Annotated in this window: 47 protein-coding genes (2 of these 47 only partly in view); 32 read left to right on the forward strand and 15 right to left on the reverse strand. The window is 71.6% G+C overall.

Features of this window, described 5'->3' with window-relative positions; translation table 11 throughout:
• Positions 1 to 357 carry the end of a helix-turn-helix transcriptional regulator gene (locus tag R2B67_RS29810; RefSeq protein ID WP_076967931.1) on the forward strand. Its footprint begins 615 nt before the window's first position, so only the last 357 of its 972 coding nucleotides appear in the window; its start codon lies beyond the left edge, outside the window; it ends in the stop codon at positions 355 to 357.
• A gap of 422 nt (positions 358 to 779) precedes the next feature.
• On the forward strand, positions 780 to 995 hold the full coding sequence (locus tag R2B67_RS29815) for an I78 family peptidase inhibitor (protein ID WP_018515480.1): 216 nt from the start codon (positions 780 to 782) through the stop codon (positions 993 to 995).
• Positions 996 to 1092: 97 nt separating this feature from the next.
• Here R2B67_RS29815 and R2B67_RS29820 read toward each other — a convergent pair whose 3' ends face one another.
• Positions 1093 to 2043 (reverse strand): phosphatase PAP2 family protein, encoded by a 951-nt coding sequence (locus R2B67_RS29820; RefSeq protein WP_317822339.1) that lies wholly within the window; start codon positions 2041 to 2043, stop codon positions 1093 to 1095.
• Positions 2044 to 2509: 466 nt separating this feature from the next.
• On the opposite strand from R2B67_RS29820, the gene R2B67_RS29825 reads away from it, so the two are divergent.
• Positions 2510 to 4285, forward strand: a complete 1776-nt coding sequence (locus R2B67_RS29825; RefSeq protein ID WP_317822341.1) for an MFS transporter — start codon at positions 2510 to 2512, stop codon at positions 4283 to 4285.
• 104 nt (positions 4286 to 4389) lie between these two features.
• Complete coding sequence (locus tag R2B67_RS29830; RefSeq protein WP_317822343.1) at positions 4390 to 5613, forward strand: acyl-CoA dehydrogenase family protein; 1224 nt, start codon at positions 4390 to 4392, stop codon at positions 5611 to 5613.
• Between the two features lie 67 nt (positions 5614 to 5680).
• Here the strand turns inward: R2B67_RS29830 and R2B67_RS29835 are convergent, their stop codons facing one another.
• Complete coding sequence (locus tag R2B67_RS29835) at positions 5681 to 6124, reverse strand: cell division protein SepF (protein WP_161264670.1); 444 nt, start codon at positions 6122 to 6124, stop codon at positions 5681 to 5683.
• Positions 6125 to 6435: 311 nt separating this feature from the next.
• On the opposite strand from R2B67_RS29835, the gene R2B67_RS29840 reads away from it, so the two are divergent.
• Positions 6436 to 7668: a DUF5685 family protein gene (locus tag R2B67_RS29840; RefSeq protein WP_317822347.1), complete on the forward strand. Its 1233-nt coding sequence runs from the start codon at positions 6436 to 6438 to the stop codon at positions 7666 to 7668.
• A 39-nt stretch (positions 7669 to 7707) separates the two neighbouring features.
• Here R2B67_RS29840 and R2B67_RS29845 read toward each other — a convergent pair whose 3' ends face one another.
• Complete coding sequence (locus R2B67_RS29845; RefSeq protein ID WP_317822348.1) at positions 7708 to 8661, reverse strand: ABC transporter substrate-binding protein; 954 nt, start codon at positions 8659 to 8661, stop codon at positions 7708 to 7710.
• Positions 8662 to 9148: 487 nt separating this feature from the next.
• On the opposite strand from R2B67_RS29845, the gene R2B67_RS29850 reads away from it, so the two are divergent.
• The 10 genes from R2B67_RS29850 (at position 9149) to R2B67_RS29895 (ending at position 19821) form a co-directional block, all read left to right on the forward strand.
• Positions 9149 to 10018: an amino acid ABC transporter permease gene (locus R2B67_RS29850; RefSeq protein WP_317822350.1), complete on the forward strand. Its 870-nt coding sequence runs from the start codon at positions 9149 to 9151 to the stop codon at positions 10016 to 10018.
• Entirely contained in the window at positions 10015 to 11856 is a 1842-nt protein-coding gene (locus R2B67_RS29855) for an FAD/NAD(P)-binding protein (protein ID WP_317822352.1), read from the forward strand. Before R2B67_RS29850 ends, R2B67_RS29855 begins: the two co-directional genes overlap by 4 nt.
• 47 nt (positions 11857 to 11903) lie before the next feature.
• Positions 11904 to 12833, forward strand: coding sequence for an amino acid ABC transporter permease (locus R2B67_RS29860; RefSeq protein WP_317822354.1), 930 nt, complete (start codon positions 11904 to 11906; stop codon positions 12831 to 12833).
• A 17-nt stretch (positions 12834 to 12850) separates the two neighbouring features.
• Complete coding sequence (locus R2B67_RS29865) at positions 12851 to 13603, forward strand: amino acid ABC transporter ATP-binding protein (RefSeq protein ID WP_237329382.1); 753 nt, start codon at positions 12851 to 12853, stop codon at positions 13601 to 13603.
• Between the two features lie 68 nt (positions 13604 to 13671).
• Complete coding sequence (locus R2B67_RS29870) at positions 13672 to 14646, forward strand: ABC transporter substrate-binding protein (RefSeq protein ID WP_018515469.1); 975 nt, start codon at positions 13672 to 13674, stop codon at positions 14644 to 14646.
• Between the two features lie 167 nt (positions 14647 to 14813).
• On the forward strand, positions 14814 to 15890 hold the full coding sequence (locus R2B67_RS29875; protein WP_317822355.1) for an LLM class flavin-dependent oxidoreductase: 1077 nt from the start codon (positions 14814 to 14816) through the stop codon (positions 15888 to 15890).
• Between the two features lie 14 nt (positions 15891 to 15904).
• On the forward strand, positions 15905 to 17185 hold the full coding sequence (locus R2B67_RS29880; RefSeq protein WP_317824987.1) for an NtaA/DmoA family FMN-dependent monooxygenase: 1281 nt from the start codon (positions 15905 to 15907) through the stop codon (positions 17183 to 17185).
• Positions 17186 to 17189: 4 nt separating this feature from the next.
• A complete protein-coding gene (locus tag R2B67_RS29885; protein ID WP_018515466.1) occupies positions 17190 to 18011 on the forward strand; it encodes a DUF1684 domain-containing protein in 822 nt (273 codons plus the stop codon).
• Between the two features lie 239 nt (positions 18012 to 18250).
• Positions 18251 to 19150 (forward strand): S1 family peptidase, encoded by a 900-nt coding sequence (locus R2B67_RS29890; RefSeq protein WP_317822358.1) that lies wholly within the window; start codon positions 18251 to 18253, stop codon positions 19148 to 19150.
• Between the two features lie 191 nt (positions 19151 to 19341).
• Entirely contained in the window at positions 19342 to 19821 is a 480-nt protein-coding gene (locus R2B67_RS29895) for a hypothetical protein (RefSeq protein WP_018515464.1), read from the forward strand.
• Positions 19822 to 19839: 18 nt separating this feature from the next.
• Here R2B67_RS29895 and R2B67_RS29900 read toward each other — a convergent pair whose 3' ends face one another.
• Complete coding sequence (locus R2B67_RS29900; protein ID WP_317822359.1) at positions 19840 to 20769, reverse strand: DUF4231 domain-containing protein; 930 nt, start codon at positions 20767 to 20769, stop codon at positions 19840 to 19842.
• 262 nt (positions 20770 to 21031) lie between these two features.
• On the opposite strand from R2B67_RS29900, the gene fxsA reads away from it, so the two are divergent.
• From fxsA to fxsT, 4 genes are all read left to right on the forward strand, one after another.
• On the forward strand, positions 21032 to 21148 hold the full coding sequence (fxsA, locus tag R2B67_RS29905) for an FxSxx-COOH cyclophane-containing RiPP peptide (RefSeq protein ID WP_317824988.1): 117 nt from the start codon (positions 21032 to 21034) through the stop codon (positions 21146 to 21148).
• A gap of 52 nt (positions 21149 to 21200) precedes the next feature.
• Positions 21201 to 23594: a radical SAM/SPASM protein FxsBH, inactivated beta-hydroxylase extension form gene (gene fxsBH / locus R2B67_RS29910; protein ID WP_317822361.1), complete on the forward strand. Its 2394-nt coding sequence runs from the start codon at positions 21201 to 21203 to the stop codon at positions 23592 to 23594.
• A 112-nt stretch (positions 23595 to 23706) separates the two neighbouring features.
• Complete coding sequence (gene fsxC / locus R2B67_RS29915; RefSeq protein WP_158689993.1) at positions 23707 to 25053, forward strand: FxsC protein; 1347 nt, start codon at positions 23707 to 23709, stop codon at positions 25051 to 25053.
• On the forward strand, positions 25050 to 28982 hold the full coding sequence (gene fxsT / locus R2B67_RS29920; protein ID WP_317822363.1) for an FxSxx-COOH system tetratricopeptide repeat protein: 3933 nt from the start codon (positions 25050 to 25052) through the stop codon (positions 28980 to 28982). Before fsxC ends, fxsT begins: the two co-directional genes overlap by 4 nt.
• Positions 28983 to 29033: 51 nt before the next feature.
• On the opposite strand, the gene R2B67_RS29925 is transcribed toward fxsT, so the two are convergent.
• The gene (locus tag R2B67_RS29925) at positions 29034 to 29945 is read right to left on the reverse strand and encodes an alpha/beta fold hydrolase (RefSeq protein ID WP_317822364.1); all 912 of its coding nucleotides are present in this window, start codon (positions 29943 to 29945) and stop codon (positions 29034 to 29036) included.
• A gap of 352 nt (positions 29946 to 30297) precedes the next feature.
• Between R2B67_RS29925 and R2B67_RS29930 the strand changes: the two genes are divergently transcribed.
• Complete coding sequence (locus tag R2B67_RS29930) at positions 30298 to 31383, forward strand: S1 family peptidase (protein WP_455679982.1); 1086 nt, start codon at positions 30298 to 30300, stop codon at positions 31381 to 31383.
• Positions 31384 to 31458: 75 nt separating this feature from the next.
• Here the strand turns inward: R2B67_RS29930 and R2B67_RS29935 are convergent, their stop codons facing one another.
• On the reverse strand, positions 31459 to 31950 hold the full coding sequence (locus R2B67_RS29935) for a phospholipase (RefSeq protein ID WP_317822367.1): 492 nt from the start codon (positions 31948 to 31950) through the stop codon (positions 31459 to 31461).
• Between the two features lie 272 nt (positions 31951 to 32222).
• Here R2B67_RS29935 and R2B67_RS29940 point away from each other — a divergent pair, with 272 nt between their 5' ends.
• Complete coding sequence (locus R2B67_RS29940) at positions 32223 to 35735, forward strand: HelD family protein (RefSeq protein WP_317822368.1); 3513 nt, start codon at positions 32223 to 32225, stop codon at positions 35733 to 35735.
• 7 nt (positions 35736 to 35742) lie between these two features.
• On the opposite strand, the gene R2B67_RS29945 is transcribed toward R2B67_RS29940, so the two are convergent.
• Complete coding sequence (locus R2B67_RS29945) at positions 35743 to 36795, reverse strand: DUF3533 domain-containing protein (RefSeq protein ID WP_317822370.1); 1053 nt, start codon at positions 36793 to 36795, stop codon at positions 35743 to 35745.
• 199 nt (positions 36796 to 36994) lie between these two features.
• Between R2B67_RS29945 and R2B67_RS29950 the strand changes: the two genes are divergently transcribed.
• The 3 genes from R2B67_RS29950 to R2B67_RS29960 all read left to right on the forward strand — a co-directional run bounded on the left by R2B67_RS29950 (position 36995) and on the right by R2B67_RS29960 (position 42780).
• Complete coding sequence (locus R2B67_RS29950; RefSeq protein ID WP_317822371.1) at positions 36995 to 40558, forward strand: DNA polymerase III subunit alpha; 3564 nt, start codon at positions 36995 to 36997, stop codon at positions 40556 to 40558.
• Positions 40559 to 40737: 179 nt separating this feature from the next.
• Positions 40738 to 41709 (forward strand): DNA polymerase Y family protein, encoded by a 972-nt coding sequence (locus R2B67_RS29955; protein ID WP_317824989.1) that lies wholly within the window; start codon positions 40738 to 40740, stop codon positions 41707 to 41709.
• A 177-nt stretch (positions 41710 to 41886) separates the two neighbouring features.
• Positions 41887 to 42780 (forward strand): esterase/lipase family protein, encoded by an 894-nt coding sequence (locus tag R2B67_RS29960; protein WP_317822372.1) that lies wholly within the window; start codon positions 41887 to 41889, stop codon positions 42778 to 42780.
• A 91-nt stretch (positions 42781 to 42871) separates the two neighbouring features.
• On the opposite strand, the gene R2B67_RS29965 is transcribed toward R2B67_RS29960, so the two are convergent.
• Together R2B67_RS29965 and R2B67_RS29970 are read right to left on the reverse strand one after the other, a co-directional pair.
• The gene (locus R2B67_RS29965) at positions 42872 to 43945 is read right to left on the reverse strand and encodes a lytic polysaccharide monooxygenase auxiliary activity family 9 protein (protein WP_317822374.1); all 1074 of its coding nucleotides are present in this window, start codon (positions 43943 to 43945) and stop codon (positions 42872 to 42874) included.
• A gap of 425 nt (positions 43946 to 44370) precedes the next feature.
• A complete protein-coding gene (locus tag R2B67_RS29970; protein ID WP_317822376.1) occupies positions 44371 to 45135 on the reverse strand; it encodes a hypothetical protein in 765 nt (254 codons plus the stop codon).
• Positions 45136 to 45341: 206 nt separating this feature from the next.
• Between R2B67_RS29970 and R2B67_RS29975 the strand changes: the two genes are divergently transcribed.
• A complete protein-coding gene (locus tag R2B67_RS29975; RefSeq protein ID WP_317822378.1) occupies positions 45342 to 46169 on the forward strand; it encodes a hypothetical protein in 828 nt (275 codons plus the stop codon).
• Positions 46170 to 46234: 65 nt separating this feature from the next.
• On the opposite strand, the gene R2B67_RS29980 is transcribed toward R2B67_RS29975, so the two are convergent.
• Positions 46235 to 46921 (reverse strand): response regulator, encoded by a 687-nt coding sequence (locus R2B67_RS29980; protein WP_381048071.1) that lies wholly within the window; start codon positions 46919 to 46921, stop codon positions 46235 to 46237.
• Positions 46922 to 47037: 116 nt separating this feature from the next.
• On the opposite strand from R2B67_RS29980, the gene R2B67_RS29985 reads away from it, so the two are divergent.
• Genes R2B67_RS29985 through R2B67_RS30000 form a run of 4 tightly spaced genes read left to right on the forward strand, consistent with a single transcriptional unit; the run spans position 47038 to position 51711 of the window.
• Complete coding sequence (locus R2B67_RS29985) at positions 47038 to 48021, forward strand: Bug family tripartite tricarboxylate transporter substrate binding protein (RefSeq protein WP_317822380.1); 984 nt, start codon at positions 47038 to 47040, stop codon at positions 48019 to 48021.
• Positions 48018 to 48668 carry a tripartite tricarboxylate transporter TctB family protein gene (locus tag R2B67_RS29990; RefSeq protein ID WP_381074976.1) on the forward strand — a complete coding sequence of 217 codons (651 nt, stop codon included), beginning with the start codon at positions 48018 to 48020 and terminating at the stop codon, positions 48666 to 48668. Before R2B67_RS29985 ends, R2B67_RS29990 begins: the two co-directional genes overlap by 4 nt.
• A gap of 3 nt (positions 48669 to 48671) precedes the next feature.
• Positions 48672 to 50204, forward strand: coding sequence for a tripartite tricarboxylate transporter permease (locus tag R2B67_RS29995; RefSeq protein ID WP_317822382.1), 1533 nt, complete (start codon positions 48672 to 48674; stop codon positions 50202 to 50204).
• Positions 50205 to 50217: 13 nt separating this feature from the next.
• Positions 50218 to 51711 (forward strand): trifunctional class I SAM-dependent methyltransferase/NUDIX hydrolase/VOC family protein, encoded by a 1494-nt coding sequence (locus R2B67_RS30000; protein ID WP_317824992.1) that lies wholly within the window; start codon positions 50218 to 50220, stop codon positions 51709 to 51711.
• A gap of 12 nt (positions 51712 to 51723) precedes the next feature.
• Here R2B67_RS30000 and R2B67_RS30005 read toward each other — a convergent pair whose 3' ends face one another.
• Together R2B67_RS30005 and R2B67_RS30010 are read right to left on the reverse strand one after the other, a co-directional pair.
• Entirely contained in the window at positions 51724 to 52236 is a 513-nt protein-coding gene (locus tag R2B67_RS30005) for a ribonuclease FAU-1 family protein (RefSeq protein ID WP_317822384.1), read from the reverse strand.
• Complete coding sequence (locus R2B67_RS30010; RefSeq protein ID WP_317822386.1) at positions 52217 to 53137, reverse strand: GNAT family N-acetyltransferase; 921 nt, start codon at positions 53135 to 53137, stop codon at positions 52217 to 52219. Before R2B67_RS30010 ends, R2B67_RS30005 begins: the two co-directional genes overlap by 20 nt.
• A gap of 82 nt (positions 53138 to 53219) precedes the next feature.
• On the opposite strand from R2B67_RS30010, the gene R2B67_RS30015 reads away from it, so the two are divergent.
• A complete protein-coding gene (locus tag R2B67_RS30015; RefSeq protein WP_317822388.1) occupies positions 53220 to 53609 on the forward strand; it encodes a GntR family transcriptional regulator in 390 nt (129 codons plus the stop codon).
• A gap of 60 nt (positions 53610 to 53669) precedes the next feature.
• On the opposite strand, the gene R2B67_RS30020 is transcribed toward R2B67_RS30015, so the two are convergent.
• Entirely contained in the window at positions 53670 to 54764 is a 1095-nt protein-coding gene (locus R2B67_RS30020; RefSeq protein ID WP_317822390.1) for a DUF5925 domain-containing protein, read from the reverse strand.
• 210 nt (positions 54765 to 54974) lie between these two features.
• Between R2B67_RS30020 and R2B67_RS30025 the strand changes: the two genes are divergently transcribed.
• Together R2B67_RS30025 and R2B67_RS30030 are read left to right on the forward strand one after the other, a co-directional pair.
• Positions 54975 to 55784, forward strand: coding sequence for an SGNH/GDSL hydrolase family protein (locus R2B67_RS30025; protein ID WP_026242096.1), 810 nt, complete (start codon positions 54975 to 54977; stop codon positions 55782 to 55784).
• A gap of 241 nt (positions 55785 to 56025) precedes the next feature.
• Positions 56026 to 56289, forward strand: a complete 264-nt coding sequence (locus R2B67_RS30030; protein WP_026242095.1) for a hypothetical protein — start codon at positions 56026 to 56028, stop codon at positions 56287 to 56289.
• Positions 56290 to 56368: 79 nt separating this feature from the next.
• Here the strand turns inward: R2B67_RS30030 and R2B67_RS30035 are convergent, their stop codons facing one another.
• Entirely contained in the window at positions 56369 to 57565 is a 1197-nt protein-coding gene (locus tag R2B67_RS30035) for a CaiB/BaiF CoA transferase family protein (protein WP_317822392.1), read from the reverse strand.
• A 77-nt stretch (positions 57566 to 57642) separates the two neighbouring features.
• On the reverse strand, positions 57643 to 57671 hold the 3' end of the coding sequence (locus tag R2B67_RS30040) for a type ISP restriction/modification enzyme (protein WP_317822394.1). The gene runs 1294 nt beyond the window's last position; the window shows 29 of its 1323 coding nt (coding positions 1295-1323); its start codon lies off the right edge, out of view; its stop codon occupies positions 57643 to 57645.

The following is a 57671-nucleotide window of genomic DNA, read 5'->3' on the forward strand; positions in this document are numbered from 1 at the left end:
ACCCCGACCCCGCCGCACGGCCCCCGCTTCACCCCCCGGCCACCGCCCGCCGACGACCTGGCCGCCTATGTCTCCCAGGGCGTCTCGGTCTCCGCCTACGCGGCGCGGGCGGTGGTCCTGCTGAAGGCTCCGGTGGCGGAGGCGGCCCAGCGCATCTCGCCCTCCGCCGGGGTGCTGGAGCCCGTCGACGAGCGGACCTGCCGGCTCACCGCGGGGGCGCCCGACCTGGAGGTCCTGGTGATCCATGTGCTGCTCATGGGGATCGACTTCGAGGTGGTCGAGCCGCCCGGCCTCACCGAGGTGATGACCCGGGCCCGGGACCGCCTCGACCGGGCGCTCGACGCATCCGGATCGTGAGATACCGCCCGCCGCCGGCGGAGACGGGGCCCGGGGAGAAAACGTGAGGAAATGTAAGGCAGATATAAGGGCACATGAAATTCAGGTGTCCCGGCCATTCGGGTGAAGCGTCCTGGACGGTAAAAGCGGCAGGTCACCCAGGATGTTTCCGGAGCGTGCGCACGGGCCTCGCCGCAAGGCCGCGCGAGGCCGCCGTCCCTTTCGTATCCGGGCTTCCGGGCGGGCTGTTCGGGTGAATAGGCCGGGATATCCGGGTGTGGGGATTCTGTGACACAAGCGTGACCGTGACGGCACGCGGGGATGCCAGGGGACGGTACGTGAGGATGCCAGAGGGCGGCATGCAGGGATGCCGGAGGGCGGCATGCCGGGGATGCCGGGGCCCGGCCTTCCGTCCTCGTCCGCGGCCGCCTACGGTGAGGGGTATGGCCTCTGAACCGACCCCTCCCGCACAGCCGGACGACGCCCCCGAGTCGTACGTCGGCCTCGGCGCCGACACCGCCGAACAGCAGGCGAGAAGCCGTGGCTGGGACACCGTCCGGGCGGTCCCCCCGGGCACGATCCTGACCATGGAGTTCCGTTCCGGACGGATCAACTTCCAGGTCGAGGACGCCACGGTGACCCGCTGCTGGGTGGGCTGACCCCACACCTTCTCGGTACTTCCGGTACGGCGAAGGCCCCGACCACGTCATGGTCGGGGCCTTCGCCGTACCGAGAAGGTGCGCAGGGCGGCGCGCCCTAGCCGCCCGTCATCGGGCCCGCCTGGGCCGGTTGCGGCCGCTCCGGGCAGACGGTGGGCGCATGGTGGGCCCGTGCCCGGGCCCCGGTCGCCAGGTGCGGGTGCGCGGCGGGAGTGCCCGTGCCGGCCGCGAGGGCCGCGCCCTCGGCGGCGATCGACTGGGGGAGCAGCACCGGCTGCGGGGCGACCCCGGGGGCCCGCACCTGGCGGACCGCCCTGCGCCGCGCGCGCCACTGCTCGCGGACGTCGAAGATCCAGCTCTCCGCCCGGGCGATCAGCGGCTCGAACCAGGGCAGCGCCAGCAGGATGAGCAGCCCCGCCGCCCAGCCCAGCACCACATCGCTGAGCCAGTGCGTGCCGATGTAGACGGTGGTGAGGCCGACGCCCAGCGAGACCGTGGCGGAGACCGCCGACAGATAGCGCCTGGCCCGGGGCGTGGTGGCCAGATAGGCGAGGATTCCCCAGGTCACCACGGCGTTGGCGGTGTGTCCCGAGGGAAATATATCGCCGCCGGCGAACATCTCGGCCGAGCCGATCTGCGTCGCGTAGTGCGGGCCGAGCCGGCCCAGGCCCAGCTTGACCGCGCCCACCGTCACGTTGAGCAGCAGCAGCGAGGTGCCGAGGACCAGCAGCGGCCGGAGCGTGTGCTGACGCCAGGAGCGCCAGCCCAGCCAGCAGGCGACCATCACCGCCGTCGGGCCGCGCTGGCCGAGCACGACGTAGTAGTCGAGGAAGGCGTGCAGTTCGGGCCACTGCTGGTAGGGCCGGAACAGCATGACCTTCCAGTCCAGGGCCACCAGCCAGGACGTCACGAGCACGGCGAAGACGATGGCGAGATAGAACGCCAACGTCCCGCCGAAGAGGGCGGCACGGTGACGGCTCATCCGTGGTGCCACTATCTTCGGCGGTTCCGGCTCCCGGTCCAGGCGGGCAAAGATGTCGGTACGCACCCAATCGACGTTACAGCGAGTGAGTGTGTGTGCAGGCCAATCCGGGCGCTTTGTGATGACGATGTGATGTGGACTTCGTCTCAGAGCGGTTACTTTTTCCGGGCGCGGAGAAGAATCTCCGTGATCTTGCGGTCAATTTCCCCGGGGTTCCGTTCGGAAGCATGTTTGATCTTCCGGGCAATTTCGCACACAGGAATCCGCGGGAATTGATCCGGCCGTCCGGGGCAGGCGCACGCCGTTCCGCGAGGCCCGGCGGCGGGCGGAGCGGAGGGCCGACGGGCGGGACCTCTGTGGCGTACGCCACACTGCGCGGCGGACCGGCGTATGAGGTGGGCCACGTGTGACCTGGCCGAACTCGCGTACGCTGACGGCGCACTCGCCCGTCGATGCCGGGCCCCCGGGAACACGACAGACCACGTCCCCGCCGGTCCACCGAGCGCGAGGAACCCAATCGGGAGGTAGGTAGATGTCCGGGACGACCACGGCCGGAGTCCGGCTGCGCCGAGCCGCCGACGGTGCCAACCGCTGGGTCGTCCTCGTCGTCCTCTGCCTCAGCCTGCTGGTGGTCGCCCTCGACGCGACCGTGCTCCATGTCGCGGTCCCCTCGGTCACCGAGGACCTGCGCCCGAGCGCCACCGGACTCCTCTGGATCGTGGACGCCTACCCCCTCGTCTGCGCCTCGCTGCTCATCCTCTTCGGCACGCTGGGTGACCGGATCGGCAGACGACGGGTGCTGCTGCTGGGCTACGCGCTCTTCGGCGTGGCCTCCCTGCTCGCCGCGACCGCCGACACCCCCGCAGTCCTCATAGCGGCCCGCGCCCTGCTCGGCGTCGGCGGCGCGATGATCATGCCGGCGACCCTGTCGATCCTGCGCCAGGTCTTCCCCGACCGACGGGAGCGGGCGCTCGCCATCGGCGTGTGGACCGCGGTCGCCGCCGTCGGCGCCGCCACCGGACCGGTCGTCGGCGGCTTCCTGGTCGAGCACTTCTGGTGGGGCTCGGTCTTCCTGATCAACATCCCGCTGATGGCGGTCATCCTGCCGCTCGGCCGCTGGCTGCTGCCCGAGTCGCGCGGTGCCGACGACGGCCCGTGGGACGTGCTGGGCGCGCTGACCGCGGCGGCCGGAGTGCTCGGGGTCGTCCTCGGCGTCAAGCGCCTGGGCGGCGGCGCCGGACTCCTGGACCCGGTCGCGCTGGTCCCGCTGGCCCTCGGGCTGGCGCTCCTGACCCTCTTCGTGCGCCGCCAGAAGCGCCGTACGCACCCGCTCATCGACATCGCCATGTTCGCCCGCCCGGCCTTCTCCACCGCCGTCGGCTGCATCGTGCTCGCCATGCTGGCCTTGGTCGGCCTCCAGCTGATCGCCGTCCAGTACCTCCAGCTGGTGCTGGGCCTCAGCCCGCTGGAGACCGGGCTGCGGCTGCTGCCGCTGACCTTCGCCGCGATGGCCGCGGGCGCCACCGGCTCGTACACCCTGCGCCGGGTGGGCCCCCGCAAGATGGTCGGCTGGGGTTTCGTCCTGACGGCCTCCTCCGTGCTACTGCTCACCTCGATGGGCCACCACGACCGGCCCGCCCTGCTGACCTGTGCCTTCGTCCTGCTCGGCTTCGGACTCCAGACGACGCTGTTCGGCGCGTACGAGTCGATGCTCAGCGACGCCCCCGCCGAGCGGGCGGGCGGGGCCGCGGCGATAGGGGAGACCTCCTACCAGCTCGGCGCGGGCCTGGGCATCGCCCTCCTCGGCAGCGTCATGAACGCCGCCTACGCCCCCGGCCTCGCCTCCCTGCGCGACCAGGGCGTTCCCGCCCGCGCGGGCGCCGAGGCCTCCCACTCGCTGGGCGAGGCCTACCAGGTGGCCGCGCAGCTCGGCGGCCCGACGGGCGAGCTGCTGCGCTCCACGGCCCGGCACGCCTTCGTCGGCGGGCTGCACATCACGCTCTTCGTCAGCGCGGGTCTGCTGCTGCTCGGCGCGCTCGCCGCGCTGCGGCTGCCGAGGGCGATGGACTGTCCGCCCAAGGAGGTCTGCCTCCTGGGCGAGCGCCCGGCCGCCGAGCCCGGGACCGCCGCCGACCGCCCGGACGCCGAGGTCCCTGCCACCGAGGCCCCCGCCACCGAGGCCCCCGCCACCGAGCCCCGGACCGCCGCCGTCCCGGCCCCCGCTCCCGAGCGTTCGGCCCCGCGCCTCAGGCTCCCCGCGCGGCGCGAACCGGCCGAGGCGACCGGCTCTGGACGAGCGGCACGCTGAGCCGTAACGTCTCCACGACGTTTCGACTACCACTGCTAGTTTTCGGAGGGCCGCGGCCGACCCCGCCCCCTCCGGACCCCGTGCGAGCCGCCGGAGGCACCCACATGACCAGCACCGAGTCCGCCGCGAAGCCGTCGAAGCTCCCGCCGTTCGACGCCGCCGACCCCCTCGGCATCGACGATCTGCTCGGCCCCGACGACCTGGCGATCCGCGACACCGTCCGCACCTGGGCCGCCGACCGGGTCCTGCCGCACATCGCCGAGTGGTACGAGAAGGGGGAGCTGCCCGGCATCCGGGAGCTGGCCCGGGAGCTCGGCGCGCTGGGCGCGCTCGGCATGTCGCTGGACGGCTACGGCTGCGCCGGGGCGAGCGCCGTCCAGTACGGGCTGGCCTGCCTGGAGCTGGAGGCCGCCGACTCCGGGATCCGCTCGCTCGTCTCCGTACAGGGGTCGCTCGCCATGTACGCGATCCACCGCTTCGGCTCCGAGGAGCAGAAGCAGCGGTGGCTGCCCGGTATGGCGGCCGGCGAGATCATCGGCTGCTTCGGGCTGACCGAGCCCGACCACGGCTCCGACCCGGCCGGGATGCGGACGTACGCCAAGCGCGACGGTGAGGACTGGGTCCTCACCGGGCGCAAGATGTGGATCACCAACGGCTCGGTCGCCGGGGTCGCGATCGTCTGGGCCCAGACCGACGAGGGCGACGAGGGCCGGGGCATCCGCGGCTTCGTCGTACCGACCGACACCCCCGGCTTCTCGGCGCCGGAGATCCACCACAAGTGGTCGCTGCGCGCCTCGGTCACCAGCGAGCTGGTCATGGACGGCGTCCGGCTCCCCGCCGACGCGGTGCTTCCGGACGCGAAGGGGCTGCGCGGCCCGCTCAGCTGTCTGAGCCATGCGCGGTACGGAATCGTCTGGGGCGCCATGGGCGCGGCGCGGGCCAGCTTCGAGTCGGCCCTCGACTACGCGAGGACCCGGGAACAGTTCGGCCGTCCCATCGGCGGCTTCCAGCTCACCCAGGCCAAGCTGGCGGACATGGCCGTGGAGCTGCACAAAGGCATCCTGCTCGCCCACCATCTGGGCCGCCGCATGGACGCGGGGCGGCTCCGCCCCGAGCAGGTCAGTTTCGGCAAGCTCAACAACGTGCGGGAGGCCATCGAGATCTGCCGTACCTCGCGCACGATCCTCGGTGCCAACGGGATCTCGCTGGAGTACCCGGTGATGCGGCACGCGACGAACCTGGAGTCGGTGCTCACGTACGAGGGCACCGTGGAGATGCACCAGCTGGTGCTGGGCAAGGCGCTCACCGGTCTCGACGCCTTCCGGTGACCACGGCCCGTCCGAGGGGACGCGCCGACCGGAGGCGCTGACCGGAACTTTCCGGCGAGCGCCCTGCTCAGCTCTGGTTGAAGAAGCCGTCGGCCTTGCGGCCGGCGGCTTCCCCGGCGACCACCTGGGTGTCGGCCGGGGAGAGCAGGAAGACCCGGGTGGCCACCCGGTCGATCGAACCGCGCAGACCGAAGATCAGCCCGGCGGCGAAGTCCACCACACGCTTGGCGTCGGCGGGGTCCATGGCCGTGAGGTTGACGATCACCGGGACACCGTCCCGGAACAGCTCACCGATGGCCCGTGCGTCCCGGAAGCTGTCCGGCGTCACCGTGGCGATCCGCCGGTCCTGCTCCTCGGCCGCCTCGGCCGCCACCTGCACCCGCGGGTCGGTGACCCAGGCCTGGTTGCCCGTGCCCGTCTCCGTACCCTCGGCGTACTCGTCGTCGTAGTACCGCTCGTCGTTGTCCTCTACGAGCCCCAGCCACGCACTCGCCTTGCGCACCGATCCCATGGACGCCTCCTCTCAACCGCGGTTCCTTGGTGTTCCGCTTCTCTTTCGTATCCCTATGGTCGTCCATGATGCGGATACCGCGCCAAGTGGATAGTCGCCGCACAGGTGATTCGTGACGGTACTGGTGCAGAAGATGTGGCGGTTCGTCAAGGTTCCTCCTGCGTAAGGCCTGCCCCGTTGGGAAAATATGATGCGCCGGTCCGTACGGGTGACATGGGGGACGTACGGGTGAACGGATCACTCGATACGATGCACGGCGCTCAGGTGCGCGAGTGGCGCGCACCGGTTGGAACGGCTCGCGGGGGATCGGCATGTTCGGAATCGTGAGGCCCTGTACGCACCGGCTCTCCGAAGGTCTGCGGACCGAGTGGATGGCCCATCTCTGCGGTCTCTGCCTGGCCCTGAGGGCGGATCACGGGCAGTTTGCCCGGATCGTCACGAACTATGACGGTCTGATCGTCTCGGTCCTGACGGAGGCTCAGGCCGGCGCCATGCCCGCCGGGCGGCGCACCGCCGGGCCGTGCCCGCTGCGCGCGATGCGGACCGCCCCGGTCGCGATGGGGGAGGGGGCCCGGCTCGCCGCCGCAGTCTCGCTCGTCCTCGCCTCCGCCAAGGTGCGCGACCACGTCGCCGACCGGGACGGGCTGTTGGCCCGCCGGCCGGTCGCGGCGGCCGCGCGGCGGGTGGCGGCGGGCTGGGACCGGGCCGGAGCCCGTACGGGGGCGGCGCTCGGCTTCGACACCGCCCTCCTGGTGGACGCGGTCGACCGGCAGACCGGCATCGAGACCCTCGCCGGGCCCGGCACCCCGCTGCTGACGGTCACCGAACCCACCGAGACGGCCACCGCGGCCGCCTTCGCGCACACCGCGGTCCTCGCCGGGAAGCCGCAGAACGCCGCCCCGCTCGCGGAGGCCGGACGGCTCTTCGGGCGGCTCGCGCATCTGCTGGACGCCGTCGAGGACCGGGAAGCTGACGCCGCGTCGGGTGCCTGGAACCCGCTCACGGTGACCGGCACCTCGCTGACCGAGGCGCGCCGGCTCTGCGACGACGCGCTGCACGGCGTACGGCTCGCGCTGCGCGAGGTGGAGTTCACCGACGGGCAGCTCGTCCACGTCCTGCTCGCCCACGAGCTGCGGCGCTCGGTCGACCGGGCGTTCGGCACGTCGTCCTGCTCGCACCAGGGGCTTGAGGTGCCGGAGGGTTCCTTCGGGCCGCCCCCCGGCAACCCGTACGGTCCCACCCCCGGCAACCCCTACGGTCCCACCCCCGGCAATCCCTACGGTCCCACCCCCGGCGGTCCCGCCGCCCCGCCCCCGCCCCGGCCGCCGCGCGACCGGCGCGGGCTGATCGCCGGGTGCCTGGTCTGGGCCGGGCTCGCCTGCACCTGCCAGATGTGCTGCGGGAGCTACGAGGACCCGTGGAGCCGGGAGCGGCGGGAGGCGCCCTGCCAGGACTGCGGCGACTGCTGCGAGGCGTGCAACTGCTGCGGCCAGTGCGGCGAGGGGTGCTGCTGCTGCGGTGACTCCTGCGGGTGCGACTGCTAGGGCGACAGGCCCTGGCCCGCAGGAATCACCGGCCCCGGGCTACTTCGGCTCGGGGCCCTTCAGCTCCGGCGGCGAGATCTGCGACTTCTCGATCGCGGACTCGGTGGTGCCCCACTTCTCCAGGATCCGGTCGTAGGTGCCGTCCTTCTTGAGCTCGTTGACCGCCGCCTGGAAGGCCGGCGTCAGCGGGCTGCCCTTCTTGAAGGCGAAGCCGACGTCGAGCCGCTTGTACTCGTTGAGGAAGCGCAGTCCCTCCTGCTGGGTCACGGCGTACCGCAGCCCGTTGATGGTGGACATGTTCACGTCCGTGCGCTTCTGCTTGAGGGAGAGCCAGACCGCCGCCGGGTCGGCGTAGGTCTTCACCTCGTAGGGCTTCTTGCCCTTCTCCGCGCACCGGGGCAGGTTCTCCTGGAGCGCGACCTCGAAGGTGGTGCCCGCGCCGGTCGACACGTTCAGGCCGCACAGGTCGGTGAGGTCGGTGATCTCCTTCAGCGGGCTGTCCTCGCGGACGGCGAAGCCCTGGCCGTCGTTGATGTACGTCACGAAGTCGATCGTCTTGCGGCGTACGTCGGTGACGCCGAAGTTCCCCGTACCCAGGTCGTACTTCCCGCTGCCGAGCGCCGGCAGGATCGCCTCGAAGGACGCCACCTCACGCTTCAGCTTCACGCCCAGCACCTTGGCCACCGCGTCCGCGAAGTCGATGTCCGCGCCCGACAGTGTGGTGCCGTCCTCCTCGTAGAACGCCCCGGGCGGGGAGCCGGTGGCGGCCGCGATCCGCAGGGTGCCGGCCTTCCGGACGTCCTCGGGCAGCAGCTCCGCCACGGCGTCGGCCTTCTTCACCGAGGACACCACGTCCGTGGTCGGCGTGTCCCCCTTCTTGACCCCGTTCTCGGCGGTGCCGACCCCGGGCTCCGCCGGGTCCGCGCAGCCGGTGAGGGCCAGTGCGGCGACGGTGATCAAGGCGAAGAGGGCGCTGTGACGCGATCTGGGCATGGCTCTGTTTTCTCCGGGTTCGTCAAGGTATGCCGACCGGCCCCGGGCCGAAAAGGGCGCGGAGCGGCGGCGACAGGTTCAGCGGTGCCTGAGGACGTGCGGCGGAGCGAGGGGAGGGTGACGCGGTGTGGTGTGGTGGCGGTGAAGTCACGCGGGGAATGCTGCTCCAACGCCCTCAGAGCAGGCGTGAGCAGGGAAATCCGGACAGCAGGCGGTCAGCTCAACAGGAAGAGGACCACACGCGACCGAAGTCGATGTGGGAGCGGGTGACCAGCCACTGCTGCGAATACATGGGGCCAGTGGAACAGGCATCCGGGTGCGCGTCAACCGAGATGAGACAAGCCGCTCAGAGTGTGGACAGGCTTGACAATGCGCCGTGTTCACCGCTTATCTCGGAGACGGACCGGCGCTGAGGGGCCCGGTCCGTGTGGTTTTCCGGTGTGAAGGTACGCCCCGTGTTCGATCTCAGCATCCACGGAGCCCTCGCATGCCCCCGCAGACCGATCTGCTGCCTCCCTCGTCCTCCGCGCCACCCGTCAAGAGCGACGGAGACAGTGCGGTCCCCCGCATCGTCCCCGTCCGCCGAACGGGCCGCTGGACAGCGGCTGTTGCCGTGCTCATTCTCCTCGCGCTGGCGCTGAACTCGGTCATCCGCAACGAGGCCTTCGAGTGGGACGTCGTCGTCTCCTACTTCGCCACCGTCTCCGTCCTGCGCGGGCTCTGGCTCACCCTGTGGCTCACCGCGGTCGTCATGGTGCTCGGCTTCGCGCTCGGGGCGCTCCTCGCCGTCCTGCGGCTCTCCGGCAACCCCGTGCTCCAGGCGGTGAGTTGGGGGTACGTCTGGCTCTTCCGGTCCACCCCGATCCTGGTCCAGCTGCTGTTCTGGTTCAACATCGGCGCCCTGTACCCGCAGATCCTCGGCGTCAACACCGTCACCCTCATGGGCCCGGTCACCATCGCCGTCATCGGGCTGACCCTGCACGAGGCCGCGTACGCCGCCGAGGTCGTCCGCGGCGGCATCCTCTCCGTCGAACGCGGCCAGATCGAGGCCGCCCAGTCCCTGGGGCTCGGTCCCTGGCGGCGCTTCCGGCGGATCGTGCTGCCGCAGGCGATGCGCTCCATCGTCCCGCCGGCCGGGAACATGCTGATCGGCACCCTCAAGGGCACCTCGATCGTCAGCATCATCGCCGTGCAGGACCTGCTCTACTCCGTCCAGCTCGTCTACCACCGCACCTACCAGGTCATCCCGCTGCTCCTCGTCGCCACCATCTGGTACGCGCTCGTCACCTCGCTGCTGAGCATCGGCCAGCGCTATGTGGAGCGCTACTACGCCCGCGGTACGGCGGGTGCCCGATGAGCACCGCACCCACCCTGGTGGTGATCGGCGGCGGGCCGCGCGGCACCGGCGTCATCGAGCGCATCGCCGCCAACGCGCCGGAGCTGTACGGGGATCTGCCCCTGGACATCCACCTCGTCGACCCCTACCCGGCCGGCGGCGGACGGATCTGGCGGCCGGACCAGTCGCCGCTGCTCTGGATGAACTCCATGGCCGAGGACGTCACCATGTTCACCGACGAGACGGTGGAGCTGGCCGGACCGGTCGTCGCGGGGCCCGCCCTGCACGCCTGGGCCGAGGACGTCCGCGCCGGGCGCGTCACCCCCGACGCCGAGCCCGCCGTCCTGGCGGAGATACGCGGCCTCACCGGCCAGGACTTCCCCAGCAGGCGGCTCCAGAGCGCCTATCTGCGCTGGACCTACGAGCGCGCCCTGGCGGCCCTGCCTCCCTCGATCACCGTCCACGAGCACCGCACCACCGCCCTCTCCGTCACCGGCCCGCGCGGCTCCCGCCAGCGCGTGAGGCTGAAGGACCGCACCGAACCGCTCCTCGCCGACCTCGTCGTCCTGACCGTCGGCCACCTGGACGCCGAACAGGAGCCGGAGCAGGCCGAGTTGAGCGACTTCGCGGCACGGCACGGGCTGATCCACCTGCCGCCCGACTTCACCGCCGACACCGACCTCACCGCACTGCCGGCCGGTGAACCGGTCATCGTCCGCGGCTTCGGCCTCGCCTTCATCGACCTGATGGTCCTGCTCACCGAGGGGCGCGGCGGACGCCACGAGGACGGGGTCTACGTGCCGTCGGGGCGTGAGCCCGTGCTGTACGTGGGATCGCGGCGCGGGGTCCCGTACCACTCGAAGATCGGCTACACCTGGACCGGCGAACGCCCGCCGCTGCCGCGCTACTTGACCCCGGAATGGGCCGACGAGCTGCTGAGCCGGCCCGGGCCGCTCGACTTCCGGCGCGAGGTGTGGCCGCTGGTCGCCAAGGAGCTCGGCCACGCCCACTACCACCGGCTGTTCACCGCCCACCCCGGGCGCACCACCCTGGACCCCGAGGTCTTCGACGCGAAGTACGCCGCCGCCGACCCCGGCAGCCCCGAGCTGGCCGACCTCGTCGCCGGTGCCGTACCCGACCCCGCCGACCGGCTGGACCTGGACGCGCTCGACCGGCCGCTGGACGGGGTGACGTACGAGAACGGCGAGGCGCTCCAGGAAGGGCTGCGCGACTACATCACCGCCGACCTGACCCGTCGCCATGACCCGGACCACAGCACGGATCTCGCCGTCTTCCTCGGGCTGCTCTCCGCCTACGCGCAGCTCATCCGGCTCGGCGACATCGGCAACTGGTGGCACGGCTTCTTCAGCTACCTCGCCTCCGGACCCCCGGGACCCCGCCTGGAGCAGCTCCTCGCCCTCTCCCGGGCCGGCGTCGTCCGCTTCCTCGGCGGCTCCGTCGCCGTCGAGGCCGACGAGGAGCGCGGCGTCTTCCGGGCGAGCGCCGCCACCGTGCCCGGCGAGCACATCGAGGCCCGCGCCCTGGTCGAGGCCCGCCTCCCGGACCCCTCGCTCCGGCACACCGCCAGCCCGCTGCTGCGCGCGCTGTACGAGGGCGGGGCCGCCGTCACCGACACGGGCCTGCTCTCCGTGGACCCGGGCGACAGCCGCATCGTCGACCGCGAGGGGCGCCCGCACCCGCGCCGCTTCGCGCTCGGCCCGTTCACCACGGCACGCAACAGCGGCGCCTTCACCCGCCCCCGTACGGGCGGACCCGCCTTCCGGCAGAACGACGCCGCCGCCCGCGCCGCGCTCTCCTTCCTGCGCGACCTCTCCTGTCACGGCCGCCTCGCTTCCTGAATCCGCCGCAGAACCTTCCCGTATCACCGCTCCCAAGGAATCCCGCCATGTCGCTGACCAGCGATCCACCCATCGATCCAGCCGCCGGAACCCCCGACGGCCCGCCCGCCGATAAGACCGTCACCAAGGCCGCCGACCCCGGCACCGACTACGGAGAGCTGACCGTCGTCCCGGCCCGCCACCCCTGGCGCTGGGTCGCCATCGCCGTGACCGCGGTCCTGGTCGCCCAGTTCATCAACGGTCTTGTCACCAACCCCGGTTGGGAGTGGGACGTCTTCGCGCAGTTCTTTTCCGCGCCGGTCATCCTCAAGGCCGTCTGGCTCACCCTCCAGCTGACCATCTACGGCACGGTCCTCGGCTTCGCGCTCGGCATCGTGCTGGCGTTCATGCGGCTGTCGGCCAGCCCGTTCCTGCGGACGGTCGCCTACGGCTACATCTGGGCGTTCCGGTCGATCCCGCTCATCGTGCAGCTGCTGTTCTGGTTCAACCTGGCCTATCTGTACAAGGAGTTGCAGTTCGGCATCCCGTTCGGGCCGGGCTTCTTCACCTTCGACACGATGAACCTGGTCGGCGCGGTGAGCGCGGCCGTCCTCGGCCTGGCGCTGCACCAGGCGGCGTACGCGGCGGAGATCGTACGCGGTGGCGTACTGGCCGTCGGCAGCGGCCAGTTGGAGGCGGCGTCCGCCCTCGGCATCCCCAAGCTCCGGCAGCTGCGCCGGATCGTGCTGCCGCAGGCGATGCGCTCGATCCTGCCCAACGCGGCCAACGAGATCATCTCGCTGTTCAAGGGCACCTCGATCGTCTCCGTCATGGCGATCGGCGAACTCTTCTACCAGGTCCAGGTCGTCTACGGCCGCAGCGGCCGGGTCGTCCCCCTGCTGATGGTCGCCACCGCCTGGTACATCATCCTGACCACCGCCCTCTCGATCATCCAGTACTACGTCGAACGTCACTACGCAAAGGGGGCCGTGCGATGAGCGCAACCGTCGAAGCCATGGTCGAGATCCGCTCCGTGCACAAGAACTTCGGCTCCCTGGAGGTGCTGCGCGGCGTCGACCTGTCGGTACGGCCCGGCGAGGTCACCGTCATCCTCGGCCCCTCCGGCTCCGGCAAGTCCACCCTCCTGCGCACCATCAACCACCTGGAGAAGGTCGACCAGGGCTGGATCAGCGTGGACGGCACCCTCGTCGGCTACCGCAGGGACGGCAACAAGCTCTACGAGCTCCGCGAGCGCGAGGTGCTGCGCCAGCGCACCAAGATCGGCTTCGTCTTCCAGAACTTCAACCTCTTCCCGCACCTGACCGTGCTGGAGAACATCATCGAGGCACCCGTCTCCGCGCTGCGCCGCCCCCGCAAGGAGGCCGTCGAGTCGGCGGAGAAGCTGCTCGCCCGGGTCGGTCTCGCCGACAAGGCCTCCGCCTATCCGGCGCAGCTCTCCGGCGGCCAGCAGCAGCGCGTCGCCATCGCCCGCGCCCTGGCGCTGGAGCCCAAGCTGCTCCTCTTCGACGAGCCGACGTCCGCCCTGGACCCGGAGCTCGTCGGCGAGGTCCTCGACGTCATCAAGGACCTGGCGCACGGCGGCACCACGATGATCGTCGTCACCCATGAGATCGGCTTCGCCCGTGAGGTCGCCGACACCGTCGTCTTCATGGACGACGGCCGGATCGTCGAGCAGGGCCGGCCCGCCGACGTTCTGGACCACCCGACCCAGGAGCGCACCCGAGCGTTCCTGTCCAAGGTTCTCTGAACCGCTCCGAGGCTCGAAGAACCTCTTTCATATCCCTTTCATCCGCATCATTCGCAAGGAGTACGTACGTGTCCGTCCGCCGCAGCATCACCCTCGCCATCGCCACGCTCACCGCCACCGGACTGCTCACCGCCTGCGGCAACCCCGACGCCTCCACCGACGTGGCGGCGCCCAAGGGCAAGAAGGACACCGGGATCAACATCAGTCCCGACCAGGACCGGCTCAGAGGCAAGAAGGTCGACGCCATCGCCGCCCTCGTACCCGAGGACATCCGCAAGCGCGGCACCCTGAGGATCGGGGCCAGCGCGGACGCCGTTCCGCCGCTGGGCTTCTTCGCCACCGACGACAAGACCCGGATCGGCTCCGAGATCGACATCGCCACCCTCCTCGTCGACACCCTCGGCCTCAAGCCGGACTTCGGACAGGTCTCCTGGGAGAACCTCTTCGTCGGCCTGGACAGCTCCAAGTTCGACGCGGTCCTCTCCAATGTCACCGTGACCGAGGAGCGCAAGGAGAAGTACGACTTCGCCACCTACCGGCTCGACAACATCGCCTTCGAGGCGAAGAAGGGCTCCGGCTGGAAGGTGACCGGCCCCGAGGACGTCGCGGGCAAGACGATCTCGGTCTCCTCCGGCACCAACCAGGAGAAGATCCTCGTCGAGTGGAGCGAGGAGAACGTCAAGGCCGGCCGCAAGCCCGTCGACATCAAGTACTTCCAGAAGGAGAACGACTACTACCTGGCCCTCCAGTCGGGCCGTATCGACCTCCACCTCGGCCCGAGCCCGTCCGCCGCGTACCACGTCGAGTCCGCGGGCCAGAGCGAGATCGTCGGACAGATCTCCGGGGCCGGAGGCGGCCTTCAGGGCAAGATCGCCGCGACCACCAAGAAGGACAGCGGCCTGGTCAAGGCCTACGCCGCCGCCATCAACCACATCATCGAGGACGGCTCGTACGGCAAGGTCCTGGAGCGCTGGGGGCTGACCGGCGAGGCCGTGGAGAAGTCCGAGATCAACCCGCCCGGCCTGCCCAAGAGCAAGAGCTGATCCGGGGCAACCCTCCAGGGGCCTCGCACAGCCGATGACCACCAGGGGTGTCCGGCCCCGACCGCCGGACACCCCTGGGCCTGTCGTCGAACTGCCGCCTGCCGCGCGACGCCTGGCACGCACGCTCGCGAGGCCCCCGCCCGACCGTCGACCCGAGAGGTCCCGCAATGTCCGCCCGTACCCCCCTCCACCTGGCCGCCGAGATCGGCGGCCCGCCGCACTACGACGCCGGCCACTACCTCCGCCTCGCCAAGCTCGCCGAAGGCGGCGCCCTCGACTACGTCACCCTCGGCGACTCCTTCGCCCGCCCCGGGCTCGACGCGCTCGCGGTCCTCGCCCGCGTCGCGCCCGCCACCGACCGCATCGGGCTCGTCCCGACCGTCACCACCACCCACACCGAGCCCTTCCACGTCTCCTCGGCCGTCGCCTCCCTGGACTGGGTCAGCAACGGCCGGGCCGGCTGGCACGCCGACGTCTCCACCACCGAGGCGGAGGCCCGGCTCTTCGGCAGACGCCCCGCCGCCCCGCCCGCCGCCCTGTGGCAGGAGGCCGGAGAGGTGGCCGACGTCTCCGCGCGGCTCTGGGACAGCTGGGAGGACGACGCGGAGATCCGGGACACCGCGACCGGACGCTTCATCGACCGGGACAAGCTGCACTACGTCGACTTCGAGGGCTCCACCTTCACCGTGAAGGGCCCCGCCATCGTGCCGCGCCCCCCGCAGGGCAGGCCCGTCACCGTCATCGATGCCGTCGGCGCCCCGTCCAAGGAGGCGGCGGCCCGGCACGCGGACGTCATCCACATCCGCGCCACCAGCCCCGAGCAGGCGGCCGCGCTCCGGGACGAACTGCGCGCCAGGGCCTCGGCCCACGGGCGCGACCCCGACGCGCTGCGGGTCCTGGTCGCGCTCACCGTCGACCTCGGGGACGCCGAGAGCGCTCCCGAACCCGGACTGGAGAGCGGACCCCAACTCGCCGGGCGCGGCACCTACTTCCGGGGCGGACCGGTCGACCTCGCCGACCTCATCGCCCAGTGGCACCGGTCGGGCGCGGCCGACGGCTTCCACCTCACGCCCATCACCCCCGAGCGCGACCTCGAAAGGATCGTCAACGGCACCGTGGCCCTCCTCCAGCACCGCAGCCTCTTCCGCACCTTCTATCCCGGCGGAACCCTGCGCGAACACCTGGGCCTCGCCCGCCCCGCCAGCCGCTACGCGCGCGCCGAAACCGCGTCGAAGGAGGCCTGACCGTGCCCCGCACCATGCATCTGGCCGCGCACTTCCCGGGCGTCAACGCCACCACCGTGTGGGCCGACCCCCGCTCCCGCAGCCAGATCGACTTCTCGTCCTTCGTCCATCTGGCCAGGACGGCGGAGCGCGGCAAGTTCGACTTCTTCTTCCTCGCCGAGGGGCTGCGGCTGCGCGAGCACAACGGGCGCATCCACGACCTCGACGTCGTCGGCCGCCCCGAGTCGCTGACCGTGCTCAACGCGCTGGCCGCCGTCACCGAACGGCTCGGCCTCGCCGCCACCGTCAACGCCACCTTCAACGAGCCCTACGAGCTGGCCCGCCGCCTCGCCACCCTCGACCACCTCAGCGCGGGGCGCGCCGCCTGGAACGTGGTGACCTCCTCCGACGCCTTCACCGGGGAGAACTTCCGCCGGGGCGGCTATCTGGACCGCGCCGACCGCTACACCCGGGCCGCCGAGTTCGTCGCCACCGCCCGGGAGCTGTGGGACTCCTGGACGCCGGGCGGCGAGTCCCGGCCCTTCGCGCACGAGGGCGAACAGTTCACCATCTCCGGTGAGTTCACCGTGCCGCGCTCCCCGCAGGGCCACCCGGTGGTGATCCAGGCCGGGGACTCCAGTGAGGGCCGGGAGTTCGCCGCCTCCGCCGCCGACATCATCTTCACCCGGCACGGCACCCTGGAGGCGGGCCGCGACTTCTACGCCGACGTCAAGTCACGGCTCGCCGCGTACGGGAGGCAGCCCGACGACCTCAAGATCATGCCCGGGGTCACCGTGGTGACCGGCGACACCGACGCCGAGGCGCAGGAGCGCGCGTACGAGATCCGCCGGCAGCAGGTCTCCCCGCAGAACGCGATCCTCGCCGCCGAGCAGCTCTGGGGCACCGACCTCTCCGCGTACGACCCCGACGGGCCGCTCCCCGAGATCGACCCCGTCCTCGACTCCGGCCTCGTCAAGGGGAGGGTCCTGCACGGCGACCCGCTCGGCGTCGTCGCGCGGTGGCGTGCGGTCGCCGAGGCCAAGGGACTCTCCCTGCGGCAGACGGTCATCGAGACGACCACCCGGCAGTCCTTCATCGGCTCGCCGCAGACGGTCGCTGCGGAGCTGACCGCCTTCGTCGACGAGCGGGCGGCCGACGGCTTCATCCTCGTACCGCATCTCACCCCGGGCGGTCTGGACGACTTCGTCGACCGGGTCGTCCCGCTCCTCCAGGAGAGCGGAGCATTCCGCTCCGAGTACTCCGGCTCCACGCTGCGGTCGCACCTCGGCCTGGCGGAGCCGGTGTGGAAAGGTTGACCGCATGAGCACGGACGCACAGCAGGACCAGCAGGCCGGGGAGCCGGACGCCGCACAGGAGTGGCAGGGGTGGCACGAGGGGCGCGTCCTCGCGGTCGCGGCCCCCTACGGCCCGCTCTCGCTGACCGGAACCCACTGGCTCTCCGATCACCCGGACGGGCGAATTCCGGCCGTCCCGGGTCAGTGGCGCGAGGACGGCGACGAGGTGGTGCTGACCGCCACCGCCGAGGACGGCATCGTTGTCGACGGCAAGCCGCTGACCGGCGAGGTCCGGCTCTCCGCGGACCGCGGCCCCATCGACGACTCCCGGGTGGCGCAGGGCGAGCGGCGGCTGGTGGTGCTCCGCCGTGAAGGGCTCTGGGCCGTACGGGACTTCGACCCGGCCGCACCCTCGCGGCACGCCTTCTCGACCATCGACGCGACCCCGTACGACCCGGACTGGGCGTTGCCGGGGACCTTCCGTCCGTACGGTGAGGAGCGGGCCGTACGGGTGCCCAACGCCGACGGGGTCGAGCGGGGTCTCGGGCTCGGCGGGGAGATCGCCTTCACGGTGGCCGGGGACGAGCACACGCTCCAGGTCGCCGTCGAGCCGGACGGTTCGCTCTGGGCCGTCTTCGCCGACGCCACCAGCGGGAACGGCAGCTACCGCTTCCGCTTCCTGCGCCCCGGCCCGCCCGCCGCCGACGGCAGGGTGAACGTCGATTTCAACCGTGCGCTGCTGCCGCCGTGCGCCTTCGCCGATCACTTCATCTGCCCCTTCCCGCCCCCGGGCAACACCCTCACCGTGCCGGTCCCGGCGGGGGAGCGGAACCGCCTGGACGCCTGAGCGGCGATCCCCTCAAGGCCTCCCGGCCCCCGGCAGCCCGAGCGCTGCCGGGGGCCGGGGTGCGGGTGGGGCGTGGGTGGCCGAAAGGCATGCTTGCGTCTCCTGTCCGGACCCCTCGATACTCCCGTCAGCGATTGTCAGGGGCACGGCAACTCCGGAATCCGGACAGGCCCCCGGCTGCGCCTCACGGGCCCGCCACCCCACAGGAGGGCCCCCGATTCCCCTCGGAGGAACCCGAAGTGAGGATCAAGCGCACCAACCCCCGCCACAACCAGGCGAGACGCGTCCGTACCACGGCCGTCCTCGCCGGACTCGCCGCCGTCGCGGCGTTCACCGTCCCCACCGCCAGTGCCGAACCCACCGGTACGTTCAGCGCCACCCAGCTGTCCACCGCGAGCGACGCCGTGCTCGGCGCCGACATCGCGGGCACCGCCTGGAACGTCGACCCGAAGACCAACCGCCTCCTGGTCACCGTGGACAGCACGGTCACGCAGGCGGAGATCGCGAAGATCAAGAAGGCCGCCGGCGCCAACGCCTCGGCTCTCACGATCGAGCGCACGCCCGGGAAGTTCAACAAGCTGATCTCCGGCGGCGACGCGATCTACTCCGCCACCGGACGCTGCTCGCTGGGCTTCAACGTCCGCAGCGGCTCCACGTACTACTTCCTGACCGCCGGTCACTGCACCAACGGCACGGGCACCTGGTACGCCAACTCCGCCCGCACCACCGTGCTCGGCAACGCCTCCGGCTCCAGCTTCCCGAACAACGACTACGGCATCGTGCGCTACACGAACACCACCATCCCCAAGGACGGCACGGTCGGCGGCCAGGACATCACCAGCGCCGCCAACGCCACCGTCGGGATGGCCGTCACCCGCCGCGGCTCCACCACCGGCACCCGCAGCGGATCGGTCACCGGCCTCAACGCCACCGTCAACTACGGCGGCGGCGACGTCGTGTACGGCATGATCCGCACCAACGTGTGCGCCGAGCCCGGCGACTCCGGCGGCCCCCTCTACTCCGGCACCCGGGCGATCGGTCTCACCTCCGGAGGCAGCGGCAACTGCTCCTCCGGCGGCACGACCTTCTTCCAGCCGGTCGTCGAGGCCCTGAACGCGTACGGCGTCAGCGTCTACTGACGGGCGCACCGGGTATCCCCACCGGCGCACGGGTTCCCCGGCCCGCGCACCGGCCACGCCCGGCGCTGTCCGTACATACGAGCCCCCGTCCGGAATTCCGGACGGGGGCTCCCGTGCGCCCCCCGGCTCTTGAGAGGATGTCGCGACGACCGGTCGCACGCGAAGCGCCGACACCAGGGGGTCCCAGCTCCGTGAATCGCATCGGAATCACCGGTCACCGTTCCATCCCCGACGGTGCCAGGACCCATGTCCTCGCCGGTCTGCGCGCGGCCCTGTGCGGACTCGACGGGGCCACCGAGGCGCTCTCCAGCCTGGCCGTCGGTGCGGACCAGCTCTTCGCCGGCCTCGCCCTGGACTGCGGCGCCAAGCTGACGGTGGTCATCCCCAGCGGCGACTACGAGGCCTGCTTCGAGTCCACCGCCGACCTGGACCGCTACCGGCTGCTCAAGTCCCGTGCCGCCCAGGAGGTCCGGCTGGACTTCCCGCACTCCACCGACGAGGCGTACTACGCGGCCGGCGCCTACATCGCCGACCACTGCGACCTGCTGCTCGCCGTCTGGGACGGCCGCCCGGCCCGGGGCCTCGGCGGCACCGGCGACATCGTGGACTACGCCCGTACGCTGGGCCGCCCGGTCACCGTCATCTGGCGGGACGGCGTGGAGCGGGGCTGATCTCGGCCTGACGGGACGTCATGTGCGGTGCCGCACCAGCCAGTCCGTGTGCTCCGGCGAGACGATCCGCTCGGTCTCGAACACCGCCACCGGCCACTGCCGCTCGGTGAGCGTGGTCTCCATCGCCGCCTGCATCGACTCCAGGTCGTCCTCCACCAGGGAGTGCGCGGAGATCAGCGGATGGTGGCGGCGCAGCTCGTTCCAGGCGAGACAGGCCGCCGCGGCCGCCGACAGCACCCCGGTCAGCCCGAGGGAGCGCCCCACCCCGAAGGTCTGCGCCACGCTCAGAGCCAGCGCCGGCAGGGTCAGCGCGACGATCGCCCCGGACCAGACGAGCGCGCCGCGCCGGGAGACCAGCCGCCGTCTGCGGTACCAGCGCCGCTGCTCGATGAGCCGGTCCCGTACATAGGTCTCCTTGCGTACGGTGAAGGCCTTGTCCCGTAACTCCCGCATGGATTCCGTGATGACCGCCCCGTCGGCGTCCGTCATCACCTCGCGCGGATCGGCCCAGCCCACTTTGCGCAGTTCCTGGAGCCCTTCCTCCAGCCGGTTGGCGAACAGCGCCTCGGGGTGGTGGGTCGAGCTCTCGAAAGGCGAGCCGTGGACCGCGTAACGCCAGCAGAGGGACTTGATGAACTCCGCCGCGGAGCGGTTGAGTTGCCAGTGCGACTTCGCTTTGCGGCGCGAGGCGAGGTAGGTCGTGAACAGGACACCCAGGTACGCCAACACCGCCGCGCCGTAAAGAAGTTGGACGGCGAGACCGTCCTCGGCGTGCCAGGGGAGCGCGGCGGGCACCGTGCCCGCCACGAGCAGCGCCAGCTGGACCCTGGTGGTGTTCACGGCCTCACGCTGGCGGGACACCGCGATGGCGTCCGTACGGTGGAAGAGGGCGGGCAGGTCGGCGTTCCTGAAGACCATGCTCTGAAGAGGTCCGGGAATCGCCGTCATGTTCACTCCCGTATCCCATGTAGTCGGGGCTCCGTTGTCGGAATGAAAGATTCCGGACCATTTGGAGCAGTCCCGTATGTCACTCGGCTTACGAGGGTGCGACACGAGTTGCACACCTAGGTCATGAGAGTAAAGTCGTGCCGCCAGGCACTGCAATGGTGCAACTGCCGGTGTTGTCCCCCTGACCGGAACGAGCCCCCCTAGGACGGCCGTGAAGACCTACGAATCATCCCCTCTCTTCGCTGATGCGAAGACGCGCCGTGTGCCGCTCGCCAAGATCGACATTTCCGGTGGCTCCGCCGCCCGGAAGCTTGCGCGAGTGATCCCCACGGCCACCGGCCGCCCCTCCCGTGTTTCCACCTTCAACTCAGCTCTCTGAGGCGCTCCGCACGGCCGCATTCCGGTGCGGAACGCTGGACTAGACTGACGGAATGACAGGACCCGCGGTCCCATTCCGCGAAATCGTTCTGAAGGTTCACAGCAGGTGCGATCTGGCCTGCGACCACTGTTATGTCTACGAACATGCTGATCAGAGCTGGCGAACCCGGCCCAAGACAATCTCTGACCATGTTGTTTCCCGGACGGCTCAACGCCTGGCCGAACACGCCAGGACCCACGCCCTGCCCTCCGTGACAGTGATCCTGCACGGAGGGGAGCCCTTGCTCGCCGGACCGGCCCGACTGCGCCACGTCTGCGAAGAGTTCACTTCGGCCCTCGCGGGCATCGCCGAGCTGGATCTGCGCATCCACACCAACGGCCTCCAGCTGAGCCCCCGTTACCTCGACCTGTTCGACGAGTTCGACGTCAAGGTGGGCATCTCCCTCGACGGCGACCGCGCCGCCAACGACCGCCACCGCCGCTACGCCGACGGGCGCAGCAGCCACCCCCTGGTCCTCAAGGCCGTGGAACTGCTCCGGCAGGACCGCTACCGCCATCTCGATCTCGGCCTCCTGTGCACGGTCGACATCGCCAACGACCCGGTCGCGGTCCTCGACGCGCTCACCGGACTCGAACCGCCGCTCATCGACTTCCTCCTCCCGCACGCCACCTGGGACGAGCCGCCGCCGCGCCCGGACGGATCCCCCACCGCGTACGCCGAGTGGCTCCTCACCGTCTTCGACCGCTGGCAGGAGCAGGGGCGCCCGGTGCCGGTCCGCCTCTTCTCCTCGGTGCTCTCCACCCTGAGCGGCGGCCCCAGCCTCACCGAGTCCCTCGGGCTCGCCCCCACGGACCTGGTCGTCGTCGAGACCGACGGCCAGCTGGAACAGGTGGACTCCCTCAAGAGCGCCTACGAAGGCGCCGCGGCCACCGGGTTCGACGTGTTCACCCACAGCTTCGACGAGGTCGCGGCGCACCCCGGGGTCCGGGCGCGCCAGCTCGGCCTGGCCGGCGTCAGCGAGACCTGCCGTCGCTGCCCCGTCGTACGCTCGTGCGGCGGCGGGCTCTACACCCACCGCTACCGCTCGCCGGGCGGCTTCGACAACCCGTCCGTCTACTGCGCCGACCTGGCCGCGCTGATCCGGGGCATCGAGGACCGGACGGCCGCCGCCACCGAGTCGCCCGCCGTCCGCGACCCGGACGAACTGCTCGCCGACCAGCAGGATCTGACCCGCACCCTGCTCGCCGCCCTCCACGACAGCCTCGACGGCGCCGGCGGGGAGACCTGGGAGACGGCGTGGGCGCTGGCCGCCGAGGTCGAGAGCGACCCGGCCGGGCAGGCGGCCCTAGACGTGGTCCTCGCCCACCCCTACACCCGCACCTGGCTGCTGGACGCCCTGGAGGCGGTACGGGCCGGCCGGCCGGTGGCAGGCCCCCCGGTGGAGCGGCTCGCCGCCTCGGTGGCCGCCGCCGCCGTGCACGCCGGGCTCGACCTGGCCGTCCCGGTGGCCCACCGCGACGGCCGCCTCTTCCTGCCGACGCTCGGGGAGGTCCGGGCCGGCGGGGCGGGGGAGACGGGGACGGCTCTGGTGCGGGGTGACGGCGAGGGGTTCACGGTCCACACCGGAGGGGGCGCGCTGCACATCGCGCGGGGGGCGGGGGAGAGCCCGCACTGGTCGCCCGTACGCCGCCTCGCGGCCGGGGGACCCGGTGCCGTACGGGAGACCGGCGGGCCCGGGGCCGTACGGGCGGCTGACGGGCCCGGGGCCGTACAGGCGGCCGGCGGGCCCGGTCCCGTACCCACCCTCGTACTGGACGATCTCGATCCGTACCGCTCCTGCTTCGGCGCGCCCGCAGCCCAGCGGCTCTCCCCGCCGGCCGCCGATGCCTGGTCCGCCTCCCTCGCGGCCGCCTGGGAGCTGCTGGCGGAGACCGTGCCGGAGCAGGCGGCCGAGGCGGCGGCCGTCCTCACCACGCTCACCCCGCTCGCCGGGGGCGAGGCGGTCCAGGTGGGCCGCCATGGGTACGGGGCGCTCGGCATCGCGGCCGGGGAGGACCCCCACACCCTGGCGACCGCCCTGCTGCGTGGGTTCCGGCGGACGAAACTCCGGGCCCTGGCCGAGGTCACGGACCTGTACGCCTCGGACGGTTCCTGGGATCATCGGATGCCCTGGCAGGAGGAGCGGGAGGAGCGGGAGGAGCAGGAGGAGTTCGTTCCGTTTTCCCGGCTGCTGTCGGAGACTTATGAGCGGGTCGGGCTCGGCCTCTTCGCACCACGGTTCCTCGCCGGGGTCCCGCAAGCGCTCGACATGATCGAAGAGGCGGCGGAAACGACCGTCGACGGAAAGCAATTGCTCGCCGTGATGCGCAAAGAGATCAACGGTACACACGGGACATCCGGGAGGAACGGTTGCACAACCGATGTGGAGCGCGCCGCAATGCGGTGAACAGGGGAACGCTTGACTGAAAAATAGCGTTCAATGACCGAACGGCAGGGGGGTGGAGTGCAGTCCGCTCCGGAATGATGAATTCGCTCGCATTTCCTTTCCTCCTCCTCGGATGCGAGTGCTCACACAGGACGGGGGTCGTGTGCACGCATCGACGCAGCAGCGAGCGGCGGACCATCGACCGTACTTCTTTCTGAGCTACGCCCACACGCCGGGCCACGGCAGCGGAACGGACCCCGATATGTGGGTCGAACGCCTTTTCCGTGACCTGTGCGGCCATGTGCTGGCCATGACGGACCTTCCCGCAGGCGCGTCCCCCGGCTTCATGGACCGCGAGATACGCTCCGGCGAGGGCTGGTCGGAACGGCTCGGCGAAGTCCTCGCCACCTGCCGGGTCTTCGTCCCGCTGTTCTCGCCGCGCTACTTCGCCAGCGAGATGTGCGGCAAGGAGTGGCACGCCTTCGAGCAGCGCGCCATCCACCACCGGGCCCGCTCCAACCAGCCCGCCGAGGCGATCGTCCCGGCCCTGTGGGTACCGGTGCCGCCGAGCCAACTCCCGGGATCCGCCGAGCGGTTACAGTTCAACCACCGCGACTTCGGGGACCGGTACGTCACCGACGGCCTCTACGGCCTCATCAAGCTCAGACTCTTCGCCCAGGAATACGAACGGGCCGTCTACGAACTGGCCAAGCGCATCGTCCGCGTCGCCGACACCGTCCGCATCGACACCGGCAGACCCGTCGACTACCGTCTCGCCCCCAGCGCCTTCGGCTCCCCCAGCAGCGGGGTCGGCGCCCCCCGGCCCATGCGGATCACCATCGCCGCACCCACCCGCCACGACCTGCCCGACGGGCGCGACGGCGACTACTACGGCGACCACCCGCAGGACTGGAACCCCTACCACCCGGCCGCCGCCCGCCCGCTCGCCTATGTCGCCGAGGAGCTGGTGCGCTCGCTCAACTACCAGGCGCAGATAACCTCGTTCGACGAGGAGTCGGGGAGGCCCGAGGGGAAGTCCCCGCCCACCACCCCCGAGATCCTCCTCGTCGACCGCTGGGCCCTCCAGGACGAGGACCGCCGCCGCAGGCTCGCCGCCTTCGACGCGGAGGACCGGCCCTGGGTGACCATGGTCGTGCCGTGGAGCCGCGAGGACCACCAGAGCCGGGCGGCGGAGGCCGAACTGACCGAGAAGCTCGAAGCGACCATGCCGGCCAAGATGCGCCACGGGCGGACCTTCTGCCGCGCCGCGGCCAGGGGGGTGCCCACGATGGAGGCGTTCGGCCAGATCCTGCCCCAGGTCGTCGAGGTCGCCGCCCAGCAGTACCTGAAGCACGCGAAGGCCTACCCGCCGGTCACCGGCGGCGGGCACGGCGAACGGACCCGGCTGACCGGCCCCATGGGCCACACCAGCTACACACCCGACCCGCACGACCCTGCGACGGAAGCGGAGGACCTATGAGTGCCGGTCGTGACGGGCGCATCGTCACCTTCTACTCGTACAAGGGCGGCACGGGGCGCACCATGGCCCTGGCCAACACCGCCTGGATCCTCGCCGCCAACGGCAAGCGGGTGCTGGCCGTCGACTGGGACCTGGAGGCACCCGGACTCCACCGGTTCTTCCACCCCTTCCTCGACCCCGCCACCCTCGGCGCCACCACCGGCGTGATCGACCTGATCACCGAGTACGCCTGGGCCGCGACCAGCCCCGCCCAGCGCGCGGAGGACTGGCACCGCGACTACGCCCGCATCCAGCCGCACGCCGTATCGCTGACCCCCGAGGCGCTCGGCTGGGAGTTCCCGCAGGGCGGCACCCTCGACTTCGTCTCCGCCGGACGGCAGAACCGCGAGTACAGCGCGACCGTCTCCACCTTCGACTGGGACAACTTCTACGACCGGCTCGGCGGCGGCCACTTCTTCGACGCGCTGCGCGAGGACATGAAGGCCAACTACGACTACGTCCTCATCGACAGCCGGACCGGCCTCAGCGACATCGCCGACATCTGCACCGTCCACCTCCCCGACGTCCTCGTCGACTGCTTCACCCTCAGCGACCAGTCCATCGACGGCGCCGCCTCCGTCGCCCGCCAGATCGCCGAGCGCTACACCGGCCGGCCCATCTCCATCTTCCCCGTCCCCATGCGCATCGACGAGGGCGAGAAGGAGAAGGCGGACGCCGGACGGGCGCTGGCCCGGCTCAAGTTCGACCGGCTGCCCCGCGACCTGTCCGGCGACGAACTCACCGCCTACTGGGGCGCGGTGGAGATCCCCTACCGCCCGTACTACGCGTACGAGGAGACGCTGGCCACCTTCGGCGACGAGGCCGGGCTCACCAACTCCCTCCTCTCCGCCTTCGAACGGCTCGCTGCGGTCATCACCGACCGCGAGATCACCTCGATGCCCCCGGTCGGCGAAGAGGTACGCCTGCGGATCCGCGACGCCTTCACCCGCCGCCGGCCCGCCCTGCCCGCCGACCTCTTCCTCAGCTATGTGGCGGAGAACCGGATGTGGGCCGACTGGATCGAATCGGTCCTCACCCGGGCCGGCTTCCGGGTCGTCCCCCGCGACGTCTCCGCCGAACCGGTCGCCCCGGAACCGGCGGTCACCCCGGCGAGCGCCGCCCGTACCGTGGTGCTGCTCTCCAGCGCCTACCTCAAGTCGCAGCGCGCGGTCGACCTCTGGGAGCGGGCCGTCGCCGAGGACCCGGGCGGCGGCCGGCGCCAGCTGCTGCCGCTGCGCGTCGGGGACGTACGGCTGTCCGCGCCGTACATCGACCGCAACCCGGTCGACCTCTTCCGGCTGGACGAGGTGCACGCCACCACCGCCCTGATGCGCGCCCTGGACCGGCCGGTGCAGCCCGCCGACGGGGTCTCGCCCGGACCGCGCTTCCCCGGCACCGTCCCGAGGATCTGGAACGTACCGCCCCGCAACCCGGGATTCACCGGCCGCTCCCTCGTCCTGGAGCGGATGCGCGACCAGCTCGGCGGCGGCATGGCCGTCGTCCTGCCGCAGCCCCAGACCCTGTACGGGCTCGGCGGCGTCGGCAAGACCCAGGTCGCCCTGGAGTACGTGCACCGCTTCATGGCCGACTACGACCTGGTCTGGTGGATATCGTCCGAGCAGGGCGACGACGTGGTCGCCGCGCTCGCCGAACTCGCCGTCCGGCTCGGCGCCCAGGGCGGCGAGGACATGGCGGCCGCCTCCCAGGAAGCCGTCGACCTGCTGCGGCGCGGGGTGCCGTCGGACCGCTGGCTGCTGGTCTTCGACAACGCCGACGACCCCGAGGCGCTGCGCCGCTACTTCCCGCAGGGCGGCTCCGGCCACATCCTGGTGACCTCCCGCAACCAGAGCTGGTCCCAGCACGGGGACGCGCTGCCCGTCGACGTCTTCCTGCGGGAGGAGTCGATCGAGCACCTCCAGCGCCGGGCCTCGGGGCTGACCGACGATGAAGCCGATCAGGTGGCCACCGCCCTGGGCGACCTGCCGCTCGCCGTCGAGCAGGCGGCGGCCTGGATCGCGGAGACCGCCACCCCCATCGACACCTACCTCGAACAGCTCGGCCGGCAGGCGCCCCAGGTGCTCTCCCTCAACCAGCCCGCCGGCTACCCGGAACCGGTCGCCGCGACCTGGAACATCTCCATCGCCCGGCTCAAGGAACGCTCGCCCGCCGCGGTGCGCCTCCTCCAGCTCTGCGCCTTCTTCGCCCCCGAGCCGATCTCCGCCAACCTGCTCTACAGCAAGGAGATGATCGAGGCGCTGAAGCCGTACGACTCCTCGCTCCAGGAGAAGCTGGTGCTGGGCCGGGTCATCCGGGAGATCGGCCGGTTCGCCCTCGCCAAGGTCGACCAGGTCTCCAACTCCATCCAGGTGCACCGCCTCGTCCAGGCCGTCATCAAGGCCCAGCTCTCCGAGGAGGAGCAGCGCGAGGCCCGGCACGTCGTCCACCGCATCCTGGCCGGCGCCCGGCCCGACGACGACGAGCCGATCGACAACCCGGAGACCTGGCCGCGCTTCGCCACGATCTGGCCGCACCTGGGCCCCTCCGACGCCCGCCACTGCAAGGAGCCGGAGACCCGCAGGCTCCTGATCGACCGGGTCCGCTACCTGTGGAAGCGCGGGGACGTCAGGACCGCGGGGGCGCTGGGGGAGGAGCTGCGGCAGACCTGGCTGGAGATGCTGGGCGAGCGCGACCTGCAGTACCTCTACCTCTGCTTCCACCTCTCCAACATCCTGCGCACGCGCGGGCGGTACGTGGAGGCGAAGGAGCTGGACGAGTTCACCCTGGACCGCCAGCGGGAGGTGCTCGGCCCGGAGCACCCGCACACCTACATGACCACCAGCAGCCTGGCGATCGACCTGGGGCTGCTCGGGGACTACGGGCAGGCGATCGAGCTGGCCACCGAGGCCCACGACGGCTTCAGCCAGATCTTCCACGACTCGCACCCCAGGACCCTGGCGGCCGCCAACAACCTGGCCCTGAACCTGCGCAGCATCGGCCAGTACGCGCGGGCCCGCGAGATCGACCAGGACGTCTACGACCGGCGCACCGAGGTGCTCGGCGCGAAGCACCCCTACTCCCTCTCCTCCGCCATGAACCTGGCCCGGGACCTGCGCGAGGTGGGGCGGTACGAGGACTCCGTGGGCCTGCTCAGCCGCACCTACGAGAGCTTCAAGGAGACGCTCGGCCGCACCTACCCGACGACGCTGAGCGCGGCCAAGAGCCTGGCGGTGTCGCTGCGGCGGGCCGGCCGGTTCGAGGACGCCCACCGGCTGACGGTCGCCACCCGCGCCCGCTACCGGGCCAAGTACACCTCCGCCAACCCCGACTCGCTGGCCTGCGACCTCAACCTGGCGGCCGACCTGTTCGCCGCCGGGGACGCGGTCCAGGCCCGGGACACCGCCCAGGAGGTGGTGGACCAGTACATGAAGGTGCCGGGGGAGAAGCACCCGTACACCCTGGCCGCCCAGAACAACCTGAGCGTCTACCTCTCGGGGACCGGGGAGGCGGAGCGGTCGGAGCAGATCCTGAAGCTGGTGGTGGCCTCGATGCGGGAGCGGTTCGGCCGGGAACACCCGAACACGCTTTTCTGCGTCATGAACCTGGCCAACGCCACGGCGGACCGCGGCGATCTGCCCCTGGTGCTGGAGACGGAACAGCGGCTGGCGACGCAACTGACGGCGGCGCTGGGGGCCCACCACCCCGAGACCCTGGCGATGATCTCGAACATGGCGGTCACGCTGGACGCGATGGGGCGCGAGGAGGAGGCGGCACAGCTGCGGTCCGAGCTCCTGGGCGAGCTGTCCCGGCAGCTCGGCGACGAGCATCCGCTGACCCAGATCGCCCGGGACGAGCGGCGCTTCCGGCGCGAACTGGAACCGCTGGCGGTGTGAGGGGGGCGGGCGGCCGCCCGCCCTGAGAGGGGGCGAGCGGCCGCCCTCCTCTCAGCCCCCCGGCGCCGTGGCGGGCAGCGGATCGCCCGGGGGCTCCCGCTCGTCCAGCAGCCAGTTGAGGATGCGGGGGAGTACGGCGAGCGCGTCGAAGTGCGCCGCCGCCGGTTCCAGTACGGCGGTGGCGCCCGGGATCTGCCCGGCGAGCCAGCGGGAGTGGCCCACCGGCGAGAACACGTCCTTCACCCCGTGCCAGAGCAGCACCCGGCCGGTGATGTGGGCCGGGTCGAACCCCCACGGGCTGCAGAACGCGATGGCGTCGTCGATCCAGCCGTACGCCGACGTGCGCAACCCCTCGCTGTAGTTGCGCAGCAGCATGGACCGGATCCCCACGTCGTTGACCACCATCCGGTCGGAGTCGGTCAGCTCCCGGCGCAGATCGTCCAGGAGCCGGACCGGGTTCTGCCGGATCTGCGCCGAGCGGACGATGAAGGACTCCGCGAGGGAGTCCGGGTCGGCGGCGGCCGTGGAGTACGCGAGCACGTTGGAGGCGGCCATCCCGTCGAACCAGTCGAGACCGGCCGCGCCCCAGGGGGCCAGCGTGACGAGGGCGGCGGTACGGGTCACCCGCTCGGGCAGCAGCGCCGCGCAGGCCAGCGCGTGCGGGGCCCCGCCGGAGCGGCCGACCACGGCGAACCGCTCCAGCCCCAGCGAGTCGGCGATCGCCCGGACGTCCTCGACGACATCGCGGACCCGGCGGCCCTCCAGCCGGTCGCTGCCGCCGTACCCCGGGCGGTCGTAGGTGATCAGTTGCGTACGGCGCTGATAGAGGACCATGCCGCGGGGAGCGGGCCCGAGCCGGCTGCCGGGCGTCCCGTGGAGCAGGAACACCGGTCTGCCCCGGGGGTCCCCCAGCCGCTCCACCATCAGATGCCGCCCGTCCGCCGCGCGCACCCGATTGCGCACCCGCGCCTCCTCAGCTCGGTTCCCCCCGGCGTCTGCCGACCTTCCGATGATGACCCATCAGGGCGGCAACCGGCACTCCTTGTCGACCTCCGGTCGGCCCGTTTTGGGGGCGAAAACAGGACAGGACTAGTCCTCACCCAGGGGCGGCCGATGGTTGCACCGAGTGTTCGCAAACGGAACCGACATGGCATGACCCGCGGTAAGTGAACATCACGAGGGTGAAGCGTCGGTGTCGTGTGCACGTCCGGAAGTCGGCCTTGTGTGCTCCCGGCCCCCTCGGAATAGTGGGCGCCCCATCCTCCGTGTACGAGCACCCCACATGCTCCGTACACGGCCCCACAGGAGGTCGAAGTTGAAGCATCGACGCATATCCAGGAAGCGCGCGACGGTTGCCGGATCGGCCGTGGCCGCCCTGGTCGTAGCGGGTTTCACGTTCCAGAGTGCGAACGCCAGTGACGAAGTCCCTCAGTTCACGGTCAAGACGCTCAACGCGGATGCGGCCGGAAAGCTCGCCACCACGCTCGACCGGGACCTGGGCGCGGACGCGGCCGGCTCGTACTACGACACGGAGGCGAAGGCCCTCGTCGTGAACGTCGTCGACGAGGCCGCCGCCGAGCAGGTCCGCCAGGCGGGCGGCAAGGCCAGAGTCGTGGAGCACTCCCTCGCCGAGCTGAAGTCGGCCCGGCAGACCCTCACCGACAAGGCGACCATGCCGGGCACCTCCTGGGCCGTCGACCCGGTGAGCAACAAGGTCCTCGTCACCGCCGACAGCACGGTCGACGGCGCGGCCTGGAAGAAGCTCTCGGCCGTGGTCGAGGGTCTCGGCGGCAAGGCCGAACTGAACAAGTCGGCGGGCGAGTTCAAGCCGCTGATCGCGGGCGGCGACGCGATCTTCGGCTCCGGCTCCCGCTGCTCGCTCGGCTTCAACGTGGTCAAGGACGGCGAGCCGTACTTCCTGACCGCCGGCCACTGCACCGAGGGGGTCACCAGCTGGTCGGACACCCAGGGCGGCGCGGAGATCGGGGCGAACGAGGGCTCCAGCTTCCCGGAGAACGACTACGGCCTGGTCAAGTACACCTCGGACACCGAGCACCCGAGCGAGGTCAACCTCTACAACGGCTCCACCCAGGCGATTACCCAGGCGGGCGACGCGACGGTCGGCCAGCAGGTCACCCGCAGCGGCTCCACCACCCAGGTGCACGACGGCGAGGTCACCGCGCTGGACGCCACGGTCAACTACGGCAACGGCGACATCGTCAACGGCCTCATCCAGACGACGGTCTGCGCCGAACCGGGCGACAGCGGCGGCGCCCTCTTCGCGGGCGACACCGCGCTCGGCCTGACCTCGGGCGGCAGCGGCGACTGCTCCTCGGGCGGCACGACGTTCTTCCAGCCGGTCCCTGAGGCGCTCGCCGCCTACGGCGCCGAGATCGGCTGACGTAACACGGCATCACGGCATCACGGCAGAGAGGAGAGGCCCCCGGTCCGCCGGGGGCCTCTCCCGTGCCTGCGCTCAGGCAGCCAGGCCGGTGGAGTCCGCCTTGGCCGGGGCGACGCCGAAGACGTTCACGGCCTGGTAATACGTCCAGGCGGTGCTGTTGCACGAGGTCCGCTTCGCTCCGGAGTAGGCGGCGCACACGCGCTTGAGGTCCTCGTAGAAGGCGGAGTCGATGCGGGCCTTGTTGGCGGAGAACGTGCCGGCGGCCTTGTAGTTCCGGTAGCCGAAGTCGTGGCGGGCGCAGGCGGTCTGGAAGGGGAAGCCGAAGGGGTTGTCCGGGGAGCTGCTGCAGTAGTCCGTCGACCAGTCGAAGCCGTACGCGGCCCAGGCGCCCTGGTTGTTGCGGGCCGCGTTCCAGGCGTTGTGGCTGGAGGCGCTCGTCTGGGTCCAGGAGCTGAGCACCTGGGGCTTGTCGGCGGGGGCGGCCGCGGCGGAAGGGGCGGTGATCAGGGCGAGCGGGAGAGACAGGGCGACTGCGGCGAGCGGAGCCATGAATCGACGACGCATGAGCGACCTCCGTGGGGGTGGAAAGGGGCTGTCCTGGCCGTGCTCCTCGTCGGGTGTACGAGGCCGCTCCAGAATGTCGTCATGCACCTGTCATGCATAGCTGTTGTGCCGACCTGACATCAGGAATTGGGGTGGACGTCAGATGGGTACCGGCTCCGGAGCAGAATCCTGACCGGCAGTCATGAGGCCCTCTCCGATGGTTAAGTTGGCGATGCGGGGTTCGGGCCCGTAGCGGGCGTTCCACCGGCCGCTGCCAGGGAGGGGGACAGCGGATGAACACCACCACACGCGACCAGGTCATCGCCGATGAGCAGAAGGCCGTGGACCGCGCGTACGACTGCTACGCCGAGCGGCTCGCCGAAATGACCGGGACGGCGGCAGCCACGGCCGCCGCCAGCAACAAGGACGGCATCGCCAACCGGCTCGACGCCGAGGAGAAGGCGGCGGCGTACGACGGGCTCGGCGGCGAATCACTGGTCACGGCGCGTGTGGACGCGCCGGACGAGCCAGGAAGCGAGCCCAGGCCCTGGTACATCGGGCGGCGGGCCGTCTCCGACGTCCGGACCCGGGACACCGTCGTCGTGCTGTGGACCAGCCCGATGGCGACGAAGTGGGCCGCCGTACAACCGCAGACGCCCGGCGACATCACTCTGCGGCGGCAATTGCGCTGCGTACAGCGCGTCGTCGAGGACTACTTCGACGACATCGCTCCGGCCGTCCCCGTCCCTGTCCCTGCTCCCGTACCTCCCGTGCTGCCGGCCGTACCGGCACCCCGGCAGGCCGGGGACGACACCGCTGTGCAGGAGCCCTCCGCCGACGAAGGAACAGCGGTGGAGGGGGCGGACACCACAGCGGCCGACAGGCGCCCGCCGGCCCGCACCCCCGCCGACATCGCCCGGCGACGGCGTCGTCCGTCCCTCCAGCCGGACGACTTCCTGCTGCGCGAGCTCCAGCGCTCCCGCGGCGGCCGCATGCGGGACATCGTCGAGACCATCCGCCGTGACCAGTTGGACCTGGTCACCGGCTCGCCTTCCGACATCCTCGTCGTGCAGGGCGGGCCGGGCACGGGAAAGTCCGCAGTCGGTCTGCACCGCGTGACCTGGCTCGTCAACAACGGTCACTTCACGGCCCAGGACATTCTCGTCATCGGACCGCACCAGCGGTTCCTCGACTACGTCGGTCAGGTGCTGCCCACGCTGGGCACCCGTGACGTCAATGCCGTACAACTCTCCCGTCTGTGGGACGGTGAGGTTCTCGGAGCCGACGCCCCGCAGGCGCGGCTGGTGAAGTCCGACGAGCGCATGGCAGCCGTCCTGCAACGCCGAGTCGAGCATGAGTGCCGTCCTGAGGCCGTTGACAGCCTCCTCACCGCCCCCTCCTTCGCGGGCGACGAACCGGCCTTCACGGTCACCGCGGGCAGCACGACGCTGCGCATTCCGCGTACGGAGGTTCACGCCCTCTTCGACGAGGCACGCAGCGGTGAGGGCGCCCACCGCGAGCGCCGTGACCGTTTCCGCAGCCTGCTCGTCGACCGGCTCCTGCGGGAACTGGCCGCTCTTGCCCCGCGCCGTGGCGCGGACGGCACCATCCGCCGCAGCCTGGAACGCAACCGTCAGGTGGAACGCCTCATCGACCGCGCCTGGCCCTCACCGGGCGCCCGGGAGGCCCTGCGCAGCCTCTACGACTCGCCCGAGCTGTTACGCGCCTGTGCCGACGGCCTCCTCGACGAGGAGGAGCAGGCCACGCTGCACCGCCCCCGGGCCGAGCGGGCCGAGGACGACCCGTGGACCCTGGACGACCGTGTCTGTCTGGAGGAACTCCGCCACCTCATCACCGGCGAGCCGCCGCGGCGCTACGGCCACATCGTCGTCGACGAGGCCCAGGACCTCACCCCCATGCAGGCCCGTGCCCTGCGCCGCCGGGTCGCGAGAGGCGGATCGATGACCGTGCTCGGCGATCTCGCCCAGGCCACCGGCCCGTATCCGTATCCAGGATGGGACCGGCTGGGCACGCTCCTGTCCGACCACGGTGACTGGCGCGTCGAGGAACTGACCACCAGTTACCGGGTACCCGCCGAGATCATGGCGTTCGTCGCTCCGCTGGCCCGCGCGGTCGCCCCCACCCTTCCTTACCCGCGGGCGGTACGGGCGGCCGGAGCGGACGCCGTACGGACGGTTGCCACCGAGCCGTGGAAGCTGCTCGGCGACACAGTCGCTCAGGTCGTCCGCCTGGTAGGCAGCAACGACGGACGCACGCTGCGTTCCGTGGCCGTCATCGTGCCCGACGACTCCGGTTGGCTCGAAGAGATCGGCCGGCATCTGGACGCCGCCGACGGGATCAGGCGGCAGGAACGGGAGGCGGTCTCGGTCCTGGCCGCCCGTCAGGTCAAGGGCATGGAGTACGACCACGTTCTCGTCGTCGAACCCGCCACCATCGCCGACCGGGGGCCCTCCGGACTGCGCCAGCTCTACATCGCGCTGACCAGGAGCACACAGAGCTTGACCGTCCTGCACACCGCGCCGCTCCCCGCTGCCCTGACGGACACAGGCGGCGCCCCGGCGGAACCGCAGCTTCGCGCCCCCGAATCCGCTCCCGAATCCGGGACCGGCACCGACTCCGTACCGGCGGCGGAGAGCGGCATCCCGGAGATCGGTTCGGACGTCCGGATCCGTGTGGTCGGCCACACCACCGGCGGCAACTACCGGGTCGAGGCCATCTCACCCCCCATGGACCGCCCCTTGCTCATGGCCGTACGCCACGGCTCCGCGCCGCCCACCGCCGGTGCGGAACTGGACGCCTGGGTGCTTCGCCACCTCTCCGGCGTCAGCTTCGTCACGGTCGACGAACGCGGCCGCAGGCCCATCTCGCCCACCATGGCCCCGCGCTACGCGGCCGCGCTCGGGGTCGTCGCGGAACTGGCCGGCGGGAGCGTTCCGGACGACTTCCGCCCGCGGCTCTCGGAGCTCAAGGGCATGGCCAACCGCTGCCTGCGCCTGGACCAGCACGACTGGCTGGACGTCTGGCGCGTCCTCGGCTCCCCGGACAGATCACGTCTGAACGCCCTGCGGGACCTTGCCGCCCACCGCGTTCCGGCTGCCGGCTCGCCGGACCTGGACCGGTTCCGGGCCGAACTGGAGCGCAGCGGCTGGGCGGAGGACCTGGACAAGGCCTGGCGGACCATCGAGGCACGCATCCACGCCGCGACCGACCCGGTGACGGAGGACCAGCTCCCCGTCTCCCGGCGCGAGTACCCCGAGCCGTTCGAGTCGTCCGAAACGCCCCCGCCCTCCGAGCCTGAGGAAGCTGAACCCATGACCACCACGACAGCCGCCCCCGCCGCACCGGAGAAGACGGAGTCGAGCACGGGTCTTCCCCAGCTCCTGGCGACTTCGGCCGCAGCGGACCGCACCTGCAAGACCCACGAGGCGGTGCGCTTCGAGCTGAAGGCGGCCCTTCTGCGCGCGGACCGGCAGCCGGAGCCCGAGCACCCGGTCGTCGACGTCGCTTGTGTGACCGACGAGGAGCACCTGCTCTACGAGGTGCTCGGCGCGGACCTCACTTCGTACGCCGATCTCCGCTCGGGAGCGGCCCGCCTCCGCGAGATCAACCATGCCCTGGCCGTGGGCGCCGACCGGCTCTGCCTCGTCCTGGCCGGTCCTCCGGCGGAGGAGTGGGCGCCCGCCACGGTCCACGATGTCTTCGGCGTCCACGTCCTGTGGCGCACTCCGCAGCAGAGCTGGGACGGCCAGGACGTCGCCGCCGCCCTGGGAGGCGGCCCGGTGTGAAGCGGATTCAGACAGCCGTCGACCCGCCGGCCGACGGCGGTACCGTCCCCGCGCTCCCGTCGTCCTGCCCGCCCCGTCGCCGCATCGACAACAACAAGGTCAGCGCCGTCCCCGCCACCGCCCAGGCGGAGAGCACCAGCAGCGGGCCGGTGACCGCGTTGCCGCGGAAGTAGGCGATCGAGCGGGCCACCCAGGTGCCCGCGCCCGGTGGGAGGGCCGGGCCGATCGCCCGCCAGAAGTCCGGGAGCATCGGCAGCGGGAAGGCGCCGCCCGCGCTCGGGTTGCCCGCGATGACGATGATCAGGACGGCCAGGCCGATGCCGACGATGCCGGTGAGGGCCTCCAGGGCGAGCGTGATCATGCCGACCGAGAAGACGACCAGGGCTCCGAGGCCCGCCAGCCCCCAGACGCTGCCGGGCAGGGCGCCGAGGATCGGGCCGATGATGACCGCGCCGCCGATGCCGCCCGCGACCGCGTACACCGCCATCACCGCGGTCCGGATCAGCGCGCGCTGCCGGTTGGCGGGCTTGGTGCCGGCGCTGATCGCCAGGATCGAGGCGCAGAGGTAGCCGCCGACGCACCAGCCGACCACCAGGTAGAAGGACGAGAGCCCGTCGAAGTCGTCGGGGGAGGCCGGCGCCACGTCCACGGTCCGTACGGTCCGCTGCTGATCCGCCTCGACCTGGGTGAGGATCCGCTCCAGGGCGCTGGACAGCACGGTCCCGCCGCCGGAGGCCACCAGCAGGGTGTCGGTGCGGCCCTGTGGCGAGACGATCAGGGCGCCGTCGATGTCGCGGTTCATGATCTGCTCGCGCGCCTCGGCCTCGCTGCCCACCGTGCGGGGGTCCAGCGGCCCGCCGGGAAGTCCGTCGAGTTGGCTGACGAGCTGCTGGGACATCTGCTGCGGGGCCACCACCCCGAAGGCCACATCGGTCGGCTTCGGTTTGTGCAGCGCGCCGACGTAGGAGGCGATGAACAGCAGTTGCAGCCCGAGCACGCCGATGACGAGCAGGGCGGCCCGTGGAGTGACGGCGTTCTTCACCTCGTCGACGAAAGTCATGCCCCCACCGTCCGGGCGGGCCGGTGGGGGCGCAGGCGGGGCGGGGCCGAATGGCTCAAGGTCATGCGGCCCCGCGTGCGGGAGCCGCCGCCGACCGTCGGGTGCACACTGGATATCGTACGAATGTTCGAAGCTGGTCTATGGTGGAGAGCAGGGGGTGGTGAGTGACAGAACGGTCGGAACGGTTCAGGAGGTGCGGATGTCCGGTTTCACGCATCTCCATACCGTCTCGGGGTTCTCCCTGCGGTACGGGGCCTCGCATCCCGAGCGGCTCGCCGAGCGGGCCGCCGAGCGGGGGATGGGCGCTCTCGCGCTGACCGACCGCGACACCCTCGCGGGGGCGGTCCGGTTCGCCAAGGCCTGCCGGGACGGGGACGTCGAGATCCGGCCGCTCTTCGGGGTGGACCTCGCGGTGGCCTCGTACGCGGAGGGGGCGGGGCGGGCTGGGCAGGCAGGGCAGGCTGCCGTGCGCCCGCGCACTCCCGCGCGCGGTGGTGCCTTTGTCGATGAATCCGCACCCCGTGTCACCTTCCTCGCCCGGGACGGCGCACGCGGCTGGGCCGAGCTGTGCCGGCTCGTGACCGCCGCCCATGCGCGGGGCGCCGGGGATACCGGGGGCGCGGGTGACGCCATCGGTCCGCTCGACGGGTCCGGTCCGTCCGGCGTCACCGGGCCGCCCCTGGTCGGCCGGGCCGCGCTGCCCGCCGACGGGCTGACCGTGTTGCTCGGGCCCGCCTCCGAGGTGGGCCGGGCGCTCGCCGCGGGGCGTCCCGACCGGGCCGCCGCGCTGCTCGTGCCCTGGCGGGAGATGTACGGCGACGACCTGCGCCTCGAAGCCGTCGACCACGGCCGCCCGGGCGCCGGGGCGGGATCGCTGCGGCTGGCTGCCCGTACCCTCGGCTTCGCCGCCGACCAGGGCGTACGGGCCGTGCTGACCAACGCCGTACGGTACGCGGACCCGGGGCAGGGCCCCATCGCCGACGTCCTCGACTCCGCCCGCAGGCTCGTCCCCGTCGACCCGCGCCGCTCGCCCCTGGACAGCGGTGAGCGCTGGCTCAAGGGCGAGGGTGCGATGCGGGAGGCCGCCGAGCGGATCGCCTCCGCCGCCGGCCTCGGGCAGGGCGCCGCGGCCCGGCTGCTGGCGGAGACCCGGCACACCGCCGACGCCTGCCGGGTCGACCCCGCCGCCGACCTCGGGATGGGCGGCATCCACTTCCCCGAGCCCCACCTGGTCGGTGCCGGCCGGCGTACCGCCCAGCGGGTGCTGGCCTCCCGGGCCGCCGCCGGGATGGTGCTGCGCGGCCATGACCGCGACCGCGCGTACTGGGACCGGATGCACGAGGAGCTGGACATCATCGCCCACCACGGCTTCGCCTCGTACTTCCTGACAGTGGCTCAGGTCGTCGACGACGTAAGGGAGATGGGCATTCGGGTCGCCGCGCGCGGCTCCGGTGCGGGCTCCCTGGTCAACCACCTCCTCGGCATCGCCCACGCCGACCCGGTCGAGCACGGGCTGCTCATGGAGCGTTTCCTCTCCAAGCGGCGCTTCGTCCTGCCCGACATCGACATCGACGTCGAATCGGCCCGCCGCCTCGACGTCTACCGTCGGATCATCGAACGCTTCGGCCCCGAACGCGTCGCCACCGTCGCCATGCCCGAGACCTACCGGGTCCGCCACGCCATCCGCGACGTCGGTGCCGCGCTCTCCATGGACCCGGCCGAGACCGACCGGCTCGCCAAGGCGTTCCCGCACATCCGGGCCCGCGACGCGCGCGCCGCGATGGAGGAGCTGCCCGAGCTGAAGGAGGTCGCGCGGAACCAGGACCGGTACGGGCGGCTCTGGGAGCTGGTGGAGGGGCTGGACGCACTGCCGCGCGGCGTCGCCATGCACCCGTGCGGGGTGCTGCTCTCGGACGCCGGGCTGCTGCACCGTACGCCGACCATGCCCACCAGCGGCGAGGGCTTCCCGATGACGCAGTTCGACAAGGAGGACGTGGAGGACCTCGGGCTGCTCAAACTCGATGTGCTGGGCGTACGGATGCAGTCGGCGATGGCGCACGCCGTCGCCGAGGTGAAACGCGCCTCGGGCGCGGTGGTGGACCTCGACGCCGTGCCGCCGGGCGACCCGGAGACGTACCGGCTGATCCGCACCTCCGAGACGCTGGGCTGCTTCCAGATCGAGTCGCCCGGCCAGCGCGACCTGGTCGCCAGGCTCCAGCCCGCCACCTTCCACGACCTGGTCGTCGACATCTCGCTGTTCCGGCCCGGGCCGGTCGCCGCCGACATGGTGCGGCCGTTCATCGAGGCCCGGCACGGCCGCGCGCCGGTCCGCTACCCCCACCCTGACCTGGAAGAACCCCTGCGCGGCACCTATGGCGTGGTCGTTTTCCACGAGCAGATCATCGAGATCGTCAACATCATGACCGGCTGCGGCCGGGGCGAGGCCGACCGGGTGCGCCGCGGACTCTCCCACCCCGAGTCGCAAGGGCTGATCAAGGTCTGGTTCGCCCGGCACGCGGCGGCCCGGGGGTACGGTGCCGAGGTGATCGCCCGTACCTGGAAGATCATCGAGGCGTTCGGCAGCTACGGCTTCTGCAAGGCGCACGCCGTCGCGTTCGCCGTACCGACGTACCAATCGGCCTGGCTCAAGGCGCACCACCCGGCCGCCTTCTACGCCGGGTTGCTCACGCACGACCCCGGGATGTACCCGAAGCGGCTGCTGCTCGCGGACGCCCGGCGGCGCGGGGTGCCGGTGCTGCCGCTGGATGTGAACCGGTCGGCGGTCGCTCATCGAATCGAACTGGCGTCTGATGATGAAGAGGGGCGGAAAGAACGGAAAGAGGCGTGGGGGCTGCGGCTCGCGCTCTCCGATGTCCACGGCATCAGCGAGGCCGAGGCCGCGCGGATCGAGGAGGGGCAGCCGTACGCCTCGCTGCTGGACTTCTGGCAGCGGGCCCGCCCGGGCCGCCCGGTCGCCGAACGGCTCGCGCAGGTCGGCGCGTTGGATGCCTTCGGCGCCAACCGCCGCGATCTGCTGCTGCACCTCTCCGAGCTCCACCGCGCCCACCGGAGCTCCGGTTCCGGTGCCCGCGGTGGGCAGCTTCCGCTGGGGGACGGACACCGCACGGGCTCCGTCGGGCTGCCCGACCTCAACGAGGCGGAGCGGCTGAGCGCCGAGCTCGGGGTGCTGAGCATGGACGTCTCCCGCCATCTGATGGGGGATCACCAGGCTTTCCTGGACGAGCTGGGCGTGGTCTCCGCCAAGCGGCTGCGCGAGGCCCGGCACGGTGAGACCGTGCTGGTCGCCGGGGCCAAGGTGGCCACCCAGACGCCGCCGATGCGCTCCGGCCGCCGGGTCGTCTTCACCACCCTGGACGACGGCAGCGGCCTGGCCGACCTGGCGTTCTTCGAGGACAGCCACGCCGCCTGCGCGCACACCGTCTTCCACTCCTGGCTGCTGCTGGTACGCGGCGTGGTGCAGCGGCGCGGCGCGCGCAGCCTGAGCGTGGTGGGCGCGGCCGCCTGGAACCTCGCCGAACTGGCCGAACTGCGCCGCACCGGAGGGCTCGACGCGGTGGCGGCGCGGCTGGCGGAGGAGGAGTCGGAGAAGGACACGGGTGAGGAGGCGGAACCCGGGCCCGGGCGTCGTATACGGATGGAGACCGGTTACGAGATGAACCCCTGGGCCGACCTTCAGCCACCCGGCGAAGGGACGCCCACCGGAAGGAAGTTGTGGCACCAGTCGCAGGGGAGCGCGGGATGACGGAGGCATCGGGAGGCGTCCTGGGGGAGTGCGTGGCGGCGGATCCGGCAGGCGTTCTGAGGGAGTGCGTGGCGGCGGAAGATCCGGCAGGCGTCCTGAGGGAGCGCGTGCTGGCCGAGGATCCGGCAGGTGTCCTGGGGGAGCGCGTGGTGGCGGAGGATCCGGCAGGCGTTCTCTACCTGCGGTTCCGCAGAACCGCCGGCGGGCCCCCGGACAGCGCCGGCTACACCGGGCTGCTCGCCCTGCTCGGCGCGTTCACCCCGGTCGTCGAGGCCGCACCGCCCGACGGGGCGCTCGCCGATGTGGGCGGCGCGCTGCGCTACTTCGGGCGGGACGCGCAGGGCCTGGCCTCGGTGATCCGGGTCCGGGCGCTCGCCCTGCACGGGGTGGACTGCGCGATCGGCGCGGGGGCCAACCCCATGGTGGCCCGGATAGCCGCCCGGCGGGCCGCGCCCGGGACCACCTTCGTGGTGGACCGGGGCGAGGAGGCGGCCTTCCTCGCGCCGCTCCCGGCCGCCGCCCTGGACGGTGTCGGGGCCGCCACGGCGCGCACCCTGTGCGGTTACGGGCTCGACTCCGTCGGCCGGATCGCCGCCACACCCCTGGCCACGCTCCAGCGCATCACCGGCGTACGGACGGGACGTGAGCTGTGGGAACGGGCGCGGGGCATCGACCGTACCCGGGTCGTCCCGAACGCCGCCGCCCGCTCCCTCGCCGCCGAACGCTCCTTTCCGCGCGACGAGTTGTCCCCCGAGCAGCACCGCCGAGCCCTCCTCTCGCTCACCGAGGAGCTGGGGGCACGGCTGCGGGGCGAGGGGCAGGTGTGCCGGTCGCTGGCGGTGTCGGTGCGGTACGCGGACCGGACCGGTTACGCGACGCTGACCCGGAGCCGGACGCTGGGGGAGCCGACCGCGCACTCGGCGGCGCTCACCGCGCTCGCCTACCGGATCCACGAGTCCTTCGGGCTCCAGCGGGCCCGGGTGCGGGGGATCGCGCTGCGCGCGGAGGGGCTGGCCGACGCGAGCCGGGCCTCCCGCCAGCTCACCTTCGACCCGGCGGACGAGCGGTCCCGCCGGATCGAGGAGGTGGCGGACCGGCTGCGGGAGAGGTTCGGGCCGGGTGCGGTGAAGCCGGCGGGACTCGCGGCCTGAATGGCGGGGTTGACGCCTCTACCCGATCTACGGTGAGTCCGCGCCATTTTTTACCGACGCGTAACTTCCCACCCAACCTTACTCATGCGTAATTTGGCATGAGCACATAAAGCTTGTGGTCCGGGCCACAGGGCGCACCGCCATCGCACCTCCCTTGAGCCGCAAGGAGACCACACGATGCTGCCCTGGTTCCGTGCTGCGCGCGTCCCCCGCACGCGCAGCGTATTCGCCGCCTTCCTGCTGGCCGTCACCCTGCTGGTCGCCCCCACGGCGACCGCGACGGCGGCTGCCCCCACCGCCGCGGCGGCCACCTCCCGTGGCTGGAACGACTACTCCTGCAAGCCCTCCGCCGCCCATCCCCGCCCCGTCGTCCTGGTCCACGGAACCTTCGGGAACTCGGTCGACAACTGGCTGTTCCTCGCTCCCTACCTGGTCAACCGGGGCTACTGCGTCTTCTCCCTCGACTACGGCCAGCTCCCCGGCGTGCCGTTCTTCCACGGCCTCGGCCCCATCGACAAGTCCGCCGAACAGCTCGACGTGTTCGTCGACAAGGTGCTCGCCTCCACCGGAGCGCCGAAGGCCGACATCGTCGGCCACTCCCAGGGCGGCATGATGCCGAACTACTACCTGAAGTTCCTGGGCGGCGCCCCCAAGGTCAACGCCCTCATCGGCCTCGCCCCGGACAACCACGGCACCACGCTGCTCGGCCTCACCAAGCTGCTGCCGTACTTCCCCGGCGTCGAGAAGTTCATCACCGACAAGACCCCCGGCCTCGCCGACCAGGTCGCGGGCTCGCCCTTCATGACCAAGCTCACCGCGGGCGGCGACACTGTCCCCGGCGTCCGCTACACCGTCATCGCCACCAAGTACGACCAGGTGGTGACCCCGTACCGCACGCAGTACCTGGACGGTCCGAACGTACGCAACGTCCTGCTCCAGGACCTGTGCCCGCTGGACCTGTCCGAGCACGTGGCGATCGGGACCATCGACCGGATCGCCTTCCACGAGGTGGCGAACGCCCTGGACCCGGCGCGCGCGACCCCGACCACCTGCTCCTCGGTCATCGGCTGACGTACGAGCTACGAACCACGACGGGCCGAGGCCACTGTCCGGTGGGACGGACAGCGACCTCGGCCCGTGTTCATGACCTGCTACGCGTGGGTCAGCGGCTGTGCCGGCCGGAGGCGGTGGCCCGGCGACGCTGCGAGGAGAACAGCACGGCAGCGCCGACGGCGAGCACGGCGGCCCCGCCCATCGCGAGATACGTGCTGCTGCTCGACCCACCGGTCTCGGCGAGCACGTCCTCCTGCCCGGCGGCGTTGGCCTGAGGCGCATTGCCCTGCTCCGCGCCGGCATCGGCCTCGGTCTCGGCGGCCGGGGCGGCGGGAGCGGCGGCGTTGACCTTCGCCCCCGTCTTCGCGTCGTCGTCGCCGTGCCCGTTGTGCTCGACGGAGGACTTCTCGGCGCCCTCGGTGATCGCGTCCTCGGAGGGAGCGGAGGGGGCGGGCGCGGGAGCACTCTCCTGAGGCTTGGGCGCCTCACCAGCAGGCTTCTCCTCCTGACTGTCACCGCCACCACCGGCACCGCCCGTCCCCGCCGACCCGCCGCCGAAGTCCACGTCGGAGCAGGCGTAGAAGGCCTCGGGGGAGTCGGAGCGCTGCCACACCGTGTAGATCAGCTGCCGCCCCGCCGCCTCCGGAATGGTCCCGTCGAACACGTACGAACCGTCCACCAGGGCCGGGTCGGTGGCCTGGGCGAAGGGCTTGGCCTCCAGGTCCGACCAGGCCAGCGGCTTCGTGGGGTCGTAGCCGGGCTTGGTGAGGTACAGCTCGAAGGAGCCCTTGTGCGGGGCCGTGGCCCGGAACTTGAAGGTGTGCTTGCCCGCCTTGACGGGGGAGGCCGGCCAGTCGGCGCGCGGCAGGTCGAGCCCCTTGAACTTGTCGTTGGCCGCGCTGCACAGCTTGCCGTCCGGGATCAACTCACGGTGCTTACCGGCCGCATTGGCGATATTGACCCCGTTCCAGTCGTACAGCGCCTGCGTCCCACCGGCCGCGACCGCCGCCTTGCACGCCGCCGACACCGGACTCTCCGGCCCCTCCGCGAAGCACGCGGACACCCGGCTCACCGGGTCGGTGAGCGAACCGTGGGCCAGCGCCGGAGTGGCGGTGAGTCCGGCCAGCGCGAACGGTGCGAAGCCGAGGGCGACGATCCCGGCGGCCTTGCGACGAGGGGTCATGGAGGGTTCTCCTTCAAAGCGGCACAACGGTGGGGCGCCAGGTCGTCCATCCGTCCCGGCGATCAGCAAGCTAGCCGCTCGGAAGGGCCAAAAACCCTGCTGGGACGGGGTGGAGGGGATCCTTATGGTCGCTTTAAGGAGGGGCTAAGAGGGGGCTCAGGTGGGACGCTACGTAAGGAGGGCGAAGCCCATGTCGCAGCACTACACCGCCCGTTGCCGTCCATCTGGGTACGCCCTCGGTCACTGCCGGTGGCTCTCTGTTTGGCTCTCTCCTTCTACCTCGGACTGGCCCGAGATGTGCGCCTCGTAGATGAGGCTTCCGTCCAGTGCCCGTAAGGTGCACTTGCCTACAGGTGCCGCCTTAGGCCGAGGAGCGGAAGAGGTCTAGTCGGAGGGCCGTCGCTTGATCGGCTTGCTCCCCATGTTCACGAGCCCAGCATCCTCATCACTTGTTGCCCGAGGCCAGCGGCGCCTGTGCCCACACTGATGATCCCGTTGACTGTCGAAACCCAGTCCTTGAAGCGGTCCAGAAGGTTGGCCTCGTGGAGGGGCTCTGCAGTTTCGGGCCGACGTACAACGGCGCCCAGAAAGGCGTCGAACGCGCCTTCCACTCCGCCGCGCCCGTAAATGCGCACCAGATGCACAGCTTGCAACAGGGCGTGTAGGTGCTGCAGCAGGAGGAAGTTTGCGCGGGGTGGCAGCTTTGCTGCGTTGACCTCGTCCATCAGGTCGACGATCAGCACTTCGAGGCGAGCAACGTCCTCGTCCGACATAGCATGTAGCGGGTCAGCCCTGTGAAGAACACGTGCGGCGCTTGCCAAGCTGTGCATGGCTGCACTCCTGGGAACTTCTCCGCCCGGCGCGAAGGTGGCGAAGACCTGGTAGAGGCTCTTACGGGCGACCAGGCCAGTCATAGCAGCTTGCAATCCATCGAGGTGAAGTAGCAGATGCGCTTCTTCCTCGGGCTCCTCGTTCAGGGCGCGGATGCTCTCGACTACAAGATCGGGCAAGTGGGCGACGCCCGCGATCGCTTGGAGTCCTGCAGAGGTGTGTTGCTCAACTTCCAGAACCTGTGCGAAAGCCTGCCAGGAGGAGATCGGTTCCTGCGCTCGGCTGTTCGGGAACGCTCTGTGCACAGCCAGGAGCACGTCTCTGAGGCGAGCTGCGGGGTTGTCGTGCGTCAGTGTCATGTCGCCACGGTAAAGGCTCACTCCGACAGTTCTGGGGAGTCTGTCAGGGCGGGCTCGCCTGAGTGGATGCCAAGACAAGCTTTCACCTGCTCAGAGATACCGCGAGCCTCTGATGGAGGGAGGACGTTGGGGGCTGAAGTGAAGAGCCGGAGAGCGCAGTCCTCCTGATGCGGGATGCTGGCGATCATCTGAGAAAGGAGCGCGCCGTGAGCCTGCGGGCCATCGCGACGTTCGATGTCCACACCAGGGGCGGGGTGGGAAACGCCCTCGCCTCCTGGTTCGGCGCCGCCCTCGCCCACCCCCTGCGTGGCCGGCTGGAGGAGGAGAGCCAGGGCACGGCCTTCTTCTCGGCGAGCATCCGGGCGGACGAGCGGGCCCCGAGCCGGGAGTTCCACCCGCTGGCCGCGGAGCGGGAGGCCATGCGCGAGGAGCTGCTGCGTGAGCCGGAGACGGCGCACCTGCTCTTCATGCGCGAGTACCTGGGGAGGCCGCTCGTCCACGTGCGCAGCTCCTCCATCAGGGTCCGCCGCCCCAACGCCCAGGCGCAGCTCATGTTCGGTGCGGACCGTGGCGGGCTCGACGACCCCGACTTCTGCTCCGGCCTGGTGAAGTTCCTCGTCGCCGCGCTGGACACGGTGAACCCCGCTTTCGCCTGGCTGGGCGCCGATGCCCCGGCCTCGGAGGAGACCAACCTGGACTGGGTGCTGGGCCGACGGGTACGGGATTCGGTGCGGGAGGCCCGAACGCTGTTGCGCGGCTACTCCTGGACCACTGTGTGCCCTGAGGAGCTGTCACGGCGGCTCGGCGGGCCCGACGCCCTGGCCGCCACCGGAGCCTTCCACGCGGTGCACCCGCTCCGGGCGGGCGGGGTGGTGCTCCAGGCGAGCCGGACGCCCGCCGAGTACACGGACGAGGTCCTCCGCGGAGTCTTCGATGCTCTGCGCCCGGTCCTTCCTCCGGGCACTCCCCGGTTCGAACCGGCCCACCCCGACCTGCGTTACGTCCCCGACGACGCGGCCCGCCCGGCGCGCTAGCCGCAGTCGTCGGACGCGAACCCGCCCACCGTAGCCCCAGTCGCCGGACGGAACCCGCCGCGCCCTCACCCGATCCACCGGTACCGCCGCTCCGGCCGCCCCGTCCCCCCGTAGCGCAGCGTCACCTCCGCCCGGCCCGTCCCCGCGAAGTGTTCCAGGTAGCGGCGTGCGCTCACCCGGGACAGGGCGCCCGCCTCCGCGCACTCCGTGGCGGACAGGCCCTCGGGGCGGGCGCGCAGGGTGCGTTCCACCAGGTCGGCCGTGGGGGCGGCCAGGCCCTTGGGGAGTTCGCGGGAGCCGGGCGGGCGGGTGCCGAAGATCTGGTCCACGTCCTCCTGGCGCGCCTCGCCCAGCTCGTCCAGGCGGGTGCGGAGCGCGGCCACATGGCGCAGCTGCTCCTGGAGGGCCGAGCGGTTGAACGGCTTGATCAGGTAATGGAGGGCGCCGGCCCGCAGCGCCGACCGGATCACCCCCGCGTCCCTGGCCGCCGTGATGAACAGGGCGTCCGTGCTGGGGCGTGAGGCGTCCCGTTCCTCCGCCGCGCGCAGGGCGCGCAGGACGTCGATCCCGTCCATGTCGGGCAGGTAGATGTCCAGCAGCACCAGGTCCGGGCGCAGCCGCTCGGCCGCCCGCAGGGCTTCGGCGCCGTTGTGTGCCACACCGGCCACCGTGAAACCGTCCATTGCGGACACGTAGCGGCTGTGCAATTTCGCGACCATGAAGTCGTCGTCCACCACCAGCACCGTCGTCACGCCGGACACGCTAAGCCGCGACCGCAACGACCACAACGTCCGTTGATTCCGGAAGAGAGACAGGTTGTTAACGCGCGGGCAACATGTGGGCCACTTCACAGCGAAAGGCGGAACCCGTGCGACTGCGCACTCCCCTCGCCCTGCTCGGAGCCGCACTGCTCGTGCTGGTGGGGCCACCCCTGCTCGCCACAGGCGACGGCTCCGATACCGGCACCCAGATTCCCGGGCTCCGCTTCATGGTCCCCAACACCCCGGGCGGCGGCTACGACATCACCGCCCGCACCATGGCCAAGAACGCCGAGGACGCCGGGCTCACCCACAACATCGAGGTGTTCAACCTCCCCGGAGCCGGCGGCACGGTCGGCCTGACCCGGCTCGTCGGCGAACACGGCAACGGCAAGCTCGCCCTCTCCATGGGCCTCGGCGTCGTCGGTGCCGTCCACACCAACAAGTCCCCGAGCACCCTCGCCGACACCACGCCCATCGCCCGGCTCACCGAGGAGCCGGACATCGTGGTTGTCGGCAAGGACTCCCCGTACCGCACCATCGGTGAGCTTCTCGCCGCCTGGAAGAAGAACCCGGCCGCCGTGCCCGTCGGCGGTGGATCTTCGCCCGGCGGGCCCGACCACCTCGCCCCCATGCTCATGGCGCAGGCCGCCGGGATCGCCCCCAAGGCGGTCAACTACGTCCCGTTCGACGGCGGCGGCGAGCTGCTCGCCTCCGTCCTCGGCAACAAGGTCGGCTTCGGTGTCTCCGGCCTCGGCGAGTACCGCGACCAGATCGAGGCGGGCGAGCTGCGGCTGCTCGCCGTCACCGGCCCGAAGCGGGTCCCCGGCATGGACGCGCCCACCCTGCGCGAAGCCGGCCTCGACACCGAGTTCACCAACTGGCGCGGCATCGTCGCCCCGCCCGGGCTCTCGGATGCCGAACGAACCAAGCTCACGGGGCTGATCACCAAGCTGCACGCCTCGAAGGAGTGGAAGGAGTCGATGAAGAAGAACGGCTGGGACGACGCCTTCCTCGCCGGGGAGCCCTTCGGGGCCTTCCTCGCCGAACAGGACCGGCGCGTCGCCACCGTGCTGAAGGAGCTGGGGCTGTGACCACCGAACCGACAGGGCCCACGGGCCCGGCCGAGCCCACCCGGCCCACGGAACCGGCCGAGCCCACAGGGCCCATAGGACCGACCGAGCCCACAGGGCCTGCCGCATCCGAAGGCCCCACCCGGGAGCCCGCCCCGAAGCAGGACACCACCACCCACTCCTGGCTGCGCGACCACTCCGAACTCGGCGTCTGCGCCCTTCTCCTGGCCATCGGCGCCCTCGTCCTCACCGACGCCCTCACCATGAGCGTCGACATCGCCCAGCGCGGCCCCATCGGCCCCCGTACCGTCCCCTTCGTCGTCGGCTCCGCGCTCCTCCTGGTCGCCGTCCTCCTCGCCGTCGACGTCCTGCGCGGCGGGCGCGGCGAAGCCGAAGGCGGTGAGGACGTCGACCTCGACGAACCCGCCGACTGGCGCACCGTCCTCCTCCTCAGCGGTGTCTTCCTCGCCACCGCCGTCCTGATCGGCCCGCTCGGCTTCCCGATCGCCGGGGCGCTGCTCTTCTGGGGCTCCGCCTACGCCCTCGGCAGCCGCCACCACGACCGCGATCCCCTCATCGCCGCCGTCCTCTCCCTCGCCACCTACTTCCTCTTCGACAACCTGCTCGGCGTCCCCCTCCCGGGCGGCCCGCTGATGGGAGTGATCTGACCGATGGACTCCCTCAACTCCCTCATCGACGGGTTCGGTACGGCGCTGACGCCGGCCAACCTGCTCTGGGCCGCCCTCGGCGTCCTGCTCGGCACCGCGATCGGCGTGCTGCCCGGCATCGGACCCGCCATGGCTGTGGCGCTGCTGCTCCCGGTGACGTACGGACTCGACCCGACCGGCGCGTTCATCATGTTCGCCGGGATCTACTACGGCGCGATGTTCGGCGGCTCCACCACCTCGATCCTCCTCAACACCCCCGGCGAGAGCGCCGCCGTGGTCGCCGCGATCGAGGGCAACCCGATGGCGAAGGCCGGACGCGGCGCCCAGGCGCTGGCCGCCGCCGCGATCGGCCACTTCGCGGGCGGCATGATCGGCACGATCCTGCTGGTCGTCCTCGCCCCGACCGTCGCCTCCCTCGCCATCGGCATCGGCGCGCCCGACTACTTCGCGATCATGGTGCTGGCCTTCATCGCCGTCACCTCCGTCCTCGGCGCCTCCCGCATCCGCGGCCTTGCCTCCCTGCTCATCGGTCTGACCATCGGACTCGTCGGCCTCGACCAGATGACCGGGCAGCAGCGCCTCACCTTCGGCTCGCTCCAACTCGCCGACGGAGTCGACGTGGTGATCGTCGCGGTCGGCCTCTTCGCGATCGGCGAGGCCCTCTGGGTCGCCGCCCACCTGCGGCGCACGACCGGCGAGGCCATCCCCGTCGGCCGCCCCTGGCTCGGCCGGGACGACCTCCGCCGCACCTGGAAGCCCTGGCTGCGCGGCCCGCTCATCGGCTTCCCGTTCGGGGCGATACCGGCGGGCGGCGCGGAGATCCCCACCTTCCTCAGTTACGTCACCGAGAAGCGGCTCTCCAAGCACCGCGGCCAGTTCGGCAAGGGGGCCATCGAAGGCGTCGCGGGACCTGAGTCGGCGGCCTCCGCCTCCGCCGCCGGAACCCTCGTCTCCATGCTCACCCTCGGCCTGCCCACCACCGCCGTCGCCGCCGTGATGCTCGCCGCCTTCCAGCAGTACGGGATCCAGCCCGGGCCCCTGCTGTTCGAGCGCGAACCCGAGCTGGTCTGGGGCCTCATCGCCTCGCTCTTCGTCGGGATGGTGCTGCTGCTCACCCTCAACCTGCCGCTCGCCCCCGTCTGGGCCAAGCTCCTGCGGATCCCGCGCCCCTACCTCTACGCGGGCATCCTCTTCTTCGCCGCCGTCGGCGCGTACGCGGTCGGCGGGGAGGCCCTGGACCTGGTGATCCTCCTGGTCATCGGCCTGATCGGGCTCGGGATGCGGCGCTACGGACTGCCGGTCCTCCCCGCCGTCATCGGCGTGATCCTCGGCCCGGCCGCCGAACAGCAGTTGCGGCGCGCGCTCCAGATCAGCGACGGCAGCGTGACCGGGCTGGTCAACACCCCGTTCTCCGTCACCGTCTACGCGATCGTGGTGCTGATCCTGGCCTGGCCGCTGGTCCGCCGACTGGTCGTCGTACGAGGGCGGGGCGGCCGGAAGGAGAGCGACGGAACCGGCACTGTCAGTGGTGGCTGAGAGTATCGACGGCATGACGACGATCGACTGGGACGCGGCGGCCGGCTCCTTCGACGAGGAGCCCGACCACGGGCTTCTCGACCCGGCGGTGCGCGACGCGTGGGCCGGGCGGCTGGAGAGCTGGCTGCCCGCCCGCCGCGGTGACGTGCTGGACCTGGGATGCGGTACGGGGAGCCTCTCCCTGCTCGCCGCAGGCCAGGGCCACCGGGTCACCGCCGTCGACCGCTCGCCCCGGATGGCCGAGCTGGCCCGCGCCAAGCTCGCCGGGACCGGCGCCGAGGTCCTGGTCGGGGACGCGGGCCTGCCGCCGGTGGGGGAGCGGGCGTTCGACGTGATCCTGGCCCGGCACGTCGTCTGGCTGCTGCCCGATCCGGCGGCCGCCCTGGCCCACTGGTTCGGGCTGCTGAAGCCTGGCGGGCGGCTCGTCCTCATCGAAGGGGTGTGGGGCGGTGTCGGGCTCTCCGCCGCCCGGGCCACCGCCCTGCTCACCCCGCACACCGAGCGCGTCCACCACGAGGACCTGACCGGTGACCCGCGGCTGTGGGGCAAGGAGGTGGACGACGAGCGGTATGCGCTGGTGGCCCGGGCCGAGCCGCCCCACCGGCACACGGAGGTCGTCGACGTCCACCTGATCCTGCGCCGGGGCCCGGACGTGCTGCTCGCCCGCCGCGCCAACACCGGCTACGCGGACGGGTTGCTGCACATGCCCTCCGGCCACGCGGAGGACGGGGAGGACGTCCGCGAGGCGATGATCCGGGAGGCCGCCGAGGAGATCGGTGTCGTCCTGGATCCGGACGAGGTGCGGGTCGCCCTCGTGATGCAGCACCGGGGGCCCGGTGGCGGGGCGCGGATGGGCTGGTTCTTCGTCGCGGAGTACGACGCGGAGCACCCGCCGCACAACGCGGAGCCGGAGAAGTGCTCCGAGCTGGACTGGTTCCCGCTGGACGCCCTGCCGGACGATATGGTCGCGTACTGCCGTGCCGGCCTGGACGGTTACCGGGCGGGCGAGCACTTCATGATCCACTGGCACGAGGACGGCGACCCGATCGCCCACCGGCCGGACGGCCCGCGCCGCGCCGTGGCACTGGAGCCCGCCGCCGAGCGGACCGGCCGGGTGCACCACATCGAGCTGTGGGTGCCGGAGCTGGCGGGGGCGGAGCGGCGTTGGGGGTGGCTGCTGACCCGGCTGGGCCATCTCCCGTACCAGCGCTGGGCGAGCGGCCGCAGTTGGCGGCGCGGCGAGAGTTACGTGGTCGTCGAGCAGTCACCCGACCTCTCCGCCGACCACCATGACCGCCGCCGCCCCGGCCTCAACCACCTGGCGTTCCATGTCGCGGACCGGGCCACGCTGGACGCCCTGACGGCCGAGGCACCCGCGTACGGCTGGCGGCTGCTCCACCCCGAGCGCCATCCGTACGCCGGAGGTGACGGCCTCCGCGCCGCTTATCTGGAGGACGAGGCGGGGTACGAGGTGGAGCTGGTCGTGGGGTCGGGGCCGCTGCCCTGAAACCCGGGCCGGTCATGCCAGCAGGGCCGTCAGCCCCTCCGCCCGGGCCAGCCGCTCCAGCTCGTCCAGGGCCTCGGCCGCCGCTCCGGCCGCTTCGGGGTCGCGCGCGGCCAGGCCGCTGGCCTCGAACTCGTCCTCGTCCAGCCGCAGTACGGAGGAGCCGTCCGCCGACACCCAGAGGTCCAGGTCCAGGTCCTCGACCGCCAGCACCCCGTCGGCCAGGATCGCCGGCCGCGTGATGTCGCAGTACCAGCCCTTCAGCTCGCCCTCTCCCGTGCGGACCTCCTTCACCGCGAACCACCGGTCCCGCCAGTAGTGCTCGGTGAACACATCGCCCGGCTCGAACCGGACGAAGCCGAAGTCCCGCACCCCGGGCGCGGCCCACGGCGCCCGGACGGTGACCCGGGTGCCGTCGTCCCGGACCAGCTCCGCCGGATACCTGATCTTGGTGCGGCCCGCCTTGGTCAGGACCACGACCACGCCCTTGGACCGGGGCGCGCGGGGCTCAGCCGAGGGTGCGGGCATGGCGGACCTCCGTGGCGCAGACCGTGTAGCCGAACCACTTGTTGATGGCGAGCATCGGGCCGTTGCCCGTGTCGTTGGCGGTGTAGGCGTCCGTGTATCCGGCCGCCCGCGCCCGGTGCAGTGAGTCGTTCTTCGCCAGCTTGGCCAGACCCCGCCCCCGGAACGCCGGCAGGGTGCCGGTCATGTTGCTGGAGTACGTCCGGTCCCCGTCGGTGCCGGCCGCGCTGAACGCCGCCACCCGGCCGTCCACCAGCGCCACCGTCGTCAGAGCGGCGTCGAACGTCGGGTGGCGCCAGACGTTCGCCAGCCAGTCCTCGTAGTCGTCCAGCTCGGTGGGGATGTCGGTCGGCTCGTCGCGTGTCACCTGGGCGTCCACGTCGAAGAGCGGCCGGGGATCGTCGGCGAAGTCGGACCCCGGTCTCAGCTCCACGCCCGCCGGGACCTCCTGGAGCGGCGGCAGGGCGCCGCCCGCCAGGTCCAGGCGCTGGAAGTGGGCGGAGCGTCCCGGCCGGTAGCCCCGGCCACGGGCGAACTCCAGGCTCTTGGGTGTGTCCAGCACCCAGGCGTGCACGACCGTGGCCCCCGCCTGCGCCAGATGCTCCTCCGCCGTGCTCAGCAGCAGCGAGCCCGCCCCATGGCCGGTGTGGCCGGGGAGCACGTGCGGGGTGCAGAACCCCTGACCCGGCTCCGTGCCCTCGTGGGCGATCCCTGCCTGCGCGGTGCCGATGATCTCGCCGTCCCGCTCGGCCACCAGCAGCCGGAAGTGCCGGTCCGGATGGGCATGGGCCAGATCGTGGGTCACCTGCTCGGGAGTGGACACCATGTAGGGGACCGACATCCGCCGGACGCGGGTCCACGCCTCCGCGTCGGACGGCCGGAAATCGCGCACAATCACAGTCATGCGGCGGAGGTTACGCGCGGCCCCGCCGCGACCGCCTCCTCTTTTTCCCGCCGTGGGGCCACACGTGGGGGACAATCGGCCGGTGACTGAGAAGCCCCCCGCTGAGAAGATCGTTCTGGACCCGGACTCCGGCATCGCCCCGTACGAGCAACTGCGCACCCAGCTCTCCGAACAGGCCCGTTCCGGTGCGCTCCCGGTAGGTCACCGGCTCCCGACCGTACGCGGCTTCGCCGAGGAGCTGGGCCTCGCCGCCAACACCGTGGCCAAGGCCTACCGCGCGCTGGAGGCCGACGGGGTCATCGAGACCCGGGGGCGCAACGGGACCTTCGTCGCCGCCGCCGGGGGAGCGGCCGAGCAGAAGGCGGCGACCGCCGCCCAGCTGTACGCCGAGACCGCCGAGCGGCTCGGCCTCACCCGGCAACAGGCCCTGGCCCTGGCCAAGGACGCGGTGCGGGCCGCGTATGGGGACTGAGCCCGCCGCCCGTCCTCGTACCGCCTGCAGATCCCGTACCGCCTACAGGGCCCGTACCGCCTACAAATACAGCCCCGCGTCCGCCCCCGCGTCCTGCTTCGGCACCGACGCGGGGCCGGTCCCCCGGCGCAGCGCGTACAGCTCCGCGAGCGAGCTGCCCTCCCGGCTCACGCCCTCCTCCGTGCCCAGCCAGGCCACCGACTCGCTGCGGGTCAGCGGGCCCACCTCGATCCGGGCCAGGCAGCGTCCCGGCCGGACGACCGCCGGGTGCAGCCGCTCCAGGTCCTCGTTGGTGGTGACGCCCACCAGCACGTTCCGGCCCTGGCCGAGCAGACCGTCCGTCAGGTTCAGCAGCCGGGACAGCGCCTGGCCCGCGGTGTGCTTGGCCTCGCCCCGGATCAGCTCGTCGCAGTCCTCCAGGAGCAGCAGCCGCCACCGGCCCTTCGCCGTGCCGTCGTCCTCACCGATCGCGATGTCCATCAGATAGCCGACGTCGTTGAAGAGCCGCTCCGGGTCCAGCACGCAGTCGACCTGGCACCAGTCCCGCCAGGAGCGCGCCAGCGTGCGCAGCGCGGACGTCTTGCCGGTGCCGGGCGGCCCGTGCAGCAGGAGCAGCCGGCCCGCGATGTCGTCCGGGGTGACCTTCATCAGCCGGTCCATGGCGTCGGCCACCGGGGCGGTGTAGTTGGGGCGGACCTCGCCCCAGGTGCCGGCGGTGATCTGCCGGGTGGTGCGGTACGGGCCGCGGCGCGGGGAAACGTACCAGAAGCCCATGGTCACGTTGTCGGGCTGCGGCTCCGGTTCGTCCTGGGCGCCGTCGGTCGCCTGCCCGAGGACCTTCTCCGCCAGCTCGGCGCTGGTCGCGGTGACCGTGACGTCCGCACCCCGGTTCCACCGCGAGATCAACAGCGTCCAGCCGTCGCCCTCGGCCAGGGTTGCGCTGCGGTCGTCGTCGCGGGCGGACCGCAGCACCGAGGCGTGAGGGGGCAGCAGGGTCGCGCCGGCCTTGACCCGGTCGAGGGAGGAGCTGTGGGAGTACGGCTGCTCGCCCGTCGCGAAGCGGCCGAGGAAGAGCGCGTCGACGACGTCGGAGGGGGAGTCGCTGTCGTCGACGGTGAGCCGGATCGGCAGAGCGGACTCGGGGTTGGCAGACATGGCGCCCATGATCCGGCACGGGACCACCCCACGCACCCAGGTTTCATCAGCCCGGGCCACACCCCACACCGGCGCGTCAAGGCGCGCGCGTTGAACTCCTGGCGGCGGACGGAAGCACTCACCACTTATTTTTGGCATGAACACTTCCAGTGAGCCGGGTGCGCTGCTACTACGGAGTAACGCAGTTACCCCTGCTCAAGGAGTCCCCCCATGAAAATGTCCAGACTCGTGGCGTTCTCGTCCTCACTCCTGCTCGGTGCCGCCCTCGCCCTCACCGGTGCGGGGATCGCGAACGCCGACTCCTCCGCCCAGGCCGTCGACTACGTCGCCCTCGGCGACTCGTACTCCTCCGGCGTCGGTGCCGGCAGCTACGAGAGCTCCAGCGGCGACTGCAAGCGCAGCACCCGCGCCTTCCCCCGGCTCTGGGCCAACGCCAACTCCCCCTCCAGCTTCGCCTTCACCGCCTGCTCCGGCGCCAGGACCAACGACGTCACGAGCGGTCAGCTCGGACCGCTCAACGCCTCCACCGACCTCGTCTCGATCTCCATCGGCGGCAATGACGCGGGCTTCGCCGACGTCATGACGACCTGTGTCCTCCAGTCCGAGGCCACCTGCCTCAACCGCATCGCCACCGCCCGCGCCTACGTCGACTCGACCCTGCCCGGCCGCCTCGACTCCGTGTACTCCGCCATCAAGGCCAAGGCCCCCTCCGCCCGCGTCGTCGTCCTCGGCTACCCCCGCTTCTACCAACTCGGCGGCAACTGCGTGGCCGGCCTCAGCGAGAAGGAGCGCGCCGCCATCAACGGCGCGTCCGACCACCTGAACACCGCCACCGCCAAGCGCGCCGCCGACCACGGCTTCACCTTCGGTGATGTCAGGACGACCTTCACCGGGCACGAGATCTGCTCGGGCAACTCGTGGTTGCACAGCGTGAACTGGCTCAACATCGGTGAGTCCTACCACCCCACCGCCGCCGGACAGTCCGGCGGCTATCTGCCGGTCTTCAAGTCGGCTGCCTGACAAGCGAGTTGCGCGACGAATCTGCGAGTCGAGCGGGAGGTCCCGGCCGCCGGGGCCTCCCGCTCCGTCGAACAGCCCATCCGAACTGTCCGAACTCGCCCTGGAATCGGGCGGATTCGGTAACTGGTCGTCAACCTCCGTATAGGTGTGCTGGTCCCGTAGGCGGGATACCCGTGTGTCACCGTGGGGCGATAGGGTTAACCTGCCCGGACCGGGTGCCCTCGTACGGGTGGGGAGTGACATGGAACAGATAACGGTGCGGAGCAGGCCTCGGGTGCCTGCCATCACCTGCGGAAGCGGTGCGACCAGTACGCGCCTCGACCGCCATCTCGCGGTGCTCGGCGGCCCTGTCGTCCCGCAGCGCGAGTCGGCGGAAGCGACGCTGCTGATGCGGGAGCTGACCTCGCGTGATGCCGCGCACACCCGCCGGAGCAGGAGCGCCCGTGTGTCGCTCTTCGCCCCGCTGCGGCGACTGCGGCGTTCGCTCTTCGGCAGCCGCCACTGACCGACGCACGTCGATCACCGGGCCGGCCCGACATCCGGGGCGGCCCTGACGCTCGGTCCACCCCACCGCTCGGGGTGGCTCAGCCGATCACTCCGTCCCGGCGCAGCGCCGATGTCTGCTCGTCCGTCATCCCCAGGGCTCGCAGCAGCGCATCGGTGTGCTCACCCAGCGCCGGTACGGCACCCATCGAAGGTTCCGGGCCGCCCGGCAGCGTGATCGGCGGCAGCAGCGCCCGCAACGGCCCGACCGGTGACTCCACTTCCCGCCACCGGTCCCGCGCCGCCAGCTGCGGATGCGCCGCCACATCGGCCACCGTGTTCAGCCGGGCGCAGGCGATCCCCGCCGCCTCCAGCGCGTCCAGCGCCTCCTGACCCGTCAGCCGCGCCAGCGCCCGCCCCACCACCTCGTCGGTCCGCTTCCGGTTGGCCGTCCGCGCGGTGTTCGTCGCGAAGTCCGGATCGTCGGCCAACTCAGCTCGTACGAGCACCTGTTCGGCGAGCCGCCGCCACTCCCGGTCGTTCTGCACGGAGAGCAGCACCTGCTCACCGTCGGCCGTGCCGTACGCGTCGTACGGCGCGATCACCGAGTGCGCGAGCCCGGTACGCGGCGGGGGAGGGGCCCCGTGCATCCCCTGGTGCAGCGGGTGCCCCATCCACTCGGCCAGCGCGTCCAGCATGGAGACCTGCACCGGCCCGCCGCGCCCGGTCGTCCCGCGCCGCAGCAGCGCCGCCAGCACCCCGGAGAACGCGTACATGGCCGCCGCGATGTCCGCCGCCGGAATGCCCGCCTTCACCGGCTGCTCGGCCGTCCCGGTCACGGAGACCAGGCCCGCCTCGCACTGCACGAGCATGTCGTAGGCCCGCTTGTGCGCGTACGGTCCGCTCTCCCCGTAGCCGGAGATGTCCACGGCCACCAGCCGCGGGTGGGCCGCACAGAGCGTGGCGGCGTCCAGCCCGAGCCGGGCCGCCGCGCCCTGGGCGAGGTTCTGTACGAACACATCGGCCCCGGCGACGAGTTCCCGCACCACCGCCAGGCCGCGCGGGTCCTTCAGATCGACCGCCAGGGACTCCTTGCCCCGGTTGCACCAGACGAAATGCGAGGCGAGACCGCGGGCCGCCGTGTCGTAACCGCGCGCGAAGTCGCCGCCGTCGGGGCGCTCCACCTTGATGACCCTGGCGCCGAGGTCGGCGAGCTGGCGGGTGGCGAAGGGGGCGGCGACCGCCTGTTCGACGGCCACCACGGTGATGCCGTCCAGGGGGAGGGGCTGAGTGCTCATGGGCCGTGCTTACCCTGCCGACCGGCCCTTTCGCCACCTCCGGCCCTCACCGGGAGGCCCAGGAAGGCCGCCCGCCCTCACAGCAGCGCGAACTGCCCCTCCGGCC

Source organism: Streptomyces cyaneofuscatus (assembly GCF_033109485.1).
GTDB classification, from domain to species: domain Bacteria; phylum Actinomycetota; class Actinomycetes; order Streptomycetales; family Streptomycetaceae; genus Streptomyces; species Streptomyces cyaneofuscatus.

Bases quoted from the DNA above. Each gene is read 5' to 3' on its own strand.
- R2B67_RS29860 (WP_317822354.1), top strand. From the start codon at position 11,904: ATGTCGCTGACCAGCGATCCACCCATCGATCCAGCCGCCGGAACCCCC.
- R2B67_RS29830 (WP_317822343.1), top strand. From the start codon at position 4,390: ATGACCAGCACCGAGTCCGCCGCGAAGCCGTCGAAGCTCCCGCCGTTC.
- R2B67_RS29840 (WP_317822347.1), top strand. From the start codon at position 6,436: ATGTTCGGAATCGTGAGGCCCTGTACGCACCGGCTCTCCGAAGGTCTG.
- R2B67_RS29880 (WP_317824987.1), top strand. From the start codon at position 15,905: ATGCATCTGGCCGCGCACTTCCCGGGCGTCAACGCCACCACCGTGTGG.
- R2B67_RS30025 (WP_026242096.1), top strand. From the start codon at position 54,975: ATGAAAATGTCCAGACTCGTGGCGTTCTCGTCCTCACTCCTGCTCGGT.
- R2B67_RS29815 (WP_018515480.1), top strand. From the start codon at position 780: ATGGCCTCTGAACCGACCCCTCCCGCACAGCCGGACGACGCCCCCGAG.
- R2B67_RS30000 (WP_317824992.1), top strand. From the start codon at position 50,218: ATGACGACGATCGACTGGGACGCGGCGGCCGGCTCCTTCGACGAGGAG.
- R2B67_RS30035 (WP_317822392.1), bottom strand. From the start codon at position 57,565: ATGAGCACTCAGCCCCTCCCCCTGGACGGCATCACCGTGGTGGCCGTC.
- R2B67_RS29855 (WP_317822352.1), top strand. From the start codon at position 10,015: ATGAGCACCGCACCCACCCTGGTGGTGATCGGCGGCGGGCCGCGCGGC.
- R2B67_RS29865 (WP_237329382.1), top strand. From the start codon at position 12,851: ATGGTCGAGATCCGCTCCGTGCACAAGAACTTCGGCTCCCTGGAGGTG.
- R2B67_RS30020 (WP_317822390.1), bottom strand. From the start codon at position 54,764: ATGTCTGCCAACCCCGAGTCCGCTCTGCCGATCCGGCTCACCGTCGAC.
- R2B67_RS29935 (WP_317822367.1), bottom strand. From the start codon at position 31,950: ATGCGTCGTCGATTCATGGCTCCGCTCGCCGCAGTCGCCCTGTCTCTC.
- R2B67_RS30010 (WP_317822386.1), bottom strand. From the start codon at position 53,137: ATGACTGTGATTGTGCGCGATTTCCGGCCGTCCGACGCGGAGGCGTGG.
- R2B67_RS29970 (WP_317822376.1), bottom strand. From the start codon at position 45,135: ATGACACTGACGCACGACAACCCCGCAGCTCGCCTCAGAGACGTGCTC.
- R2B67_RS29835 (WP_161264670.1), bottom strand. From the start codon at position 6,124: ATGGGATCGGTGCGCAAGGCGAGTGCGTGGCTGGGGCTCGTAGAGGAC.
- R2B67_RS30005 (WP_317822384.1), bottom strand. From the start codon at position 52,236: ATGCCCGCACCCTCGGCTGAGCCCCGCGCGCCCCGGTCCAAGGGCGTG.
- fxsT (WP_317822363.1), top strand. From the start codon at position 25,050: ATGAGTGCCGGTCGTGACGGGCGCATCGTCACCTTCTACTCGTACAAG.
- R2B67_RS29850 (WP_317822350.1), top strand. From the start codon at position 9,149: ATGCCCCCGCAGACCGATCTGCTGCCTCCCTCGTCCTCCGCGCCACCC.
- R2B67_RS29960 (WP_317822372.1), top strand. From the start codon at position 41,887: ATGCTGCCCTGGTTCCGTGCTGCGCGCGTCCCCCGCACGCGCAGCGTA.
- R2B67_RS30030 (WP_026242095.1), top strand. From the start codon at position 56,026: ATGGAACAGATAACGGTGCGGAGCAGGCCTCGGGTGCCTGCCATCACC.
- fxsBH (WP_317822361.1), top strand. From the start codon at position 21,201: ATGACAGGACCCGCGGTCCCATTCCGCGAAATCGTTCTGAAGGTTCAC.
- R2B67_RS29845 (WP_317822348.1), bottom strand. From the start codon at position 8,661: ATGCCCAGATCGCGTCACAGCGCCCTCTTCGCCTTGATCACCGTCGCC.
- fsxC (WP_158689993.1), top strand. From the start codon at position 23,707: ATGCGAGTGCTCACACAGGACGGGGGTCGTGTGCACGCATCGACGCAG.
- R2B67_RS29995 (WP_317822382.1), top strand. From the start codon at position 48,672: ATGGACTCCCTCAACTCCCTCATCGACGGGTTCGGTACGGCGCTGACG.
- R2B67_RS29900 (WP_317822359.1), bottom strand. From the start codon at position 20,769: ATGACGGCGATTCCCGGACCTCTTCAGAGCATGGTCTTCAGGAACGCC.
- R2B67_RS29965 (WP_317822374.1), bottom strand. From the start codon at position 43,945: ATGACCCCTCGTCGCAAGGCCGCCGGGATCGTCGCCCTCGGCTTCGCA.
- R2B67_RS29875 (WP_317822355.1), top strand. From the start codon at position 14,814: ATGTCCGCCCGTACCCCCCTCCACCTGGCCGCCGAGATCGGCGGCCCG.
- R2B67_RS29950 (WP_317822371.1), top strand. From the start codon at position 36,995: ATGTCCGGTTTCACGCATCTCCATACCGTCTCGGGGTTCTCCCTGCGG.
- R2B67_RS29945 (WP_317822370.1), bottom strand. From the start codon at position 36,795: ATGACTTTCGTCGACGAGGTGAAGAACGCCGTCACTCCACGGGCCGCC.
- R2B67_RS29940 (WP_317822368.1), top strand. From the start codon at position 32,223: ATGAACACCACCACACGCGACCAGGTCATCGCCGATGAGCAGAAGGCC.
- R2B67_RS29885 (WP_018515466.1), top strand. From the start codon at position 17,190: ATGAGCACGGACGCACAGCAGGACCAGCAGGCCGGGGAGCCGGACGCC.
- R2B67_RS29825 (WP_317822341.1), top strand. From the start codon at position 2,510: ATGTCCGGGACGACCACGGCCGGAGTCCGGCTGCGCCGAGCCGCCGAC.